Source organism: Bradyrhizobium sp. IC3195 (assembly GCF_020193585.1).
Classification (GTDB): Bacteria; Pseudomonadota; Alphaproteobacteria; order Rhizobiales; family Xanthobacteraceae; genus Bradyrhizobium; species Bradyrhizobium yuanmingense.
The window spans coordinates 55,555-111,794 of sequence record NZ_JADYVG010000024.1 but is presented as its reverse complement, the minus strand read 5'-3'; the positions used below and the strand labels follow the sequence as shown (position 1 = coordinate 111,794).

General features: G+C 64.9%; 53 protein-coding genes, 1 tRNA gene and 1 pseudogene (2 of these 55 only partly in view). 30 read left to right on the top strand and 25 right to left on the bottom strand.

Annotated features, from left to right (window positions below):
• A protein-coding gene (gene mfd, locus I6F09_RS31810) for a transcription-repair coupling factor (protein WP_225189813.1) crosses the window boundary here: on the bottom strand, positions 1–3,424 show its 5' portion. The gene continues 95 nt to the left of window position 1, outside the view; only the first 3,424 of its 3,519 coding nucleotides appear in the window; its start codon is at positions 3,422–3,424; the stop codon falls past the left edge of the window.
• The gene (locus I6F09_RS31805) at positions 3,421–3,711 is read right to left on the bottom strand and encodes a succinate dehydrogenase assembly factor 2 (protein WP_225170856.1); all 291 of its coding nucleotides are present in this window, start codon (positions 3,709–3,711) and stop codon (positions 3,421–3,423) included. Before I6F09_RS31805 ends, mfd begins: the two co-directional genes overlap by 4 nt.
• A gap of 253 nt (positions 3,712–3,964) precedes the next feature.
• On the opposite strand from I6F09_RS31805, the gene recG reads away from it, so the two are divergent.
• Positions 3,965–6,073, top strand: coding sequence for an ATP-dependent DNA helicase RecG (gene recG, locus I6F09_RS31800; RefSeq protein ID WP_225170857.1), 2,109 nt, complete (start codon positions 3,965–3,967; stop codon positions 6,071–6,073).
• Positions 6,074–6,233: 160 nt separating this feature from the next.
• On the opposite strand, the gene I6F09_RS31795 is transcribed toward recG, so the two are convergent.
• The 3 genes from I6F09_RS31795 to glmS all read right to left on the bottom strand — a co-directional run bounded on the left by I6F09_RS31795 (position 6,234) and on the right by glmS (position 9,875).
• Positions 6,234–7,091, bottom strand: coding sequence for an NAD(P)-dependent oxidoreductase (locus I6F09_RS31795; RefSeq protein ID WP_225170858.1), 858 nt, complete (start codon positions 7,089–7,091; stop codon positions 6,234–6,236).
• Between the two features lie 103 nt (positions 7,092–7,194).
• Positions 7,195–7,965 carry a DUF502 domain-containing protein gene (locus I6F09_RS31790; RefSeq protein WP_036012517.1) on the bottom strand — a complete coding sequence of 257 codons (771 nt, stop codon included), beginning with the start codon at positions 7,963–7,965 and terminating at the stop codon, positions 7,195–7,197.
• 83 nt (positions 7,966–8,048) lie between these two features.
• A complete protein-coding gene (gene glmS, locus I6F09_RS31785; RefSeq protein ID WP_225174297.1) occupies positions 8,049–9,875 on the bottom strand; it encodes a glutamine--fructose-6-phosphate transaminase (isomerizing) in 1,827 nt (608 codons plus the stop codon).
• A gap of 221 nt (positions 9,876–10,096) precedes the next feature.
• On the opposite strand from glmS, the gene I6F09_RS31780 reads away from it, so the two are divergent.
• On the top strand, positions 10,097–10,315 hold the full coding sequence (locus I6F09_RS31780; protein WP_036012532.1) for a hypothetical protein: 219 nt from the start codon (positions 10,097–10,099) through the stop codon (positions 10,313–10,315).
• A gap of 6 nt (positions 10,316–10,321) precedes the next feature.
• Here I6F09_RS31780 and glmU read toward each other — a convergent pair whose 3' ends face one another.
• On the bottom strand, positions 10,322–11,677 hold the full coding sequence (glmU, locus tag I6F09_RS31775; RefSeq protein ID WP_225189812.1) for a bifunctional UDP-N-acetylglucosamine diphosphorylase/glucosamine-1-phosphate N-acetyltransferase GlmU: 1,356 nt from the start codon (positions 11,675–11,677) through the stop codon (positions 10,322–10,324).
• 174 nt (positions 11,678–11,851) lie between these two features.
• Between glmU and I6F09_RS31770 the strand changes: the two genes are divergently transcribed.
• The 3 genes from I6F09_RS31770 (at position 11,852) to I6F09_RS31760 (ending at position 14,078) form a co-directional block, all read left to right on the top strand.
• On the top strand, positions 11,852–13,231 hold the full coding sequence (locus I6F09_RS31770; RefSeq protein WP_225189811.1) for a hypothetical protein: 1,380 nt from the start codon (positions 11,852–11,854) through the stop codon (positions 13,229–13,231).
• A gap of 133 nt (positions 13,232–13,364) precedes the next feature.
• Positions 13,365–13,805 (top strand): MgtC/SapB family protein, encoded by a 441-nt coding sequence (locus I6F09_RS31765; protein WP_036012541.1) that lies wholly within the window; start codon positions 13,365–13,367, stop codon positions 13,803–13,805.
• Between the two features lie 117 nt (positions 13,806–13,922).
• Complete coding sequence (locus tag I6F09_RS31760) at positions 13,923–14,078, top strand: hypothetical protein (RefSeq protein ID WP_162131179.1); 156 nt, start codon at positions 13,923–13,925, stop codon at positions 14,076–14,078.
• 35 nt (positions 14,079–14,113) lie between these two features.
• Here the strand turns inward: I6F09_RS31760 and I6F09_RS31755 are convergent, their stop codons facing one another.
• A complete protein-coding gene (locus I6F09_RS31755; RefSeq protein WP_156447140.1) occupies positions 14,114–14,260 on the bottom strand; it encodes a hypothetical protein in 147 nt (48 codons plus the stop codon).
• Positions 14,261–14,401: 141 nt separating this feature from the next.
• On the opposite strand from I6F09_RS31755, the gene I6F09_RS31750 reads away from it, so the two are divergent.
• Positions 14,402–14,782: a hypothetical protein gene (locus tag I6F09_RS31750; RefSeq protein ID WP_036012544.1), complete on the top strand. Its 381-nt coding sequence runs from the start codon at positions 14,402–14,404 to the stop codon at positions 14,780–14,782.
• Here the strand turns inward: I6F09_RS31750 and I6F09_RS31745 are convergent.
• On the bottom strand, positions 14,742–16,301 hold the full coding sequence (locus I6F09_RS31745) for a beta-1,6-glucan synthase (protein ID WP_036012546.1): 1,560 nt from the start codon (positions 16,299–16,301) through the stop codon (positions 14,742–14,744). The two genes, I6F09_RS31750 and I6F09_RS31745, sit on opposite strands and share 41 nt — an antisense overlap.
• Before the next feature lie 327 nt (positions 16,302–16,628).
• Between I6F09_RS31745 and I6F09_RS31740 the strand changes: the two genes are divergently transcribed.
• From I6F09_RS31740 to I6F09_RS31705, 8 genes and pseudogenes are all read left to right on the top strand, one after another.
• On the top strand, positions 16,629–17,216 hold the full coding sequence (locus I6F09_RS31740) for a hypothetical protein (RefSeq protein ID WP_036012549.1): 588 nt from the start codon (positions 16,629–16,631) through the stop codon (positions 17,214–17,216).
• 231 nt (positions 17,217–17,447) lie between these two features.
• Positions 17,448–20,111, top strand: a complete 2,664-nt coding sequence (locus I6F09_RS31735) for a glycosyltransferase (protein WP_109143693.1) — start codon at positions 17,448–17,450, stop codon at positions 20,109–20,111.
• A gap of 315 nt (positions 20,112–20,426) precedes the next feature.
• Positions 20,427–20,502 (top strand) — tRNA-Lys (locus I6F09_RS31730).
• Positions 20,503–21,692: 1,190 nt separating this feature from the next.
• Positions 21,693–22,040, top strand: coding sequence for a response regulator (locus I6F09_RS31725; protein ID WP_036012559.1), 348 nt, complete (start codon positions 21,693–21,695; stop codon positions 22,038–22,040).
• A 116-nt stretch (positions 22,041–22,156) separates the two neighbouring features.
• Positions 22,157–22,348 carry a hypothetical protein gene (locus tag I6F09_RS31720; RefSeq protein ID WP_225112455.1) on the top strand — a complete coding sequence of 64 codons (192 nt, stop codon included), beginning with the start codon at positions 22,157–22,159 and terminating at the stop codon, positions 22,346–22,348.
• Between the two features lie 1,448 nt (positions 22,349–23,796).
• Positions 23,797–23,990: pseudogene (locus I6F09_RS31715) on the top strand (hypothetical protein).
• A 207-nt stretch (positions 23,991–24,197) separates the two neighbouring features.
• On the top strand, positions 24,198–24,356 hold the full coding sequence (locus I6F09_RS31710) for a hypothetical protein (RefSeq protein WP_164936882.1): 159 nt from the start codon (positions 24,198–24,200) through the stop codon (positions 24,354–24,356).
• Positions 24,357–24,680: 324 nt separating this feature from the next.
• On the top strand, positions 24,681–24,851 hold the full coding sequence (locus I6F09_RS31705; RefSeq protein ID WP_193374992.1) for a hypothetical protein: 171 nt from the start codon (positions 24,681–24,683) through the stop codon (positions 24,849–24,851).
• 13 nt (positions 24,852–24,864) lie between these two features.
• Here I6F09_RS31705 and I6F09_RS31700 read toward each other — a convergent pair whose 3' ends face one another.
• The gene (locus I6F09_RS31700; protein ID WP_225189810.1) at positions 24,865–25,536 is read right to left on the bottom strand and encodes a hypothetical protein; all 672 of its coding nucleotides are present in this window, start codon (positions 25,534–25,536) and stop codon (positions 24,865–24,867) included.
• A gap of 1,275 nt (positions 25,537–26,811) precedes the next feature.
• Positions 26,812–29,910, bottom strand: a complete 3,099-nt coding sequence (locus I6F09_RS31695; protein ID WP_225189817.1) for a DEAD/DEAH box helicase — start codon at positions 29,908–29,910, stop codon at positions 26,812–26,814.
• Between the two features lie 499 nt (positions 29,911–30,409).
• Between I6F09_RS31695 and I6F09_RS31690 the strand changes: the two genes are divergently transcribed.
• Positions 30,410–30,694, top strand: coding sequence for a Zn-ribbon domain-containing protein (locus I6F09_RS31690; protein WP_225189809.1), 285 nt, complete (start codon positions 30,410–30,412; stop codon positions 30,692–30,694).
• Positions 30,695–30,698: 4 nt separating this feature from the next.
• Here I6F09_RS31690 and I6F09_RS31685 read toward each other — a convergent pair whose 3' ends face one another.
• Both I6F09_RS31685 and I6F09_RS31680 read right to left on the bottom strand, forming a co-directional pair.
• A complete protein-coding gene (locus tag I6F09_RS31685; RefSeq protein WP_157286040.1) occupies positions 30,699–31,091 on the bottom strand; it encodes an NUDIX hydrolase in 393 nt (130 codons plus the stop codon).
• A gap of 133 nt (positions 31,092–31,224) precedes the next feature.
• On the bottom strand, positions 31,225–32,310 hold the full coding sequence (locus tag I6F09_RS31680) for an AI-2E family transporter (RefSeq protein ID WP_109143691.1): 1,086 nt from the start codon (positions 32,308–32,310) through the stop codon (positions 31,225–31,227).
• A gap of 221 nt (positions 32,311–32,531) precedes the next feature.
• Here I6F09_RS31680 and I6F09_RS31675 point away from each other — a divergent pair, with 221 nt between their 5' ends.
• Positions 32,532–32,759: a hypothetical protein gene (locus I6F09_RS31675; RefSeq protein WP_036012574.1), complete on the top strand. Its 228-nt coding sequence runs from the start codon at positions 32,532–32,534 to the stop codon at positions 32,757–32,759.
• Positions 32,760–32,861: 102 nt separating this feature from the next.
• A complete protein-coding gene (locus tag I6F09_RS31670) occupies positions 32,862–33,164 on the top strand; it encodes a hypothetical protein (protein ID WP_027575377.1) in 303 nt (100 codons plus the stop codon).
• Between the two features lie 24 nt (positions 33,165–33,188).
• On the opposite strand, the gene I6F09_RS31665 is transcribed toward I6F09_RS31670, so the two are convergent.
• Entirely contained in the window at positions 33,189–33,635 is a 447-nt protein-coding gene (locus tag I6F09_RS31665; RefSeq protein ID WP_225139969.1) for a hypothetical protein, read from the bottom strand.
• Positions 33,636–33,760: 125 nt separating this feature from the next.
• A complete protein-coding gene (locus I6F09_RS31660; protein WP_225189808.1) occupies positions 33,761–33,976 on the bottom strand; it encodes a hypothetical protein in 216 nt (71 codons plus the stop codon).
• A gap of 638 nt (positions 33,977–34,614) precedes the next feature.
• Between I6F09_RS31660 and I6F09_RS31655 the strand changes: the two genes are divergently transcribed.
• The 3 genes from I6F09_RS31655 (at position 34,615) to I6F09_RS31645 (ending at position 36,283) form a co-directional block, all read left to right on the top strand.
• On the top strand, positions 34,615–35,202 hold the full coding sequence (locus tag I6F09_RS31655) for a formyltransferase family protein (RefSeq protein ID WP_036012580.1): 588 nt from the start codon (positions 34,615–34,617) through the stop codon (positions 35,200–35,202).
• Between the two features lie 240 nt (positions 35,203–35,442).
• Entirely contained in the window at positions 35,443–35,793 is a 351-nt protein-coding gene (locus I6F09_RS31650) for a hypothetical protein (RefSeq protein ID WP_036012597.1), read from the top strand.
• Entirely contained in the window at positions 35,738–36,283 is a 546-nt protein-coding gene (locus tag I6F09_RS31645; protein WP_036012583.1) for a hypothetical protein, read from the top strand. The genes I6F09_RS31650 and I6F09_RS31645 overlap by 56 nt, the downstream gene beginning before the upstream one ends.
• Before the next feature lie 51 nt (positions 36,284–36,334).
• Here the strand turns inward: I6F09_RS31645 and I6F09_RS31640 are convergent, their stop codons facing one another.
• Entirely contained in the window at positions 36,335–36,733 is a 399-nt protein-coding gene (locus I6F09_RS31640; RefSeq protein WP_036012586.1) for a RidA family protein, read from the bottom strand.
• A 153-nt stretch (positions 36,734–36,886) separates the two neighbouring features.
• Here I6F09_RS31640 and I6F09_RS31635 point away from each other — a divergent pair, with 153 nt between their 5' ends.
• Entirely contained in the window at positions 36,887–37,762 is an 876-nt protein-coding gene (locus I6F09_RS31635) for a DMT family transporter (RefSeq protein ID WP_225189816.1), read from the top strand.
• 201 nt (positions 37,763–37,963) lie between these two features.
• A complete protein-coding gene (locus tag I6F09_RS31630) occupies positions 37,964–39,397 on the top strand; it encodes a caspase family protein (protein WP_057029251.1) in 1,434 nt (477 codons plus the stop codon).
• A 191-nt stretch (positions 39,398–39,588) separates the two neighbouring features.
• Here I6F09_RS31630 and I6F09_RS31625 read toward each other — a convergent pair whose 3' ends face one another.
• Positions 39,589–39,828, bottom strand: coding sequence for a BrnA antitoxin family protein (locus I6F09_RS31625; protein WP_036012607.1), 240 nt, complete (start codon positions 39,826–39,828; stop codon positions 39,589–39,591).
• A 3-nt stretch (positions 39,829–39,831) separates the two neighbouring features.
• Positions 39,832–40,809 (bottom strand): cysteine synthase A, encoded by a 978-nt coding sequence (cysK, locus tag I6F09_RS31620; protein WP_036012610.1) that lies wholly within the window; start codon positions 40,807–40,809, stop codon positions 39,832–39,834.
• A 222-nt stretch (positions 40,810–41,031) separates the two neighbouring features.
• On the opposite strand from cysK, the gene I6F09_RS31615 reads away from it, so the two are divergent.
• Positions 41,032–41,250 carry a hypothetical protein gene (locus I6F09_RS31615; protein ID WP_036028144.1) on the top strand — a complete coding sequence of 73 codons (219 nt, stop codon included), beginning with the start codon at positions 41,032–41,034 and terminating at the stop codon, positions 41,248–41,250.
• A 15-nt stretch (positions 41,251–41,265) separates the two neighbouring features.
• Here I6F09_RS31615 and tgt read toward each other — a convergent pair whose 3' ends face one another.
• Entirely contained in the window at positions 41,266–42,411 is a 1,146-nt protein-coding gene (tgt, locus tag I6F09_RS31610; protein WP_036028145.1) for a tRNA guanosine(34) transglycosylase Tgt, read from the bottom strand.
• A gap of 191 nt (positions 42,412–42,602) precedes the next feature.
• Between tgt and I6F09_RS31605 the strand changes: the two genes are divergently transcribed.
• From I6F09_RS31605 to I6F09_RS31590, 4 genes are all read left to right on the top strand, one after another.
• Entirely contained in the window at positions 42,603–43,811 is a 1,209-nt protein-coding gene (locus I6F09_RS31605) for a patatin-like phospholipase family protein (protein WP_225189807.1), read from the top strand.
• 135 nt (positions 43,812–43,946) lie between these two features.
• On the top strand, positions 43,947–44,693 hold the full coding sequence (locus I6F09_RS31600; RefSeq protein WP_036012628.1) for a TetR/AcrR family transcriptional regulator: 747 nt from the start codon (positions 43,947–43,949) through the stop codon (positions 44,691–44,693).
• A gap of 254 nt (positions 44,694–44,947) precedes the next feature.
• The gene (locus tag I6F09_RS31595; RefSeq protein ID WP_225112458.1) at positions 44,948–45,550 is read left to right on the top strand and encodes a PepSY domain-containing protein; all 603 of its coding nucleotides are present in this window, start codon (positions 44,948–44,950) and stop codon (positions 45,548–45,550) included.
• 258 nt (positions 45,551–45,808) lie between these two features.
• Entirely contained in the window at positions 45,809–46,834 is a 1,026-nt protein-coding gene (locus I6F09_RS31590; protein ID WP_225189806.1) for an aspartate-semialdehyde dehydrogenase, read from the top strand.
• 121 nt (positions 46,835–46,955) lie between these two features.
• Here the strand turns inward: I6F09_RS31590 and queA are convergent, their stop codons facing one another.
• The 5 genes from queA to coaD all read right to left on the bottom strand — a co-directional run bounded on the left by queA (position 46,956) and on the right by coaD (position 50,166).
• Positions 46,956–48,029: a tRNA preQ1(34) S-adenosylmethionine ribosyltransferase-isomerase QueA gene (queA, locus tag I6F09_RS31585; protein ID WP_225189805.1), complete on the bottom strand. Its 1,074-nt coding sequence runs from the start codon at positions 48,027–48,029 to the stop codon at positions 46,956–46,958.
• 144 nt (positions 48,030–48,173) lie between these two features.
• Positions 48,174–48,638, bottom strand: coding sequence for a peptidylprolyl isomerase (locus I6F09_RS31580; RefSeq protein WP_018642141.1), 465 nt, complete (start codon positions 48,636–48,638; stop codon positions 48,174–48,176).
• On the bottom strand, positions 48,635–49,060 hold the full coding sequence (locus I6F09_RS31575) for a hypothetical protein (RefSeq protein ID WP_036028153.1): 426 nt from the start codon (positions 49,058–49,060) through the stop codon (positions 48,635–48,637). The genes I6F09_RS31580 and I6F09_RS31575 overlap by 4 nt, the downstream gene beginning before the upstream one ends.
• An 8-nt stretch (positions 49,061–49,068) precedes the next feature.
• The gene (locus tag I6F09_RS31570; RefSeq protein ID WP_225189804.1) at positions 49,069–49,632 is read right to left on the bottom strand and encodes a peptidylprolyl isomerase; all 564 of its coding nucleotides are present in this window, start codon (positions 49,630–49,632) and stop codon (positions 49,069–49,071) included.
• A gap of 39 nt (positions 49,633–49,671) precedes the next feature.
• Positions 49,672–50,166 carry a pantetheine-phosphate adenylyltransferase gene (gene coaD / locus I6F09_RS31565; RefSeq protein WP_036028155.1) on the bottom strand — a complete coding sequence of 165 codons (495 nt, stop codon included), beginning with the start codon at positions 50,164–50,166 and terminating at the stop codon, positions 49,672–49,674.
• A 268-nt stretch (positions 50,167–50,434) separates the two neighbouring features.
• On the opposite strand from coaD, the gene I6F09_RS31560 reads away from it, so the two are divergent.
• Positions 50,435–50,692, top strand: coding sequence for a hypothetical protein (locus I6F09_RS31560; protein WP_036012649.1), 258 nt, complete (start codon positions 50,435–50,437; stop codon positions 50,690–50,692).
• A gap of 180 nt (positions 50,693–50,872) precedes the next feature.
• Here the strand turns inward: I6F09_RS31560 and gyrA are convergent, their stop codons facing one another.
• A complete protein-coding gene (gene gyrA, locus I6F09_RS31555; RefSeq protein ID WP_225189803.1) occupies positions 50,873–53,605 on the bottom strand; it encodes a DNA gyrase subunit A in 2,733 nt (910 codons plus the stop codon).
• A 359-nt stretch (positions 53,606–53,964) separates the two neighbouring features.
• Complete coding sequence (locus tag I6F09_RS31550) at positions 53,965–54,459, bottom strand: single-stranded DNA-binding protein (protein WP_025036423.1); 495 nt, start codon at positions 54,457–54,459, stop codon at positions 53,965–53,967.
• A gap of 437 nt (positions 54,460–54,896) precedes the next feature.
• Between I6F09_RS31550 and I6F09_RS31545 the strand changes: the two genes are divergently transcribed.
• Entirely contained in the window at positions 54,897–55,679 is a 783-nt protein-coding gene (locus I6F09_RS31545; protein WP_036028162.1) for an outer membrane beta-barrel protein, read from the top strand.
• A 239-nt stretch (positions 55,680–55,918) separates the two neighbouring features.
• On the top strand, positions 55,919–56,240 hold the 5' end (the start) of the coding sequence (locus I6F09_RS31540) for an outer membrane protein (RefSeq protein ID WP_057029259.1). It continues 368 nt past the right edge of the window; only the first 322 of its 690 coding nucleotides appear in the window; its start codon is at positions 55,919–55,921; the stop codon falls past the right edge of the window.

The window sequence follows — 56,240 nt, the reverse complement described above, 5'->3', positions numbered from 1 at the left end:
GGAACACCACCTTCATGTCGGGCCGCACCTTGGCGGCCTGGCCGTAGCTGCGGATGAAGCTCACGAGGCGCTCGGGATGGGCGAAGGAATTGTCGCGGAAGACGATGACGGCGCCCTTCGGGCCGGCGTCGATCTTCTCGACATTGGCCCGGCGGCAGAACGCCTTGATCGCGGCGACCTTGAACAGATAGCGCACCTCGTCCGGCAGCACGCCGAAGCGGTCGCGCATCTCGGCGCCGAAATTCTCGATCTCCTCTTCGGTGTCGAGATCGGCCAGGCGCCGGTACAGCGACAGCCGCACCGAGAGATCGCTGACATAGTCCTCCGGAATCAGCACGGGCATGCCGATGGTGATCTGCGGCGACCAGCGGTCGGCGGCGGGCTCGGAGACGCCGGCCTTGAGATTGACGATCGCCTCCTCCAGCATCGACTGATAGAGCTCGAAGCCGACCTCCTTGATGTGGCCGGACTGCTCCTCGCCGAGCAAATTGCCGGCGCCGCGGATGTCGAGGTCGTGGGAGGCGAGCTGGAAGCCGGCGCCCAGCGTCTCCAGCGACTGCAGCACGGTGAGCCGGCGCTCGGCCTGCGCGGTGATCTTCTGCTGCGCCGGCAGCGTGAACAGCGCATAGGCCCGCAGCTTGGAGCGGCCGACGCGGCCGCGCAGCTGGTAGAGCTGGGCAAGGCCGAACATGTCGGCGCGATGCACGATCAACGTGTTGGCGTTGGGGATGTCGAGGCCGGACTCGACTATGGTGGTCGACAACAGAACGTCGAACTTGCCGTCGTAGAACGCGGTCATGATGTCCTCGATCACGGCCGGCGGCATCTGGCCATGCGCGACCGCGACCTTCATCTCGGGCACGTTCTTGTCGAGGAAGTCCTTGACCTCGGCGAGATCGTCGATACGCGGCACGACGTAGAACGCCTGGCCGCCGCGATAGCGCTCGCGCAGGAGCGCTTCGCGGATCATCAGGGGATCGTGCGGGGCGACGAAGGTGCGCACCGCCAAGCGATCCACCGGGGGCGAGGCAATGATCGAGAGCTCGCGGACGCCGGTCAGTGCCAATTGGAGCGTGCGCGGGATCGGGGTTGCCGACAGCGTCAGCACGTGCACCTCGGCGCGCAGTGCCTTCAGCCGCTCCTTGTGGCTGACGCCGAAATGCTGCTCCTCGTCGACGATGAGCAGGCCAAGGTCGCGGAATTTGATCGCCTTGCCGAGCAACGCGTGGGTGCCGACGACGATGTCGACCGAGCCGTCGGCGATACCCTTCTTGACCTCGTTGAGCTGCTTGGTCGGGATCAGGCGCGAGGCCTGCGCGACATTGACCGGGAAGCCTTTGAAGCGCTCGCTGAAGGTCCGGTAGTGCTGACGCGCCAGCAGCGTGGTCGGCACCACGACCGCGACCTGCTTGGCGTCGAGCGCCACGGCGAAGGCGGCGCGCAGCGCCACCTCGGTCTTGCCGAAGCCGACGTCGCCGCAGATCAGGCGATCCATCGGGCGGCCCTTTTCGAGATCCTTCAGCGTGGACTCGATCGCGCCCAGCTGGTCCTCGGTCTCGTCATAGGGGAAGCGTGCGCAGAACTCGTCGTAGACGCCCTGCTGCACCGGCAGCTTCGGCGCTTCGTGCAGCATGCGTTCGGCCGCGATCTTGATCAGCTCGCCCGCGATCTCGCGGATGCGGTTCTTCAGTTTTGCTTTTCGGGTCTGCCAGCCCGAGCCACCGAGGCGGTCGAGCTCGACCGTGGTTTGATCAGAGCCGTAGCGCGACAGCAGCTCGATGTTTTCGACCGGGAGGAACAGTTTGGTCTCGGCGGCATAATGCAGCTCGAGGCAGTCATGCGGCGCGCCGGCGACGTCCAGCGTCTGCAGGCCGATGAACCGGCCGATGCCGTGATCGACGTGGACGACGATGTCGCCGGCGGTGAGGCTCGTCACCTCCGAGATGAAATTGTCGAGCTTGCGGCTGGCCTTGCGCGGCCGCACCAGGCGGTCGCCCAGAATGTCCTGCTCGCTGATGACGGCGATCTCGTCAGTCTCGAAGCCGCTCTCGAGGCCGAGCACGGCGAGCATGGTCTCGTTGCGCGGCGTCGCCTGCACCGTCCGCCATGAGTTGACGCTGGTAGCGTGGGCGAGCTTGTGGTCGCGCAGCATCGACGTCATGCGGTCGCGCGAGCCCTCCGTCCACAGCGCGATCACGACCTTCTTGCGCTGCGCCTGCAACGCCATGACGTGGCTGACGACCGACTCGAACACGTTGACATTGCTGTCGTTGCGCTCCGGCGCGAAGTCGCGGCCCTTGCGCGCACCCGCATCGACTATGCCAATGCCGTCGGTCGGCACCGAGAACGGCGTCAGCCGCGCCAGCGGGATCGCGCCGAGGCGCTTGCTCCATTCCTCCTCGGTCAGATACAGCCGGTCGGGCGGCAGCGGCTTGTAGATCGCGCCGCCGCCGGGATGCTCCATCGCCTCGCGCCGGGCCTCGTAATAGTCGAGGATCTGCTTGAAGCGCTCGCGCACGGCGTCCTCGGCCTGCGGCTCGATCGCGATCGCAGCGCCTTGCAGATAGTCGAACAGCGTGTCCATCCGGTCCTGGAACAGCGGCAGCCAGTGCTCCATGCCGGGATGGCGGCGCCCTTCGCTGACCGCTTCATACAGCGCATCGTCGCGCTCGGGCGCGCCGAACTCGGCGACATAGCCCATGCGGAAACGGCGGATCGTGTCGGTGACGAGCTGGAACTCGGAGACCGGCACGAGGTCGAGCGAGCGCATGTCGAGCAGCGTGCGCTGGGTCTCCGCGTCAAAGGAGCGGATCGATTCCAGGCTGTCCCCAAAGAAGTCGAACCGCACTGGCTGCTCGAGGCCGGCCGGAAACAGATCCAAAATGCCGCCGCGCACGGCATATTCGCCGGGCTCGCGCACGGTGGAGGAACGGTTGTAGCCGTTGTGCTCGAGCCAGGCGACAACGGTGTCCATCGGCACGACATTGCCCGGCGCGACCGACAGCGCCTGCGCCGCGACCAGCTCGCGCGCGGGCACGCGCTGCACCACCGCGTTCACCGTGGTCAGCACGATCAGCGGCTTGTCGCTGCCGGTGAGCGAGGCCAGCCGCGCCAGCGTGGTCAGGCGCTGGGCGAGAACGCCGCCATGCGGCGAGACGCGGTCATAGGGTTGGCAGTCCCAGGCCGGGAAGGTCAGCACCGGCAGATCGGGCGCGAAGAACCTAAGTGCGCGTTCGAGCGACTGCATGCGCCCGCCGTCGCGGCAGACCACGGCGAGGCTGACCGCCGGCTTCTTCGGCCGCGCCGCGATGGCACGGGCGAGATCGGAGACGACGAGGCCTTCGGCACCTTCCGCGACATTGGCGAGCGTCAGCGCGCGGCCGGGCGCGAGCAGCTCGGCCGGAGATTTCATCCCCTGCTTCATGCGTTGCCGTCCGCGATCGGGAACGCCTTGATGCGGGCAAACAGCGCGCCGGTGACGTCGGCCGGCAGCACCTTGTCACCGGTGATGGCGGCATAGAGATCGGGATCGTTGACCTCGAGCAAGGTCTCGAGATGGCTCAGCTCGTCGTCGGACAGATTGCCGATCTCGGCATCCGCGAAGCGGCCGAGGATCAGGTCCATCTCGCGCGTGCCGCGGTGCCAGCAGCGGAACAGAAGCCGCTTGCGGCGGTCATCCAGCCCGCTGCTCGATCGTGTCGTTCCCGTCATGTCTCAAATCCAGTCAAACGCAGAAAGCCCGGACGTGCCGGGCGGGGGTGATATAGCCACTCGGACCCCCGGTGTCAGCCCTTTGTTGCGGGAGGTCGTCCCTCCAATCCGTCATGGCCGGGCATAGCCGTCTGAAGGACGGCGTCGCTTCCGCTCGCCTATGTCCCGGCCATCCACGTCGCGCGGAAAAAAAGCCGTGGATGCCCGGCATAAAGCCGGGCATGACTGCGAGGAACGATCTTAGATTCCCCGAATGCGCCCCAGCCTGCTCAATCCACTGTTTGCTCCCGTGACCAGCCTGTCCGGCGTCGGTCCGAAGCAGGACAAGCTGTTGCAGTACCTGCTCAGCCGCAGCGAGACGCCGCGGCTGGTCGATCTGCTCTTGCATCTGCCGAGCCAGGTGATCGACCGCCGGACCCGGCCGAAGATCCGCGACGCGGCCGTTGGAACCATGGTGACGCTGGAGGTCACGGTCGATCGTCACCGCCCGCCGCCGCCGCGCAGTTCGCGCGCGCCGTATCTGGTCTACGCCAGCGACGATACCGGCGACGTGGTGCTGACCTTCTTCCGCGCCAAGCCGGGCTTTGTCGAGAAGCTCTTGCCGGTCGGCGAGAAGCGCTTCGTCTCCGGCACGCTGCAAATGTACGATGGCATCCCGCAGATCGTGCATCCCGATCGCGTGCTCGACGAGGAGGCGATCTCGAAGCTGTCAGGGATCGACCCGGTCTATCCGCTGACGGAAGGGCTCGCGCTCGGCTCGCTCCGCCGCGCGATCGCGCAGGCGCTGCAAAAGCTTCCCGCGCTGCCGGAATGGATCAGCCCGGAGGTGCTGCGCCGATGTGACTTCCCGCCGATCGCGGAGGCGCTCAATCGCGTGCACCAGCCGGTCGAGCTGACCGACATCTTGCCCGACCGGCCGTTCTGGTCGCGCCTCGCCTTCGACGAGCTCTTGGCCGGCCAGCTCGCGCTCGCCCTGATCCGCGCGCAGCTGCGCCGTCCTGCGGGCGTGCGCAATGCCGGCGACGGGCATCTGCGCAACAAGATCATCGATGCCCTTCCTTACGCGCTCACACCGTCACAGCGCAACGCTGCGGCGGCGATTGCCGAAGACCTCAAGCAGCCGCTGCGCATGCTGCGCCTGCTGCAAGGTGACGTCGGCTCCGGCAAGACCGTGGTGGCGCTGCTCGCGGCCGCCGCGGTCGCCGAGGTCGGCAAGCAGGCCGCGTTGATGGCCCCGACCGAGATCCTGGCGCGCCAGCACATCAAGACCATCGCTCCGCTCGCCGAGCGCGCGGGATTGCGGGTCGCGATCCTTACCGGCCGCGAGAAGGGCAAGGAGCGGCGCGAGATCATCACTGAGCTCGCCGACGGCGGGATCGACCTGCTCGTCGGCACCCATGCGCTGATCCAGGACGATGTCGTGTTCAGGGATCTCGCGCTCGCCATCGTCGACGAGCAGCACCGTTTCGGCGTGCGCGAGCGCCTCGCGCTGACGTCCAAGGGCGAGGCTGTCGACGTGCTGGTGCTGAGCGCAACGCCGATCCCGCGCACGCTGGTGCTGACCTATTTCGGCGACATGGACATTTCCGAGCTGCGCGAAAAGCCGGCCGGCCGCCAGCCGATCGATACCCGCGCCGTGCCGATGAGCCGCATCGGCGAGGTCATGGAAGGCGTCGGCCGTGCGCTCGAAGCCGGCAAGCTGGTCTACTGGATCTGCCCGCTGGTCGAGGAGTCCGAGGCTGAGGGCACCGAGCATCTCACCAACGCCACCAAGCGTTTCGAGACCCTGCAAAAGCGCTTCGGCGATCGCGTCGGCCTCGTCCACGGCCAGATGAAGGGCACCGAGAAGGACCGCGTCATGGTCCAGTTCGCCGCGCACGACATCGGCCTCCTGGTCGCCACCACCGTGGTCGAGGTCGGCGTCGACGTCCCGGCCGCCACCATCATGGTGATCGAGAACGCCGAGCGTTTCGGTCTTGCCCAGCTGCACCAGCTGCGCGGCCGCATCGGACGCGGCTCGGAGGCCTCGACCTGCATCCTGCTCTATGGCGAGCCGCTCGGCGAGATGTCGAAGGCGCGGCTGAAAGTGATCCGAGAGACCACCGACGGCTTCCGCATCGCCGAGGAGGACCTGAAGCTGCGCGGCGAAGGCGACGTGCTGGGAGTGCGCCAGAGCGGCCTGCCCGGCTACCGCATCGCGCGCCCGGAGGTGCATGGCCAGTTGATCGCCCAGGCAAGAGACGAGGCGCTGCGAATCCTCAAGGAGGATCCGAAGCTGAAGGGCGAGCGCGGCGAGGCGCTGCGCTGCCTGATGTATCTGTACGAACGAGACGAAGCGATCCCGTTGATCGGAGCGGGCTAACTTTGAGGCAGTGCCGCAAGGTTCGTGACAGACGCAAAGGCACCGGAACCTCCACGTCATTGCGAGCGCAGCGAAGCAATCCAGAATCTTTCCGCGGAGGCAGCCTGGATTGCTTCGCTGCGCTCGCAATGACGTGTTGAGAGAGCGAGAATGCGCGCGATCAGGCCTTCTTCCGCGCGATGCTCGCCGCGAAGGTCTTCATCAACGCGGCATCCACAGCCTCCCCCTTCGCATCCTCCGCCAGATGCTCGAACCACCGCGCAAAGCCCTCGTAGATCTGGCTGGCCGGATGATCGGGCCCGAGGAATCCTGAAATCTCCCGCATCTCGGCGACCCAGCGATAGGCCTTCGGGATCATGTCGGACAGCGCGACTTCGAGCCGCGCCAAGATGGCGGGCTGGCTCAGCGCGAGCTCGTCGCGCAGTGCATCGGCCGCGCCCGCCTTCGTGGCTGCGATCACCATCGCCGATCCGATGCCGGCGAGGCCCTTGACGATGCCGGCATAGGACATTTTCAACGCCGAGGCCGCGCCGACCGGGCCTTCGACGATCCGCACGTCGAGGCCGAGATCCCCAAGCACGGCAACGTCCTTGGCATGCTCGCCCGACATGTAGAAGGCCGGGCTCTTGCCACCTGGCTGCGGCGGAAAGCCGATGATGCCGGCATCGACGAACGGCGCCTGCGCCGACCCGATGATCTCCTCAATTCTTTGCACGGTATCGACATTGACGGCGTTGCAATCGACCACGACCGGCTTCTTCTCGCGCCTGACGATCAGCGCGGCCAGCCGTTCGGCCAGCGCGACGGCTTCGCCCGGCGGCACGATCGAGAGGATGATGTCGGCGTCCGCGATCGCATCGTCCTCGGCGCCGACCATTCCGGCGTCCGCGGCGCGTTTGCGCGTCGCCTCGCTCCGCCCCTTGAGCGACGTCAGCACGCGCGCACCGTTCTCGCTGAGGCGGCGGGCCACGGCGCTGCCCATGGCGCCGGGGGCGAGGATCGCAATGGTTTTGGACATCGTGCACTCCAGGTCGAATTCCGAGCGGCAGGTTCGGTCGACCTGAGCCTAGCAGAGGACGAATGCGCCCGCGTGAACGCGACCATCCCGCAACGGAATGGCCCTACTCCGCCTTCGCAGGCTCGGGCCGGAGCGTGGAGGCATTGGCGATACGCGCGGCATTCGCCATGCCCGCAAGCGCGGCCGCCTTCTTCGGATCGGGCGACGAGCCCGGCTGCACCACGCCGGCCGACATGATCAGCGTCGCGGCGTCCTCGGCGGTGAGATCGACCTCGATGATCTTGCTCTTGGGGACATAGAAGAAAAAGCCGGTTGTCGGGTTCGGCGAGCACGGCAGGAACACCGACACGTGCTCCTCCTGCCCCGGCAGGCTGCGCGAGATGTCCTCGTTCGGCGACTGCGAGATCAGCACGATCGACCACATGCCCGGCGAAGGAAACTCGACGAGGCCCACTTTCCGGAAGCTCGAGCCCTTGCCCGAGAACAGCGTCTCGAACACCTGCTTCAGGCCGCGATAGATCGCGCGCACCGCCGGGATCCGGCCGAGAAAGGTCTCGCCGACATCGACCAGCGTGCGGCCGATCAGATTGGCCGCGAGGAAGCCGACCAGCGTCAGCGTGAAGAATGCGACAATCAGTCCCCAGCCGGGAATGACGTAGGGAAGATAGGTTTCCGGCCGGTAGGCCAGCGGCACGAACGGCCGCACCACGCCGTCGACCCAGGTAACGAACCACCAGACCAGATAGAGGGTGATCGCAATCGGCCCCGTCACCACGAGGCCGGTCAGGAAATAATTGCGGAAACGGCCCATCAGGCCGGTATGCGGTTCCGGAACGGGATCAAGAGGCGCAGGCGCGTCGTCGCGGGGGGTCATTCGGGTTCCAGGTCGGTCGCTACCACAAGCTAGGGTCTTCTAGCAGGTTTTGGAAGAGAGCGGCCGATCGATATCCAGATTGCCTATTCCACGGTCACCGATTTTGCGAGGTTGCGCGGCTGGTCGACGTCGGTCCCCATCACGACGGCCGTGTGATAGGCGAGCAGCTGCACCGGGACGGCATAGACCATCGGCGTGAAGGCTGCTGCCATATCGGGCATGACGATGGTGACGAGGGACTCGACCGTCGCCTCCGCCGCGCCCTTGGCATCGGTCATCAGAATGATGTTGCCGCCGCGCGCGGCGACCTCCTGCATGTTGGAGACGGTCTTCTCGAACACGCGGTCGTGGGGTGCGATGACGACGACCGGCATGGTCTCGTCGATCAGCGCGATCGGGCCGTGCTTGAGCTCGCCGGCGGCATAGCCCTCGGCGTGGATGTAGGAGATCTCCTTCAGCTTGAGCGCACCTTCGAGCGCCAGCGGGAAGCTGGTGCCGCGGCCAAGATAGAGCACGTCGCGCGACTTGGCGATCCGGTGCGCTAGCTTCTCGATCTGGAGCTCGCTCGTGAGCGCATCGGCCATCAGGCGCGGAACCTCGACGAGCCCGTGGACCAGCTTGGTCTCGTCCTCGTCCGACAATTCGCCGCGCGCCTTGCCGGCCGCGATCGCAAGGTTTGCCAGCACCATGAGCTGGCAGGTGAACGCCTTGGTCGAGGCGACGCCGATCTCGGGTCCCGCCAGCGTCTGCAGCACCGTCTCGCTCTCGCGCGCGATCGTCGAGGTCGGCACGTTGACGACCGCGATCGTGTGCACGCCCTCGGCCTTGGCATAGCGCAGCGCCGCCAGCGTGTCGGCGGTCTCGCCCGACTGCGAGATGAAGATGGCGAGGTCGCCCTTGCGCAAGGGCGCCTCGCGGTAGCGGAATTCGGAGGCGACGTCGACCTCGACCGGCAGGCGCGCAAAGCGCTCGAACCAGTATTTGGCGACGAACCCGGCATAGCTCGCTGTGCCGCAAGCGGTGATGTTGATGCGCTGGATGTTCTTGAAATCGAACGGCAGCGCGACCGGCAGCGCGACGCGCTCGGTTGCCATGTCGACGTAGCGCGCCAGCGTGTGGCCGACCACCTCCGGTTGCTCGTGGATCTCCTTGGCCATGAAGTGACGGTAATTGGCCTTGTCGACCAGCGAGGTCGAGGCGGCGTGCCTGATCTTGTCGCGCTGGACGGCATGGCCGTCCTTGTCGAAGATCGCGGCGCTCTTGCGGGTCAGCACCACCCAGTCGCCGTCCTCGAGATAGCTGATCGTGTCGGTGAACGGGCCGAGCGCGATGGCGTCCGAGCCGAGATACATCTCGCCGTCGCCGTAGCCGATCGCCAGCGGCGGGCCGTTGCGGGCGCCGATCATGAGGTCGTTGTCGCCGGCGAAGATGAAGCCGAGCGCGAAGGCGCCGCGCAGGCGCGCCAGCGTCAGCTTCACCGCTTCCACGGGCTTATTGCCGCGCGTGAGCAAATCGTCGACGAGATGCAGCACGATCTCGGTGTCGGTCTCGGTGTGGAACACCGTGCCCTTCTTTTCGAGCTCCTCGCGCAGCTCGCGGAAATTCTCGATGATGCCGTTGTGGACCACGGCGACGCGCTCGGTCGCGTGCGGGTGGGCGTTGTTGACGGTCGGCTTGCCGTGGGTGGCCCAGCGCGTGTGACCGATGCCGGTGGTACCCTTGAGCGGCTCGGCCTCCAGCCGCTTCTCCAGATTCTTCAGCTTGCCCTCGGCGCGGCGGCGCTCCAGGTGCTTGCCTTCGAGCGTGGCCACGCCCGCGGAATCGTAGCCGCGATATTCGAGGCGTTTGAGCGAATCCACCAATTGCTCTGCAACCGGCTCGCGCCCGAGAATGCCGACTATCCCGCACATGCGGATCACTATCCCCCAAATCGTCGAAAAATCGCCTAAACGACGCGCCCGGTTTTTAGCGAAAATCGCAGGGAACCAGATACTCAATAATTATTGCTGATTGAGACAGCACGGGCCCGCGATCGCTGCGTCGTCTGCGTCGAATTGGCCGGCCTTAAACCGCGCCCGTTAACTTATTGTCAATACATTTGGCCAACGATTCCGGTCAGGAGAACCAGGCCATGAAAGGCTCATCCGACCGCAAGGGTCTGTCGTCGATGTATCTGCGCGCCAGCGAGACCACGGGCACGCACCTTGCGCATTGGCCGCCGCCGCTGCGCGGCAAAGAGAACAAGCCCCTCTTCATCAAGCATCCCGAAGGCGAGCCGGTGAAGCGCGCCAAGCCGCGCGGCTGGCGCCTGACCCGCGCGATCTTCTCCGAATTCGCCGACGAAGAATAGCGCCGCTCACGTCTCCGGCTTCTTGCCGCCGGTCTTCATCTCGCGATAGCGCGCCGCGCCGCCTTCGCGGATCGTCTGCGGGCTGCGCTCCAGCGCCATCGCGTCGTCGGGGACGTCCTTCGTGATCACCGAGCCCGAGCCGATATAGGCGCCGTTGCCGATCGTCACCGGGGCGACCAGCGAGGAGTTGGTGCCGACGAAGGCGCCCTGCCCGATCACCGTCTTGTGCTTCTTGAAGCCGTCGTAGTTGCAGGTGATAGTGCCCGCGCCGATGTTGGAATTGGCGCCGACGGTGGCATCGCCGATATAGGAGAGATGGTTGACCTTGACGCCGGCCTCCAGCGTCGCCGCCTTGGTCTCCACGAAATTGCCGATGCGCGCGCCGTCGCCGAGCGAGGTGCCGGGCCGCAGCCGCGCATAGGGTCCGATCGAGACCTTCTTGCCGAGCGTCGTCTCGACGATGTGCGAGAACGAGTGGATCACCGCGCCGTCCGCGATCGACACGCCGGGGCCGATCACCACGAACGGCTCGATCGTCACGTCCTTGCCGAACACGGTGTCAGTGGACAGATACACCGTCTCCGGCGCGATCAGCGTGACGCCGGCCTCCATCGCCGCCTTGCGCAAACGCGCCTGCATTACGGCTTCGGCCTCGGCGAGCTGCGCCTTGGTGTTGATGCCGCGCACCTCGTCTTCGCTGGTTTCGATCACCACCGACTCCCATCCCTGCCTGCGGACGATTTCGACCGCATCCGTCAGATAATATTCGCCCTTGGAATTGGCATCGCCGATCTGCCCGAGAATGTCGAGCGCACGGCGACCGTCGATCGCCATCACGCCGGCATTGCACAAATCGATCTTGCGCTCGTCCGCGCTGGCGTCGGCCTGCTCGCGGATCGCAACCAGGCGGTCGCCCTCGACGATGAAGCGGCCGTAGCCGGTCGGGTCGGCGGCGCGAAAGCCGAGCGCGGCAATGGCTGCGCCGCGGGCGAGCGGCGCACGCAGCCGCGCAAAGGTCTCGGCCGAGATCAGCGGCGTGTCGCCGAACGCGATGAGGACATCGTCGGCGCCGCTCGCGATCGCCTCGCGCGCCGCCAGTACCGCATGCGCGGTGCCGAGCCGCTCGGCCTGCACGAAGGTCAGCGCGTCGGGACGGATGCGCTTGGCTTCGTCGGCGACCGCCTGATGATCGGGGCCGATCACCACCGCGAGCGAGGTGCCGGTTCCCTTGGGTGCGGCGGCGAGCACATGCGCGAGCAGACTCCGGTGCGCGACCGGATGCAGCACCTTCGGCAGGCTCGATCGCATGCGCGTGCCTTCGCCGGCGGCGAGCACGATCGTGAGGCTGGAACGGGCGGTCATCGAAATCCTGACAGCTATGGCCGAATCAAATTGGCGCGGACGGGCGGCAACGCCCTCGGAAGCTATCGCCTTGCTACCCCCGCAAACGCCCGGAATTCAAGTGCGGCGCGCTTTTCCTGTTAATGTTCCCTGATTGATTCGGGGAAGCCGGACGGGGCTGGGCGCTTAACATTCATGGCAAAGGAATCCGACCCACTGGCGGACGCTTTCTCCACCAAGGAGACCGGCGGGCTGTTCTCCGGACTTTTGGCCGAGGAAAGCGCCTTCGACGGGCGCTTGATGTGGCGGCTGGGCTCGTGGGGCGTGGCGGCCGTCGGCGCCGTCGTCATTGCCGTGATGGCCAACCAGGCCCAGCTCGGCTGGCGGCGCGACCAGGTTGCGTCCGCCGATCTCGTGCGCCAGGCCGACCGGCTGCAGCTGCTGACCAAGGAGAGCCAGAACGAAGCGCGCCGGCTCACCGCCGCGATCGAGACGCTGAACAGCGACCGCGACCGGTTGTATTCGCGAGTCACCGTGCTGGAGCAAGGGCTCGATTCCGTCACCGGCGCCATTGCCAAGCAAGCGGCCGCGCCGCCGCCGGGCGCGAAGCCGCAGGACGCAGCACCCGCGGCTCCCAATGTCGCGCCGGTCGCTTCGACGCCGACGGCGACGAGCGAGAAGCCGCGCAGCGAAGCCGCCAAGGATGCTCAGAAGGATTCGCCAAAGGATGCTCAGAAGGAAACGTTGAAGGAGCCGCCGAGCCCGCCGCCGCAGACCGCGGCCGCCGCCTCGCTCGTGCAACAGAATCCGGCCATGACTTCGGCGCTGCCGACCATTCCGCTGGTGCCCGCCAAGTCGCTCATGGCGCCACCTGATCCGGCCGCATCGAAACTGATTCAACCTGAGACAGCCGAGCAGAAGGCCGAGCCGGCGCCCGCCGCAGCCGAAATCGTGGCGGCAGCAACCAAGCCGCCAGAGCCAGCCGAGAGCGAATCCCCTGCCATCGCCGTTCAGCAGACGCGCTTTGCGATCGATCTCGGCGGCGCCAACTCGATCGACGGCTTGCGCGCGCTCTGGCGCGGCGTGACCAAGTCCAACCCGGAGATCGCAGCGCTGCGGCCGATCATCATGATCAAGGAAGGCAACACCGGCCTCGGCATGCAGCTCCGCCTCGGCGCCGGCCCCCTGGTCAATGCCGCCGCCGCCGCAAAATTCTGCGCGGGTCTCGCCGAGAGCAATCGTCACTGCGAGACCACCGTGTTCGATGGCCAGCGCCTGTCGATGCGTGGCGGTCCGGACAAGGTACAAGACAAGACGCAAGAGAAGACTCAGGACAGAGTCCCGGACAAGGGTTCGGAGACGAGCCAGGACGCTGGCCCTCCAGCCGAAACGGCGCCTGTGTCGAGCGCGAAGCCTGAAAAGCCGCAACGCCGCCGCAGCTACTCCTCAAAACGCACCAAGCGCGACGAGCCCGCCCCCGCTCCCGCCGCGCAGCCGGCGCCAGCACCGGCGAAACCGGAGGCGGCAGCGTCGTCCGCGGGATCGACGCTGTCGTCGTTCTTCAGGCGACAATGACGCCTCGGTCCCGGCGCGCACGCAGCCAGCATGCGACCAACGGACGCTTGGACCTCGGCCGCGCTTGGCAGCAAGTTCGCAGGTCCATGTCCGACGTGCGCGAAGCGTCGCCCCTCCAGAAACGCGGGTCTTGATGAACGAACTGGATGATGTGCTGAGACTGCTCGTCGCGGCGGCTACGGGCCTCGTGATCGGCATCGACCGCGACATGAACGACAAGCCGGTGGGCATGCGCACCCTGGCGCTGGTGGCCTTGGGCTCTGCGCTGATCTCGATTTCCGTGATCGAGTTTCAGAATTTGCGCGACCACCCGGATGCAGTCTCGAGGGTGGTCCAAGGCATTGTTACCGGCGTGCTGAGCGGCGTCGGCTTCATCGGTGCGGGCGTCATCCTGCACGACGTCAAGGCCAAGACGGTTCATGGCCTCACTACCGCGGCGACTGTCTGGATCGCTGCCGGTCTTGGCATCGCCTGCGCGCTGGGCGCCTGGCTGCTGGTGGGCGCCGCCATCGCAGTCACGTTATTCGTGCTGTTCGCGCTCAGCTGGCTCGAACGTCGCCTGGGGTTGAAGTAAGTCTGGTAGTCGCACATGGCCGGTGAGCGGCTTCATGCCTCCGCCCAAGTACCAAATGATACGAACGAGACCAACCTGACACGGCACACTCCGTACCGGACTTGATTCGGAGCGGAGATGACGGACGCGAACTTTCTGCGGGAGCAACTCGCGTTGATCCGCGAACTGGCCGAGCGGGCCGATCCCCACATCAGGAAGCGACTGCTCGCCTTGGCTGAAAAATACGAGCGCCGGCTGGCGGAGCAGAGCCGGAACACGCAAGGTCGCAATTGATCGCCTGCTGATCGCCCCTTGGCGCAGGCGATGGCCTATTCCATGCGCGCCTTCTCCTTCAGATCGCGGATGCGCATCTCGGCCTCGTCCTTGGACTGGACGATGTCCGACCAATCCTCGACCCGCGCCTCCTTGCTCAGCCTCTTGAGCTCGCTCAGCTGCTCCTGCGTCGGCTTGTCCATGCCTCACTCCTAGGCGGTGTTGGCAACACAATGTTGAGAACCAGCGGGAGGCTCGCGTGTTCCTGGAGAGTGCCCGGGCGGATCAACAGAAACCTCGCCTGCCCTGTTGCCTGGCCGCGCCTTCCCGACCATATTGCGGCCATGACAAAGAAGCCCTTCCGCCTCACGCCCTACCAGGTGCAGTTCCTGCTCGTGGTCGGATTCGTCACCGTCGGCTGCGCGCTCTACGTGCGCTATCTCGCGATCGAGTTTTCGCAAGTAGCGCTCGCCTGCGACGCCGGGCTTCAGACCCTGGTCTGCAAGTCGCGCTCGGTCTCGACCGTGCTGTTCAAGAATTCGGTGTTCGGCATCGTGGCGCTGGTGGTTGCGACGCTGAACCTGATGCGGCCGTCGATCGTGCTGCTGACCGTCGGCCTCATCGCCGCCGGCCTCGGCATCGTGCTCTACAATGTCGTGCTGTCGGGCCTTGCGATCGGCCTGCTTATTCTTGGCTTTGCTCGGCCCGCGCCCGCCACAGCGTGAGCGCGAACAACAGATAGATCGCGCAGGTCCATAGCGACTGCCAATTGTCGCGACCTTCGTTGAACAGCACGTACACGGCGGACAGCGCCAGCACCCCCGCGAACACCGCTTCGGCGATCGGACGCTGGCCGATCTGCGGCCGGTTCAGCATCAGAAGCGCAAACGGCACCACAGCCATCGTCAGCGCGGCGTAAGGAAAATCCTTGTAACGCGGATCGAACACGAAGCCGAGCGCGGTCGCGGAAGCGATCACCGCGGTCACCGCCAGCGTCAGGCCGAGCACCGCCGTGAGCTTCGACCATTTCCGGCCCTCGCGCGGGCCGAGCAGGTCGAGGAAGGTCGGCAGGCTGCGGCCGATCACCATCGCCTGCGCGCAGAAAATCGGCGACAGGATGCCGGCCAGCAGCAACGCGCCCCAGAGCAGCCAGCCGCCGATCCCGTAGCTCTCGTAGTACATCTTGTCGGCGCCGATCCCGAGCAGGATTCCGGCGGTCGTCGCCGAGATGCCGACGCCGAGCCAGGCCGGGAAACGCGGTGTCCACGGCCGGCGGCGCAGCGTGATCAGCGCGACAGCGAACACCAGCACGGAAAGCCCCATTCCGGCGCCCATGTACCATTTCCAGTACGGGAAATTGCTGATCGGCTGTCCCGGCGGATATTTCAGGCTCCTGCGCACCGAGTCGTAGAGGCCCCAATAGCCGCCGACGGTGCCTTCCAGCCTGCGCTTCCAGGGCTGGTCGTAGGACTCGATGAGATTGACGCGGAACTTCTGCGCCTTCGCAAGGCCGAGGATTTCCGAGACGACGCGCGCCTGATTGGTGCGCGAGGGCAGTGCGCCGTCGCGCATGCGGCCCGCGCTCGGCCAGCCGGTTTCGCCGATCAGGATCTCCTTGCCGGGAAACGCCACCGCCATGCGCTCGCGGATCTGTTCGACATGGGCGGCAGCGAACTTCGCCCTGATCGGGAAATCCTCCCAATAGGGCAGGATATGAATCGTGACGAAGTCGACGGCGTCATACACCTCGCGGTTCTTCAGCCAATATTCCCACACATCGGCATAGGTCACGGGCACGCCGACCTGGGTCTTAACCAGGCGGATGAGAGCGACGAGGTCCGCCGTCGTCATCTCACCGCGCAGCAGCACCTCGTTGCCGACGATGACGGAGGTGATGACGTCAGGGAATTGCTTGATGAGGCGAATGGCGAGCCCGGCCTGCTCGTAGTTCTTGGTGCGGTTGCTCGAGAGCCAGATGCCCTGCAGCACCTTCATCCCGCCGACCTTGGCGGCGATCGCCGGCACCTGGTCGAGCCCGTTCTCCAGCGAATAGGTGCGGACGCAGTCGGTGATCTCCTTGAGCTGGCGCAGGTCCTGTTCGATCTGGTCGGCATCGATATGGGTCCATGCCTCCAGCGGCGACTGCTCGCCGCGGAACGGCGCGTAGGAGACGCATTGAACCTTGTCGGCGGGATCGATCGGGGCGCGCGCGAGCGTGATCGGCGTGGCAAGCCACCACCACACGGCAGCGATCGCACCCAGTGAGACGAGCAGAAGCGCCAGTGGCGTACGAAGAGAAATCGGTTCCGTCCTCCGCGAAGGGCCGTCGATTACCTTCTCGCACGCCGTCTGCCAAGGGGGCACGTCCGGTGGATCCCTTGCGCCCCCAAGGAATTTACCTGCGCCGGTTCACCGGGATCTAGGATCGTGACTTTGCTGGACAAAATTCGAAATACAGGTCATGGACTCCGAAAGACTTTTCCGCCGCATTGGAGACCCATTTGGACGCCATCAGCTAGCGCGTCCGCGGGGCTCCTGACGCGGACGGCCAGCGGATACATTGGGGAATTCATGCGGCAACGGGTGTTCGAGTCACGAAATGCGGTCCTGCGGCAGTTCGCCGCCACCTTGGCCGTCTCCTGCCTGCTCGTTCTGACCGGTGCTGGCGGCGCTTCCGCCCAGAGCGGTCCGCCGGGCCCCGAACAGGGCAAAGCGGCAGCCCAGCCCGCCGACGCCGCCAAGGACGCCGCCCAGAATCAGCGCCGCACCGACGAGTTCGCGGAAGCCGCCCAGGTCATCAACGGCCCGGCCGGCAATCCCGAATGCGTCTGGCTCGGCCGGCGCGTGGTGCGGCTGATGTGGCGGGACGACCTCGATACCGCATTCCGTCATCTCGACCTCTACGACCGTTTCGGCTGCCCCGGCGGCCACATCCAGGCCGCGTTCCGCTGCCTGACCCGTTTCGGCGGCCAGATCGACCCCAAGGTGGCCGAAACTCTGGATAGCCGCGTGCACGCGTGCTGGATCAACCCGGCCGCCCAGCCGCAGCAGGCCGCGGCCGCGGCCGCCCAGCCGGCAGCGCCGGCCGCCAATGCGCAGCCGCAGCCGGCCGCGAGCCCCTCGCCTGCGGCAAGCCCGTCCCCCACGCCGGCGAAATAGCCCAAGCCAAAATAGCTCCGGTCGTTTCAGCTGCCGTTCAGGAACGACCGGCCATAGAGACGGTTGGCACTGCCGCGCGTCGTTCGAAAAGGCCATGCCCTCATAAGGACATGAGGCCATGACAGTTGTGAAACCGCGCGGCAGAGATATGCTCCCTTTGCCGCGGACTTGGTCGGATCTCGGGGTCGGATCCGCTTCCCTGCCACCTCAGCCCCTATTGGTTTAGCCGCGATGCGCGTTGTCGCCGCCGTTCTGTTGCTCGTGTCTGCGCTCCACGCAGGCAGTTGGGGAGTCCTGCGCGACAGGGAACCTGCGCCGGACTTCAAGGGCCTGGTGCCGAGCCTGTCCTATACGCCGTTCGAACCGGGCCATGTCGTCGACCTCAAGGTCGACCCCGACAAGATTCGCGCGGACTTGAAGAAGCTCTCGACCCTCACGCGAGCGATCCGGTCCTACACCGCGACGGAAGGCAGCGAGCTGGTGCCGCCGATCGCGGCCGAGTTCGGCCTCAAGGTCACGGTCGGCGCGTGGATCGACAAGGACGAGGATCGCAACGAGCGGGAGATCAAGGCCGCCATCGAGCTCGCCCGCAAGAACAGCAACGTGATCGGCATCGTGGTCGGCAACGAGGTGATCTACCGCGGCGAGATGAAGGTCGAGGACCTCATCAGCAAGATCAAGAAGGTCAAGAGCGCGGTCCGTGTTCCCGTGACGACGGGCGAGATCTGGAACATCTGGCGCGATTTTCCGGACCTCGCCTCCAGCGTCGACTTCATCGCCGCGCACGTGCTGCCCTATTGGGAAAACTTCCGTTCGGATCAGGCCGTCGACCAGGCCGTGGACCGCTACGACCTCCTGCGCAATCAGTTCCCGGGCAAGCGCATCGTGATCGCCGAGTTCGGCTGGCCGAGCGCAGGCTATAATTTGCGCAACGCAGATCCAGGTCCGTTCCAGCAGGCGCTGACCTTGCGCAACTTCGTCACCCGCGCCGAAGCGCTCGGCATGGACTACAACATCGTCGAAGCCCTCGATCGGCCCTGGAAATTCTTCGAAGGCGGCGTCGGTCCGTATTGGGGCGTCCTCAATGCCAGCGGCGAGCCGAAATTCGCCTGGACCGGCCCGGTCGAGAACCCCGACTATTGGAAGCTGATGGGCATCGCGCTGCTGGTCGGCGTGCTGCTGTCGTTACCGATCCTGCGGATCGAGAAGGCGACCGCGAGGCAAGCCTTCCTGCTGTCGGCGACCGCCAACGGCGTCGGCGCCTGGGCCGCGACCGTGTTCGCCTATTGGAACGGCCACTACTTCCTGTTCGGCTCGGCTTTCGCGCTGACGCTCGGCATGATCCTCCTTGTTCCGCTGGTCCTCATCGCGATGGCGCGCATCGACGAGATCGCCGCGGTTGCCTTCGGCCGGCCGCCGCAGCGCCTGATCGCCAAGAACAAGCCGGTCGAGAACGTGCCCGAGGATTACTGCCCCAAGGTCTCGATCCATATCCCCGCTTATTTCGAGCCCGTCGAGATGCTGAAGCAGACGCTGGATGCGCTGTCGCGGCTGAACTATCCGAACTACGAATGCGTGGTCATCATCAACAACACGCCGGATCCCGCCTTCTGGCAGCCGATCCAGGACCATTGCCGCGCGCTCGGTGAACGCTTCAAGTTCATCAACGCCGAGAAGGTGCAGGGCTTCAAGGCCGGCGCGCTCCGGATCGCGATGGACCGCACCGCGGCGGATGCCGAGATCATCGGCATTCTCGATGCCGACTATGTCGTCGAGCCCGATTGGCTGAAGGATCTCGTGCCTGCTTTTGCCGACCCGCGCGTCGGCCTCGTGCAGGCGCCGCAGGAGCACCGCGACGGCGATCTGTCGATCATGCACTACATCATGAACGGCGAATATGCCGGCTTCTTCGACATCGGCATGGTCCAGCGCAACGAGGCCAACGCCATCATCGTGCACGGCACGATGTGCCTGATCCGCCGCGCCGCGATGGACATGGCCGGTGGTTGGTCGAGCGACACGATCTGCGAGGACTCAGATCTCGGCCTTGCCATCCAAGAGCTCGGCTGGACCACCCACTACACGAATACCCGCTACGGCGCAGGCCTCCTGCCGGACACCTACGAGGCCTTCAAGAAGCAACGGCACCGCTGGGCCTATGGCGGCCTGCAGATCGTCAAGAAGCACTGGCGCCGCTTCCTGCCCGGCGCGAGCCGGCTGACGCCCGACCAGAAGCGCGAATATGGCCTCGGCTGGCTGAACTGGCTGGGCGCCGAAAGCCTCGGCGTGGTCGTGGCGCTGCTCAACCTCATCTGGGTGCCGATCGTCGCCTTCGCCGACATCGCCATTCCCGACAAGATCCTGACGCTGCCGATTGTCGGCGCCTTCATCGTCTCGCTGGTGCACTTCCTGTCGATGTACCGCGCCCGCGTCGCCATCAAGCCCGGCCAGATGCTGGGCGCCATGATCGCGGCGATGAGCGTGCAATGGACGGTGTCGCGCGCGGTGGCGCAGGGCCTGATCACCGAGCACATCGCCTTCGCCCGCACCTCCAAAGGCGGCCTGTCCCGCATGTCGATCGAGTTCCAGGCGTTCTGGGAAGCCGTGATCGGCACCCTGCTCCTGGTCGGCGCCGGCGTGCTGATCGCCACCAACAGCTACAAGCAGATCACCGAGATCTACATCTTCGCCGGCGTCTTGGTGCTGCAGAGCCTGCCGTTCCTCGCCGCCGTCGCCATCGCCATCCTCGAGCTCAGCCGCATCAACTCGTTCCAGTTCTGGCGCGACAGCGCGATCCGCACCGCCGAGCTGATCGGCCTGCGCCCGGTCGCGCTGCCCCACCCGACCGGCACGCCGCAGCCGGTGCCGAGCGAGGTCCGGCGGGAGACGAACTGATCCTGCTCCACGCCGGTCTTCGGCCTCGTGCCTGGAATCACGCGGTCTCCGGCGTGGATGACCGGCCGCCAATCGAGGTGAGAATTTTGGCCTAAGCGACGGATAGCCCAGGCAAATCCCCGCTCCTGCCGCGATCTTCGGCAACCACCCGCACTATTGACCTCCGCAGCCACTCCCCCTACACAGCGCGGGCCGAAGGCATGATCCGGAAACAGCCGGTTTTCCCCGCGACGCGATCTCTAGGCGAAGCGGCAAGACATGCCTCTCGAATGTCCGAACACGATGGCGATCTCTTCGAGCCATCAGCGGCCATGGGAGCGCGTAGCTCAGCCGGTAGAGCACGTGACTTTTAATCACGGGGTCCTGGGTTCGAGCCCCAGCGCGCTCACCAAGCTAATCAAGCACCTAGAGCCAAAATTCAGCCCTTCGAGTTGAGGGGATTTTTGGGGCCTGCACACAGTGTGCACACTCGCCGGGTGCAGCCATGACCGCCATCGATATTGTCGGCTGGGTTCTCTTGGCAGTGGTTATGGTGCTAACCCTAGGCTTTGCGAAGAAGCCGCCAACGTGAGCCGTGCCATTCACAGCGGGTTCATACGTGCTGAGGCACGCTGCGCCCCATGGAGATTCTCAGATGATCGTTTCCGTGCTCGCCGCAGCATTACTTATGGGCCCGCCCGTGCCGGGGCTGGTTCAGCCACCCATCCAGCAGGTCCAGTATGGTGTGCCAAGACACCCGCCTCCATGCGGCCACGGTTGGGACCTGAGCGCCCGAGACGGCATGTGTTATCCGAACGGAGCCCTCCCTCCTCAAGAACAAGCTGCGCGGCAGTACTATCATCGCGGCGGCGGAGGTTACGGTGGAGGCTACGGTAGACATCCCGTCCGATGCGGCCACGGCGCCGACGTCGATATTCGAGACGGTCGGTGCTACCCCAACGGCACGGTGCCGCCACAGTTTCAGCAGGGCCGGCAGGGATATTACGGTTATGGCGACTATTATCACCGCCCAAGGCGCCATTACTATTAAGCTATCAAAGGCCCGCCAGCGCGAACCGGCGGGCTCCTGTCACAAGCCTGTGGCATGTCCGTTGCATAGTCGAAGCCAACTGGGATTTCAGCGCTCAGTTTGAGAATGACACGCTGCCGGGACATGTATTTCGAGCCCGGCAGCGTTCGATTTCGAGACTCGTGAGACAACCGCTATGGCATGAGCAGAATCAAGCGCACGGGCACATTTCCGGAGCCTGCTGCTTCGCCTCCTCCGGATCATCGTCCTCAGCGTCGCTGTCGTCCTGCTCCATGTCGGTGAAATAGTCGCCTCGCATGCTCTTGGTTCATTGCCCGATCCAGGCTCCCGGCCCTGGGTTCGAGCCCCAGCGCGCTCACCAATAAAATCAAGTAGCAAAAATCGAAATGCCGTCCGGCTCAGCAGGTGGGCAGGAACAAAGGTCACCCGTTCCAGCTTGAGTCTCGCTGGCTCGTCGGCCGAGTTGGCGGAGGCGGCGCCGACCAGCCGGCACTATGTTTTCTGCGCATGGGTCCTCATGTCGTGGACGAAGAGCGCGACTGGAGGGAGACTTGCGGGTTCTTGTAGCCGAAGACGAAGACCTGATCCGCGACGTGGTGGTCGACATCCTGGAGACTCACGGGCACGAGGTGATGGAAGCTGATAGCGGCGAGCGCGCGCTCGAGCTCTGTGCCGAAGCCACACCCGATCTCTTGTTCACCGACATCAGGTTGGCGGGCTCGCTGACGGGCTGGGATGTCGCCATCCAGTGCAGGCAATCCAATCCGCGCATGCCTGTGATCTACGCCACCGGCTACACGCACGCCGCTCCGCGTCCGGTGTCCGGCAGCATCATGCTCCAGAAGCCGTTCGGGCTTGAACGCCTCTTGGAAGCGATGCAGTCGCTCGCGGGCGATTAGCTGCAGCCAGCCGCGGTCAATGCTCCGCAGACTGACAATTGTCAGTCGTCCGACTCCACGCAGGAACGAAGGGCCTTCCGCACGCTTTGGCAGGAATGCCAAATGTCTCGCCCGGGATGGTCAGGCCGCTGCGGCTCGCTCTGCTGTATGGGCACCTGATCGCGCGGGGCACGCGGCTGTATCATCCGGGCGGCTCGCAGCCGGTGTGCAGCCTGTCATTTGCCAAGCAAATGGTCGAGGCGGGTTTGCTCTGCGCAAATGGCGAGAGCTTCGAGCTGACGCAGGAAGGCCGGAGCTTCGCCGGTTGATGCGCACATCATTGGCTTCCCCACGAACTCAACAACCGCTGGCGCGTGACCAGGGTCGTGAAGTCAAGCGAGGCGTTCCAAGCAGCCCGCCCGCCGGATCTGACAATCTACGGTGACAGTGCACTCAGCTGTGAACGAAAACTCGACCAATTGCTACTTTTTCCCGAAACGATTCACATATGCGAATGAAGCTACAAAGAAGAATGCCGCTTCCTGAGAGGTGCTGGGCAAATCGGGAGCATGCTTCATTGACTGACGAGGTTCCGTCGCAAAGCCGATTTTTCATTCGCATGGGCGGCAAGGGTTGGATGGTCTACGATCGAGAACGCAGGGGCCCAGCACTGATCGGGACCGATATGGCGGCCAATCTGACCAAGGAGCGAGCTGAACAATTGCTACTTCTGCTGATGCCCTCACGCGCGGAGAGGTCGCGTGCGGCGAACGATGGTGGTCCGCCAGCGTGAACCGGTAGGCCCCAATGGTTGCGGCCTCCTTTCTCGGGCGCCGCATTCGAACGTGTTCACCGGCCGCCGTTCGCGTTGCCGTCGGGGCTGGTTCTGGCCTAGACCTCGAAAATTTAATGCTGGACGGTATCTTTTGAGACACCCAGCTCGAATGTTTGAGCAGACGATATCACCCGGCGTGCCACGCTGAGTGGTGCGTCGGGCGGCCTCGGTGTGTCCGCAGCCAGCCCCGGGACGCCCGGGGCCGTTCCTTTGGATTCACGTTTGTTGATGCAGGAACGTCCCTCCAGGACGAACATGTCGTTACCGGGGCTGGCAAGTTTCATCTCGGATCTATCGTAACCCGGTAGGGCCGCTGTTCCAGAGCGGCGGCCCTTGTTCTGAAGCGTGAACCGGGGGCCGCGCCTAGCGCCTCTTTGGCCGATCGGTTTCTGCTGATCGCGATTTAGGGTTGCCACCCTTGCGAATTGTCGGGGGCGGCTTGCCCGCGTGACTATGCCTCTCTTGCATTTGCTCGGCTGCGACTACGCGCGAGCGCAGATCTTCCAATGCGGAAAGCCCAGAAGCAAGCTCATCGAAACGCTGCTTCAGAACAGCGGTGTGATCGAAAGTGCCCATGTACCCCCTCCGTCAACGAGCCGACCGAAAAGTGGGAAAATCATGCAATCGAGGAATGCAGAGGCATGGAGTCAGTTCCTTTGAAGAGTGCTGCGCCGTTGTCGCAGTTCGTGCGATGCGACTCGGCTCCTCCATCCGCGAACGCTCAGAGGCAGGCGCCACGGCCACGATCGCAAATCGCGCCTAGCGCCAATGACGGCCCCGACCGTGGGGGGCTTTTGGGGTGTGAGGCCGGGGCCGCTGGAGGTGCTTGGACCTTTGGGGAAGGCCAAAGCCACCGAAGACTAGGAAAAATCGGCAATCGCTTCTGCTCGCTTTCGCACATTGCTTGTACGTTTTGTTTGCGCAGAACGAAGCCAATTGCCAATGAAGGACTATCTGGCGCAGATCGAGAAACTTGCAAAGATGCGGCCGAACGCGCCCTGATCCGCGACTTGGCTACCGATCCAGCCAAGCGCGAAGTGTTCGACAGGCTCGCAAGCCACCTCACGGTCCTTGCTGACCAAGTGGAAATGGCGATGGTTGAGCGGAAGGCCGGGACCGACCCGTCTCGGCCTTAGAAGCACGCCGCGGATCCGGTGCCCGATCCGCGCAGACATGGCCCAGTGATTTTGTGGCTCCAGGCTTCGAAGCCGCAGTGGTGGTCGACATGCTGAGCGGAGCTGCGGAGATGCTGATGCACTGCCAATCCAGATCAGCATGGGAACGTTTCGATCGGCACTGAGTCCTACAGGCGCAATCCATCCCGTTTCCTCGTGGATCGAACGATGGAAAAAGCACTCGCCTATGCCATCTCGGCGGCCCTTGTGGGCTTCGGTCTTTTGATCTTTTTCGCCGGTCTGTCTTCCAGCTCGCCCGCCTTATGGACGATCGTCGCGCTGGTCCCGATCACGATCGGGATCGTGAGCGCCTTTGGTCCTGTGTGACTTGATGTGGAAACCAGGGCTTTAGGTCAGCCCGTCTGTATTTTCCGAATCGGCAACCCGTGTTCGCTCTCTCGGAGCTTCCAACCGCTGGTGACGCGCGTGAGCCATTTCGTCTCGATGCTTCTGCTTGCGACGGCCCTGGTCCTGACGTTGTGCTTCGGAGTGGCGGCCTGGCGCCTCTCGGCAGACAAAGAGGCCGACATCACCGCCACGATTTCCCATCAGGAATACGGTTGGAGGCCAAGGCCCAGCAACTGAAACTTTGACAAACCCGCTGACATCGCGCCGGAAACGTGTAGGATTCCCCAAAACCGGAGGAACGGCATGTTTGAAATCAACGGTTTCGACACGGCGGGCGTCGTCAGCCTCAAGCGGGCGTCACTCGCCGCGGCCCTCAAAAAGGCCAGGGAGCTGGTCGAGGACGGATGCTGGGACGTTCAGGTCGTTGATCCCACAGGCCGGGTCTACACCTCGTTCGAGGAGGAAGCGGCCTAGCCAGAACGCGTCCTCAGCTCTCCGGCGCCGCCACCGCAGCCGGCGCGGTCAGCGGAGCCCCTCCGATCGACACCGGCCCTAGAGGCCCCAGGGGCTTGGGCTCACGCACCAGCCGCTTGCGCATCGCGGCGGACAGTCCGTAGCGCGCATTCGCTCTGCGAACGGACGATGTCACGTCCGACATCATCACGTTCTGCAGCGAGTCGACCTTGGCGATCAGCGTGGTGAGCTGCGAGGAGATCTTCTTCACGTCGACCCGCTCGTCCGTGATGCTCTGCCGCAGCGACAGCAGCAAGAATGAATCCTGCTGCAGCAAGGCTGCATTCTGCTGCAGGGTCTGGTTGTTCTCCTGCAGCGAAGCGGTGTGCTGCTGCTGGGCCGACTGGATCTCCTTCAGGGCGGTGACGACCGGATCCGGTTTCGGTGCCGGTGCCTCCTGCCGCGGCAGCAGTTCGGCGAGGCTGGCAACATTCAATGACGGCATGCCGGAGGGCGACGTATAGATGGCCGCCGCGCCGTTGATGGCGAGGGCACACACCGCCAGCGGCAGGATCGTCTTGCGGCGGGGCGTGATTGGCGGCGTTTCAGCTTCCGGGCCTGCGGGTTCCTGCGCGCCTGCAGCGTCTGCAAGGGCGACGGCGTCGAGCTCTTCGGCGAAGCTTGGCGTTTCGAAGGACGTGGTCATTTGCACTGACCCCCATGGAGCGAGCAACAGGAAGCCGCCCCCTGGAACGCCCTCGCGACGATCCGCTTACGCAGCACCCATACACAACTGCCTAAAATTGTCGGCTTTCTGGATTAATTCCGCGTTAGCGGCGCGGCCGGCGGACGAGCCGGCGCCCCCGGCCGATTACGGATCCGGCGCAAGCTCCTCGCCGCGCATCCGGCAACAGCCATGCCAGCAACGGATTTTCCGAAGTTGGCATAATGCCACTGTTTTGCCCGACAAATCAACGGCCAAGTGACGGCGCCTCCGGCACGGACTCGGCACGATAGGCCTGATCCGGGTCGTGGACCACGCTTGCTTGGGCCACCTCGGCCGCGATGGACGCGCCGAATGCAGAACGCCTTATCGCACAAGCACATAGCTACTGTGCATGGGGTTGTTTTCGCACTTTCCGATTTACCCCTCGTCCAGCAGCTCGAACAGCTCGCGCGTCCGCTCAAACCGCGAGCGCCACATGTGCTTTGGTAGAGCGCGATGCACCGAGTCGACCTGTTCCCCCGTCGCTCGCAGATTACAAACCTGGTCCTATCGGGCTCGTAACGCGTTTGGGCGACACAGTCGTTCGTCGCTCGACCCGGGCCTTGGCATCCAGCACCTTGTCTCCAGCTCGTGCGGCTCGCGGCCGACTGATCTGGTCCGAAAGGCTCGAGCCTCTCCCTGACAGACTATTTGAACCAACACTGGCGTTTCCTTGAGCCTGTGTTGCCGGTCGGAATCTGCTTTGGGAGAACGCCGAACCAGCGGCCTTTTGATCTTCATTGCTCGTGCCGCTGCCAATTGCGCCGATCGGCAGGCCATTTTGAGCGCGACCAGCCCCGGCATTTCTCGCGGCCTGAGCTGCCGCCCGCGACCTCGCAGGCGTGGCGGGCTGGACGTTCGAATTGGTCGCTTCGCTGTTGGTGCCCAGATCTCCGCCGGGCGCGATGTCCTTCGTCCCCATCCCTGGGGGTGCTGAGGGACCTGCATTGCCCGCACTCGTCCCCATTCCAGAAGGCGCCGAGCCGCCAGCGCTACCCTGCCCCGTTCCCATGCCCGCTCCGGCGGAGCCGGCATTTGCGCCGCCCGCTTGCACCAGGGCCAACAGACATGAGCCTGCGACAATTGTGGCAATCACTGGACGAATGGCATGTGACATCGGACGATCTCCTTCGCCACGCCCAAATTAACTATAATGGTGGAGCAGGGTTTCCGCTACGAATTCGCAGTTGCGAGCGCTGACGAACGCGCAAGCCCCTACCCCTCGTCCAGCAGCTCGAACAGCTCCTCCACCCGCTCGAACGGCGCATCGCGCATCGGGCTGTGATAGACGACGCGGTCGCCGTCGCGTTGCAGTGACTTGCCTCGCGACTTGCGCAGGCGTCCGGGCAGGAACGTCGCGGCCGCAGCTTCAGGCCCGACGTCGAGGCGGATGATGCCGCGTCGCTTGCATTCGATCCTGAGCTTGGCCGCGGCGAAGAAGTCGCGCGCGAGCTTTGGCAAGGGTCCGAAGCGGCGGGAGGTTTCCTCCTCGAGGTCGTCGAGATCGTCCTCGTCGTTGCATCGTGCGGCGCGGGCATAGAGCTCGAGCCGCACCGGCTCGGACTGCACATAGCTCTCGGGCAGCATGTCCCCGACCGGCAGGTTGAGGTCGGGCACCCACAGCTGCTCGTCGCTCTTCTCCGAGGCCATCTTCAGCAGGTGGCTGTAGAGCACCGGCCCGAACACCTGGACGTGGCCGGATTGCTGCTCCGAGAACAAATCGCCCGCGCCGCGCAGATCCAGGTCGCGCTCGCTGATGGCAAAGCCCGCGCCCGGCCGGCTGAACTCCTCGAGCACGGCGAGGCGCTTCTCGGATTGTCCGGACTCCGTCTCGGTGAGCAGATGCGCGAAGGCGCGGATGCCGCCGCGGCCGACGCGTCCGCGCAGCTGGTGCAGCTGGGCGAGGCCGAACTTTTCCGGCCAGCACACCACGATGGTGTTGGCGCGGGGAATGTCGAGACCGCTCTCGACGATGTTGGTCGCGAGCAGGACGTCGGCATGGCCTTCGACGAAGCTCATCATGCGGTCGTCGATCTCGTCGGCCGCCAACCTGCCGTGCAGGCAGACGATGCGCAGGTCCGGCGCCACGGCCCGCACCCGCGCCAGCATGGGATCGAGATCCTGGATGCGCGGGCAGATCAGGAAGCTTTGGCCGTGGCGGCGCTGCTCGCGCAGCAGCGCCGAGGCGATCGCCGCATCCGACAGCGGCGCGATCCGGGTCGCGACCGGAAGCCGGTGCACCGGGGGCGAGGCGATCACGCTGAGATCACGGAAGCCGGCGAGGCCGGCGGCCAGCGTACGCGGGATCGGCGTCGCGCTCATCATCAGCACATGGACGTTCTTGGCGAGCCCTGCGAGCTTTGCCTTTTCCGCCGCGCCAAAATGCTGCTCCTCGTCGACGATGACGAGGCCGAGATCGTCGAACCTGACGTCCTTGCCGGTGAGCGCCTGCGTGCCGATCACAACCTTGATCCGGCCGCTGCGCAGGCCCTCCCTGGTCTCCCGCAGCGCCGCGCCCGAAGTGGCGCGCGAGAGGTTGCCGACCTCGATGCCGAACGGGGCAAATCGCTTCTGGAACGTCGCGACGTGCTGGCGGGCCAGCACCGTCGTCGGCACCGCGACCGCCACCTGCTTGCCTGACAGCACCACCGCGGCCGCCGCGCGCAGCGCGACCTCGGTCTTGCCGAAGCCGACATCGCCGCAGATCACCCGATCCATCGGATGGCCGGATGCGAGATCATCCAGCACGTCCCGGATCGCCTGGGCCTGGTCGATCGTCGTGAAGTAAGGAAAACGCGCGACGAACTTCTCGTAGGCCGATCCCGGCGGCACCAGCTTTTCGCCGCGCCGCCGCCGGCGCTGGCTGATGTGCTTGGCGAGCGCCTTGCCCGCGATCTGGATCTCGCGCTCGGCCTCGCTGCGGCGCGCCCACCACGTGCTGCCGTCCGCCTTATCGAGCGAAAGCCTGCCGAGCTCGGCGGCGTAAGGCCACATCAAGGCGAGATCGGGCGGCGGCACCAGCACCGCATTGTCGCCGGCGAACTTCAGGCGGATCATCTCGCGCATCGCGCCCCCGCCGGTGTTGACGGTCTGCAGGCCGTCGAGCACGGCAAGGCCGCGCTGGAGATGAACGGCCACCGTGCCCTGCTCCGGCGCATCGGCATGGTCGAAGGCCGCGCTCCAGGCGCGCGCCATCGGCTGCGGATGATGCGCGCGGCTGCCGAGCACGTCGGACGCCGTCACCACGACCAGAGGCTTCTTCGCCGGCACGACGAAACCGGCATCGAGATCGGCGAGCAGCGCCGTCTCGCCGCCCCGCCCGCGCGCCGCCTCCTCCCAGTCTTCGCAGCGCTCCGCCTTGACGCCGCTCATCCGCTCCATCACGCGCAGATCGTCCTCGTGAGCGGCAACGAGGATCAGCCGCGACCCGGCCCGGCGCGTCTCCTCGACGAAGCCACGCAACGCCTTCCGGGAGGATGTCAGCTTCGAAAATTCCGGGATGGCCTGGAACGGTGCCGTCCGCGGCAGCACCTTGATGCCCTTGGAGAGCCGCTTCCAATCGCTGCGCCCGAGATATTCGCGCTCCCGCTCGCTGCGGGGCGCGGCCTCCTCGATCGTATCGAGCCATCCGTCGGCATGCGACGGCACGCCGGCATCGGCGATCCATCTGGCGCCCGCGCAATAATCGAACAGGCTGGCGCGCTTGCCGCCTTTGCCGGCAAGGCCGAGCCGCTCCGACATGGGATCGACGAGCAGCTCCCTGGTCTCGAAGATGATCCTATGCTCATGCGGGTCGAAGGCCACGATCCGTTTGATCGTGTGCTGCGAATGCTCGATCCGGAACGGCCCCAGCGCGCCCGCCGGGAATATCTCGAAGGTCTGGCCGTGGAACAGCGCCCCGCCCGGATAATCCGGCTCATCGTCGAGATCGTAACCGAGGGATTGGAGGCGGGACTCCAGCTCCTGCTCGGAGAACGTGCCGCCCACCTTCAAGCTCAGGCTCAGGCGCGACAGGCTGGCCGGCGGCGGCATCCTCTCCATCACCGCTTCGGCCGTCGATACCAGAAACACCGGCTTCTTGGACTTCGCAAGGCGCCTCAGCACGGAGGCTCTGCGCCCCGCGAGCTCGTGCGAGGGCTCCAGTTGATCGAACGGCAAGGTATTCAAGCGCGGAAACACCAGCACCTCGCAGGCGGGGTCGAGCGCGTGAATGACGCTGCCGAGCCGCTCCGCCCTGTTCTCGCTCTCGGCGAGAAACACGATGCCGCTGCGTCCGGACTGCTTCCATTGTCCAAGCAGATGAAGGGCCATCATGCCGAGAGGCGACGAAGACGAGATCGTGGCACGCTGCGATCCTTTGCTCTTCTTCGGCGGCTTCTTGGCCACCCTTGCCTTCGTGGAAAGCCTCACTTGGACCCGTTTCTGCTCTTGAACCGCCGCAAACTGAATGCGAGCCGCCTTGCCCCTCGAATCGGCAGCTCGGCGCCATGCATATGGGATTTGCCCTGCGAACGCACCCCTCCTCGATAACGTTCGAGGCGGCGGCGCGATCCTTTCGATCTGCTCTTGGCTGTGAGAATGGAGGCACGAAAAAGCCCCAGCGCTTGGAGCCACGCTGGGGCGTTTCGTTCGAAATGAATCGGTTAAGCAATGACGTCTTCATAGCAGCGGTTTCGCCGCGCGCTTGTGAACTGGTTCACACGTCTTGTTGGCTCGGCGATGTCTGACGGCATCCAGCCACGCCGGCATTCAAGCTTTCTTCAGACATTTCGGATCAGCTGACGATCCATTTCAAAGTGATTGTCATCCGCGCATGAGTTCGGTCCAGGTTCAGTGCACGCGGTGCAAGAACGTGTTTCGCGATCGCGCCGGCCGGTTGCAGGACGGCTATTCCAGGCAATGTCCGAGCTGCGAAGTCGTGCTGTTCTTCGCCGAGGACTCGCAGCATCCTTTCATCAAGCGGGCGATGCGCAGTGCGCGCCAGGTCCGCAAGGAGATGCGGGAGCTCCAGGCCGCGAAGCTCGCCGCACCCGAGCCGGAGGCGGCGCAGTCGAGGAGGTTTGCTGGCAGGACGCGATCGGCGGCGCGGGAGGACTAGCGGCTCAGCTTCGCCGCCGCTTGCGCGGAAACAGGCGGTCGCGGATGTAGCGCGAGGTCGCCGTCAGGCGGATGCCGCGGGGCTTGTGCCAGGCGGCGCGGTCGATCTCCTTCTTGTCGCCGATCGCCAGCCTGCCCTTGGCGGACTTGGCGATGAAGATCGCGTCGCTCATCTTGCGGCCGGAGCGCTTGTTCCTCGCCTTCACTTCCTTCCAGAGGCTGATCCTGCCGAGCTTCAGCTTGGGCAATTCCTCCTTGATCTCGCGCCGCAGGCAGTCCTTCTCCGACTCGCGCGCACGCTTGCGGCCGCCCGGAAACATCCACAGGCCGTCCGACCGGCGTCTGACCAACAATACCTTGCCGCGCCTGGCGGCAACCAGCTTGGAAGACTTTGCCATTGCTGCCGTTGTCGAAAACAGAATCGACCCAATGGTAACTTGTCTAGTCAAACAGACAAGTTAGCGACGCGCCTTGATCACAAGCCACGAGCTAACCGGCATGGGCGGCTGACACCGCGCTGGCGGGGCGAGATCAACCCTTCCCCGCCTCCGCCCGGTCCTCGGTCCTGATCCAGGCCATCATCATTTCCCAGGCCACCGACAGGATGATCGGTCCGATGAACAGTCCGACGATGCCGTGGGCCAGCGTACCGCCGATCACGCCGACGAAGATCACGATGGTCGGGGTGGTCAGGCCACGGCCCATGACCAGCGGCTTCAGCATGGTGTCGATGAAGCCGACCAGGACGAAGAACACGGTGAGCAGCAGCGCGGTGGTGACGTCCTTAGCGGTCCAGATCCAGATGATCACTGGCAGCAGCACCAGGAAAGCACCGATCTGCACGATCGAGAGCAGCAGCACGATGAAGGCAAGAAGGCCCGCGCTCGGCACCGAGGCGAGCTTGAAGCCGATTCCGGCGAGCAGCGCCTGGACGATCGCCACGCCAATGACGCCCTGCGCCACGGCGCGGATGGTCGCACCGGCGAGCGAGAGGAAATGCTCGCTTTGCTCCGGCACGATGCGAAACAGGAAGTTGCGGCCGGCCGCGACCAGGCGCGGCCCATGCGGAAACAGGAAGCCGGCCACGAACACGGAGACGAGAAACTGGAGCGTGCCAAGGCCGGCGTCGCCCGCGAGCGAGAGCAGCGGGCCGGCCAGCGGCTGAAGATACGGCGCCACCTCGCGCACCGCCGTCCGAACGTTGTTGTAGGCCTGATCCCAGAGCTCGTAGAGCCAGGGGCCGACCAGCGGCCAGGACTTAAGCTGCTCCGGAGCCGATTGGAGCACGAGGTCGCCGGTGCCGAGCTGGTGCGCCAGCTCACGCACGCCGTCCACCGCGCTGATGCCGAGCCAGGTCGCCGGGCCGATGACGATACCCAGCGTGATCAGGGTCAGGATTATTGCTGCGGTTTTGGGTCGGCCGCCCAGGATCTTGGCGACCCAGCTGAATGCCGGATAGAACGCGACCGCCAGCACGCCGCTCCAGGCCAGGATTGGCACGAATGGGCGGATGATCAGGAAGGTCCAGATGATCAGCAGGGCGAGCAGGCCGAGGCGGATCACGAGCTGGATGACGTCCTCGCCCGTCAGCAACTGACGGAGGCTTTTCACGGGCACAGCTTTCCTTGCGGCATGAACGCAACTTCCGCGCTTGCGGGCTCAGCCGTTATTGCCAGCAACGTATCTGGCGTCAAGACGACCGGCTGCCGGATACCACATCGCCCGCCCCCAACCCGGCTTGGCTAACGCGGGTTAACCGGATTTCCCCGCGCCGGTTTACGCCCCTGCAAATGCTGGTGACTACCTTTCTTCGTAGTCACCGAAACGCATTCTGGGTCATGGCCAACAGCATCTGGACGATCGAAGAATTCACCTGCACCGGTTGCGGCATGAACTACACCGCGACCAGAGAGGAGCACAGCGAGGCTCACAGCGGCAACTTCAAATGCGGCATCTGCAGCGGCATCGTGCATGCCTGGTCCGGCAAGCACCACTTCTTCGGCTGGCAGGCCGTGAAGACGAGGCCACCGGTGTTCGGGCGGCGCTGGGCCGGCGTCGAATGGTAAGCCGCCTGCGGTGACGCCGGATCCGCCGAATTGCGCCGGCGCCGTTTGCACTCCGTTCACCGATCGCGGCTAGATCAGGACGGATCCTCCGCTTCGAACGCCATGGCCGACCTCAACGCCGTCCTGACCAGGCTCAACGACCGTCTGCTTCGCCTCGAGGGCGAGCTGTTCGTGCTGCGCTCGCTGGCGCGCGCGACATTGACCGCGGGCGACGACCATGCCGCGCGCATGCGCAAGCTGGTCGAGGCCGCAAAAGTCGCGCTCGACGACGAGGCCAAGCGCCCTCTCGACAAGCCGACCCGAAAATATGTCGATGCCGCAACCGCACTGGTGGAGGAGCTGCTGGTCGAACCCACCCCGGCGCGGCCGCTGTTCACGGTGATCGACGGCGGCCGGCGCGACTGAGCGCCCGCCTCAGCACGGCGATGACTACCGCCCATACATGCCCGGCGCACGTGCCCCGTGCGGGTAGCACTGTCCCTGCGAGTAATTGTAATCATAGCCGTCCGGACAGAGCCCGCCGCGTCGTCCGTAATATTGAGGGCGACCGTAAGCGCCGGGCGCGTGCGCACGATTCGGGTAGCACTCGCCTGTCGAGTAATTATAGTCGTAACCGTGCGGGCACAGGCCACCACGGCGCCCATAGCCCGAGCCGTGGCCCCCGGTGTAGACACCCGGCGCGTGACGGTCGTTGGGATAGCAGCGGCCGTTCGAGTGGTTGTAATCGTAGCCGTGTGGACATTGCCCGCCCGGACCGCCCCTGAACTGAACCTGCTCCACCATGGGCGCTGTCGGCGCCGCAGGCACGGTTGCAAACGCAAGCAGGCCGGCCAGCGCAAGTTCGATCATGACGATTCCTTCAAAACACGGGGACAAGCCTATCAGGATTCGCGTCCCACGAAACGACATGGCAATTGACGCATGGCTGGCCTGAACCCCGCATGAACCGGGCTCGACTGCGACAATGCGTCAACGCCAGGCATCGCGCACGATGCCGACGTCTAGATCGTGGACTTATCCGACTTGAGCCGGCTGAGCCCCGCCTCGATGATCGCGATCTCCTCGTCGATCTGACCGATCGGCAGGCTGAAATCATAGCCGGACCGGCTCTTCAGATCGACCGCGAGCCGCTGCCTGTGGATCATCAGCTCGTCCAGTCCACGGCGGTTCTTCAGACGCACATAGGCGTCGACGATCTGCTCGATCGCGTTCGGCATGAGATCTGTCCCGGCGAAAAGGCCCGGCGGCGCGCCCACGCCGGCGGACGATTTCGGTGTCACGGTACGCAATACAAATCCGCGACGGATTCGTCGATACGCCAAGCTGGTTGAGATCGTGTTACCGTTCGATGATTTCGTCAGTCGTGGGCATGAAAGGCCGCCGGCGGCCAAAAGCCGGGGTCGAAAACGGATGCGGGTTTGAAATGTCACCAGCCCCGGTTGGCGCACCCTTATCAGCCAATCCGAGGCATCTCTGTTAAGAACGGAACACAGGAACCCGCTACAGGCTCTCGTCGACGACGCAGCGCCCCAGGCAACGGTAGGCGTCCGAGATCGGCGCCACCTGATGGCGCAACGCCGGTCGGGACCGCCGGGTAAGGCCCGCCAGCTTGGGCCGACGTGGCCGCCAGCAGCGTCGCGACAACAAAAAACCCGACGCTCCGCATGCCTTCACTCCCAAGCCGATGTCATGCCCGCTTGGAAGGCGCCGGACGGCTCGACGGCGCAATCCCGGCGCTCGCGCAAGCGGCACCCGGCGCATTGTTGATAACCCACGCAAACGCTGCGCGGGTGGTGACAGGGCATGCGGACGTGTTATCGGGGGATGACGCAGTTGCGAGACGGATCGGACACCCATGCGAATTACCCTCGTCGGCTCCCGCCATTTTGGCGTGACCACCCTGAACATGCTCCGGGAGCACAGCGTCTCGGTCGTCCGGGTCGTGGTGGCGGACGCCGACGACCGCCTCGCCGCGGCGGCCAAGGCGGCGGGCATCGAGGTGCAGGTGCAAGCCAATCCCAAGCTGGTGGTGGCTTCCGAGATCGCCCCGGACACCGATCTGATCATCACCGCGCACAGCCATGCCAGGATCGGCAAGGATGCGCTCGCCGCCGCTAGGCTCGGCGGGATCGGCTATCATCCCTCGCTGCTGCCGCGCCACCGCGGCAAGGCCGCGGTGGAATGGACCATCAAGGAAGGCGACCCCATCGCTGGCGGCACGATCTACCATCTCGCCGACCGCATGGATGCCGGCGCGATCGCCGCCCAGGACTGGTGCTTCGTCAAGAAGGGCGAGACCGCACGAGAGCTTTGGGAGCGCGCGCTGGCGCCGCTCGGGCTCAAGCTGCTGGCCGACGTGATCGATTACGCCAAGGTCCACAAGGCGCTACCCGCCAAAGTCCAGGACGAGCAGTTCGCGACCTCCGCGCCGAGCCTCTCCTGAGCCAAGATCCTCTGAGCCAGCCCTCTGAGCCGAAGTCTCCTGGAGCAAGCTCTTTCCGAGTCGTCCTGACGTTTACCCTTAACGTGCGGCGCCCTTGATTCTGCTTCGGAAATTGGAGCCAAAAGCGCAAATAAACCATTGTTCCCAAAGGAACAATTTTCGCTTTGGCATCGCAACAAATTTCCGTCACATTTCGTCCGAATAAGCGTCAACAACTCAGACACATTCAAGGACGAATTCATGCGTTTTGGTCGCATTGCGGTGTTCTGTGCCGCCCCAGTTCTCGCTGGCACCCTCGCCGCCCCCGCCTTCGCCCAGAATCCCTATGACGGCAATTGGCAAGTCACCATCGTGACCAAGAGCGGTTCGTGCGAGCCGACCGCAAGCTCGATGCTGACGGTTGCCGGCGGCAAGATCACCGCGCCCGGCGCTAACGTTTCCGGCACCATCGGCAGCGGGGGACTTGTGAAAGTTTCGATCAATGGTGCATATGCCAACGGTCAACTCAGCGGCAACGCCGGATCGGGGAAGTGGAATGGAGCATCTGCAGGCATACCGTGCAGCGGGCGGTGGGAAGCATCGCGCCAATAAACCAATTGAGGCTCGCGCCCGGAACCGGCGGCTTCTGATCGCGGCCGCCGTTTTGTTTGGGGCTGGGATCGCCGCGACCGAAAGCAGTGCCCAGTCGGGTCCGTTCGCCCCACTGGCGGGCAGCTGGAGCGGCGGTGGCACGGTCACGCTGGATGACGGCTCGACCGAGCGGATCCGCTGCCGGGCCAAATACGCTCCGATCGGACCGACCATGGAGATGTCGCTGACCTGCGCCAGCGATGCCTACAAATTCAACCTCGGCGCCAACGTGAAGGCCGAAGGCGGCGCCATTGCAGGCAGTTGGTCCGAGACCAGCCGCAACATCTCCGGTTCGCTCCAGGGCCGCGGCAGCGGCGGAAGCTACGAGCTGGTGGCCTCCACCGCGGGCTTCAACGCCAACATCTCTCTCAAGACGTCCGGCAACAAGCAGAACGTCACGATGCGCGCGGACAGTCAGTTCCGCGGCGCGCACATCTCGATGTCGAAATAAGACGCTAGCTCACGCGACAATCGATCCGGCGCCCGCGCCGGATCGATTTTTTTATGGGCCGGGCACGAACGCCGTGACCTCGATCTCGACCTTGGCACGCTCGTCCACGAGGCCTCCGATATAGAGCAGCGTCGAGGGCGGAAAATTGCGGCCGAGCGTTTCCTTCCAGGCCGCGCCAATGCCGGCACCTGCCGCTTCGTACTCGGCGCGGCTGGTCAGGTACCAGGTCAGGCGGACGATGTGCTCGGCGCCGGCACCGGCCTCGCCCAGCAGCTTGACGATCCGCTTCAGCGCCGTCGCGACCTGGGCTGCCATGTCGGGATCGTAACTGCCGGCCTCGTCGCCCCCGGTTTGGCCGGCGAGTACCACCCATCGGCCCGGCCCCTCGGTCACGACGCCGTGGGAAAAGCCGCGCGGTTTTTTCCACTCGGCCGGCTGCAAGATGCGCATGGGCAATGTCTCCCGATCTTTGTCGTTTTTCGCTGATGCCTTAGCATGCCGCCCAGCATCGCTGCATCCGCAGATTTGGCCGTTGCAAACGGCGGCAATGTCGCCGATACCGGCCGCCCCTCCTCTGTCCATCCCTTTCCGTATCCGCCGCAGATGAGCACCACACCGTCGAAAATGATGGCTGCACTGTGGATGGCCGGCTGGCTGTCGCTGATGCTGATCATGGCAGTGGCCGGGCGCGAGACCACGCGCGAGCTGAATGTTTTTCAGATCATGGAAATGAGGTCGCTGGCCGGCTTCGTCTTGCTCTCACCGATCATCTACCGCGCCGGCGGCTGGAAGGTGCTCAAGACATCGCGGTTGCCGCAGCATGTCGGCCGCAATTTGGTGCACTATGTTGCCCAACTCGGCTGGTTCTTCGCACTGACACTGATCCCGATCGGCCAGGTGGTCGCAATCGAGTTCACCATGCCGATCTGGACGGCCGTCCTCGCGGCGAGCTTCCTGTCCGAGCGGATGACGCCATGGAAGATCGCCGCCATCGTGCTCGGCCTCGTCGGCGTTATCGTCATTGTCCGCCCCTCGACCGGGGAGATCAATCCGGGGCAGCTCATCGCGCTTGGCGCCGCCATGGGATTTGGCGTCGCGATGGCGCTGGTCAAATCGCTGACCCGCACCGAGAGCGCTCTCTCGATCCTGTTCTGGATGCTGGTGGTGCAGTCGGTTGCGGGCTTCATTCCGACGCTGTTGGTCTGGACGTGGCCGTCGCTCTATGTCTGGGGCTGGGTCGGCGTGATCGCCGTCTGCGGCACGTTCTCACATTATTGCCTGGCCAGTGCGATGCGCTACGCCGACGCGACGATCGTGGTTCCGATGGATTTCCTGCGGGTTCCACTGACTGCAACTGCCGGTTGGCTGTTGTATTCCGAGCGGCTCGACGCCTGGACCGTGCTCGGCGCCGCGCTGATCCTGTTCGGCAATTTACTCAATTTGAAGCCCGTTTCGTCGGTTCCCGCCCGGGCCAGGTGAACCTCGCGCCGCCTCGCGCGACAAAACCAAGTGGCCGTGTGATTTGGATCACGTTGGAGCGACACTCCATCGTGCACATTCGGCCACACAGCAGCGGGTTGAACGCAACGGACTGCCGTTTTGGTGGCGCGAAGTCGGGCACTTCGTGTAGGTTCGTGGCCGATTTGTTGCTGCCTGCAATTCGATTCTGGGGATTTCAGAATGCGCTATCTCACCCTCCTCGCTTCGCTGATGTGCATGGCGCTGTCGATCAGTGCCGCCAAGGCTGACCGCCGCGTCGCCTTCGTCGTCGGCAACGGCTCCTACAAGAACGTCGCGCAATTGCCGAACCCGCCGATCGACGCCAAGGCGATGGCGGCCACGCTGCGCAATGTCGGCTTCGAGGTGATCGAAGGCTCCAATCTCAGCCGCGACCAGATGACCGAGAAGCTGCTTGATTTCGGCCGCAAGGCGCAAGGCTCCGATATCGCGCTGTTCTATTATGCCGGCCACGGCATCGCCGTCAGCGGCACCAATTACCTGCTGCCCGTCGATGCCGACATCAAGTCGGAGATGGACGTCAAGCTGGGTGCCGCCATCAACATCGACCTGACGCTCGAGCAGACCATGGGCGATGCCAAGGTCAAGCTCGTCTTCCTCGACGCCTGCCGGGACAATCCGTTCGCCGCGAAGATCAAGTCGAATTCGGCGACCCGCAGCGTCAACGTCCAGAGCGGCCTCGCCGAGATGAAGTCCGGCGAAGGCACGCTGATCGCGTTCGCCACCGGCCCGGGCCAGACCGCACTCGACGGCCAGGAAGGCAACAACAGCCCGTTCACGCGGGCGTTGATTGACAACATCACCAAGCCCGGCGTCGAGATCCAGCAGGCCATGACGTCGGTGCGCGCTCAGGTCAATGAAGAGACCCGCAAGGGCCAGCTGCCCTGGGGCCACACCAACCTGACCGGCTCCGTCTATCTCAATCAGGCGCCGACCACCCAGGTCGCCGCTGCGGCCCCGACCGCGACCGGCATTGTGCCGGCGGCGACCGGAAGCTCGGACGGTGTCGAGCTCGAATACTGGCGCTCGGTTAAGGAGTCCAACAAGGCCGAGGAGCTCAATGCCTACCTCACCGCTTACCCGAACGGCCAGTTCAAGGCGCTGGCGCTGGCGCGGCTAGCGGCGATCAAGAGCGGCCCCTCGACCGCGACCCGCACGCTCAATGCCGGCGTCGATCCCGCCACCTTCACGGATGAGGCTACCCAAGTGACCGAGGACCAAATCGGTCTCGACAAGAATAAGCGCCGCGACGTGCAGCGTCGACTCACGGCGCTCGGCTTCGACACCAACCAAACCGGCGTCTTCAACGACGAAACGCGGTCCGTGCTCAAGCGCTGGCAGACTGCGCGCGGCTATCCCTCGTCGGGTTATCTCAACAAGAACCAGCACAAGGCCCTGCTCTCGGAAATCGTGGCTGCCCCGGCAACGGCGAGCGACGGCAGCCAGAAGCCGGCTCGGCGCGCCGCCACCGCCCCGGCTCAGAGCAGCGCGCCGGCACCGGCTCCCCAGCCACGCAGCAATCCCGGCGATGCTGCCGGTGCGGCCTTCGTCGGTGGCGTCGTCGGCGGCATGATGGGCGGCATGTTCCGCCGCTGAGAGCGAGACGGATCCCAGACGACAGAAGCCCGGCTCGCGCCGGGCTTTTTCGTTTGTGATCCTCATGGTGAGGAGGCGCGAAGCGCCGTCTCGAACCATGAAGGCGCGCCTCGACCAGCGGGGCCTTCATCCTTCGAGACGCTTGCTTCGCAAGCTCCTCAGGATGAGAAGCTACAGCCCATCCGCGAAGTCTACTTCCCCGCCACCTTGCGCAGCGCCTCGTTGATGCGATCCTGCCAGCCGGGACCGCCCTCCTGGAAGAACTCCAGCACGTCCTGGTCGATGCGCAGCGTGACCTGCTCCTTGATGCCGGGCACGGCGTTTTGCTTGGGCGGCGCCGTGGCGACCTTGGCCGTCACCTTCTTGAACGCCGCCTCGGCCTCGGTCCTGGCATCGCCCAGCGTGCGCGGCCGTCTCGGTTGATCCGCCATGTCCTAGATTCCCTCAAACAGAGCCGTCGAAAGATACCGCTCGGAGAAGGACGGCACGATCGCCAGGATGGTCTTCCCGGAAGCTTCCGGCCGCTTGCCGATCTCGAGTGCAGCGGCGATCGCGGCGCCCGAGGAGATGCCGCCCGGAATGCCCTCATGCCGCGCCAGCGCGCGCGAGGTCTCGATCGCCGTGGTCGAGTTGATCTTCACGATCTCATCGATCACGGAGCGGTCGAGGATGTCAGGGACGAAGCCGGCACCAATGCCTTGGATCTTGTGCGGAGTATGCTGTCCCCCCGAGAGCACCGGGCTCTCCTCCGGCTCGACCGCGACCACACGCAAGCCCGGCTTGCGCGGCTTGAGTACCTGGCCGACGCCGGTGATCGTGCCGCCGGTGCCGACGCCGGCCACGAAGAAGTCGATGCTGCCGCCGGTGTCGTTCCAGATCTCCTCCGCGGTGGTGCGGCGGTGCACCTCCGGATTGGCGAGGTTCTTGAACTGCTGCGGCATCACCGAATTCGGCGTCGTCTTCAAGAGCTCCTCGGCGGCCGCGATGGCGCCCTTCATGCCCTGCGCCGCCGGCGTCAGCACCAGCTCCGCGCCGAGAAAGGCCAGCATCTTGCGTCGCTCGATCGACATCGATTCCGGCATCACCAGCTTGAGCCGGTAGCCGCGGGAGGCCGCGACGAAGGCGAGCGCAATGCCGGTATTGCCGGAGGTCGGCTCGATCAGCACGGTGTCCGGCTTGACGATGCCCGCCTTCTCCATCGCGATGATCATGGCCGCGCCGATGCGGTCCTTCACGCTCGCGGCAGGATTGAAATATTCTAGTTTTGCCAAAATGGTCGCGTTCACGTCGTGCATGCCGGGCAGCCGGCGCAAGCGCACGATGGGCGTGTTGCCGAAGGCATCGACGATCGAGTCATAGATCCGGCCACGGCCGGGTTGGTGCGCTGCACCCGTGTTGGACGATACGTCCATGATGAACTCCCTGTGGCGACGATCTGCACGTCTGTCGCGGCCCTGCGCAGTTACGGACAGCTTGCGGCGACACGCAAGCGGCAATGCAGCACATGTTAAATACGCTGCATCGCAAAATCGCGTGAGCTTTAATTAGCAGAAAACCAACGCATTTGTGTTGCGACCTCGTCAACTGATTCTGCTTATGTTAGACTTAGGTCTCAAAGCAGGGAGGTCACCACGATGTCAGCGGTTGCTGAAGTGATGTCGACCGTAGCGCTAAGGCGTGATCCGCGTTGCAGCGAGTTGCCGACCTGTCCCGTCTGCGCCGACTCCATGGTCGCCGCTGAAGCATCTGCCTACGTCTCGGACCACATCATCAGCTACCTCTGGACTTGCGACAATTGCGGCTACGGCTTCGTGACCAAGCATGCCGTGAAGCGGCGGCTCGTGTGCAACTGAGTTTGGACTGTTGAGCTAGCGCGGGGCGATATCGCCCCTCGCCCAGTCCGCGCGCGTACGCTGATAGAACTCCTCGAAATTTCCTTGCGCGATCGCGTCCCTGATGCCCTGCATCAGGGACTGGTAGTACGCGACATTGATCTCGGACAGCAGCATCGCGCCCAGCGTCTCGCCGGCCTTGACGAGATGATGCAGATAGGCGCGCGCGCAGTTCCGCGTCGACGGCCATGAGCTCTCTTCATCGAGCGGGCGTGGATCGTCGGCATGGCGCGCGTTGCGCAAATTGACCTGGCCGTAGCGCGTGAAGGCGACGCCGTGCCGGCCGTTGCGGGTCGGCATCACGCAGTCGAACATATCGATGCCGCGCTTCACCGCTTCGAGGATATCGTCGGGCGTGCCGACGCCCATCAGATAGCGTGGCCGCTGCTTCGGCAGCAGCGGCGCGGTCTCGTCGATCATCGCCAGCATGACCGCCTGCGGTTCGCCGACGGCGAGCCCGCCGATCGCATAGCCATGGAAGCCGATCCCGACCAGGCCTTGCGCGCTCGCATGGCGCAGCTCGGGCACGTCGCCGCCCTGCACGATGCCGAACAGCATGTAGCCATCCGGGGCGCTCGCGAAGGCGCGCTTGCTTCTCTCCGCCCAGCGCAGCGACAATTGCATCGCGCGCTCGATGTCGGCGCGCTCGGCAGGCAACCGTACGCATTCATCCATCTGCATGGCGATGTCGGAGCCGAGCAAACGCTGCACCTCGATCGACCGCTCCGGCGACAGCTCGACCTTGGCGCCGTCGATGTGCGAGCGGAACGTGACGGCGTGCTCGCTGACCTTGCGCAAATCCGCCAGCGACATCACCTGGAAGCCGCCGGAATCGGTCAACATCGGTCCGTTCCAGCCTGTGAACGTCTGCAGGCCGCCGAGCGCCGCGATCCGCTCGGCGCTTGGACGCAGCATCAGATGGTAGGTGTTGCCGAGCACGATGTCGGCGCCGGCATCGCGCACCTCGCGCCAGTGCATGCCCTTCATGGCACCGGCGGTGCCGACCGGCATGAAGGCCGGGGTCCGCACCACGCCATGCGGGGTGGTCAGGCGCCCGGTGCGCGCGGCCCCGTCGGTGGCGAGCAACTCAAAGTGATTGGGAAGGTCATTGTCGGGATTCATGGCGGTGCTTATTGCGTGTCGGAGCAGGCTGATCAACCCGCCGACCGCGCTCGGGCCGGTTTGTGCATCAGACTGGGACACCGACCCACACAAGGATAGTGTGCCCGCGCCCTTGTCAAACGAAACGATACCGTGTAGTTTTGTGCGCGGGGCTGGACGAGATGCCGCGGCGAATTTGCCGGCGGCGGTAGATGCGTGATCGCCAGCCACCGACAATGCCGTACCCTTCGTGTTCGACCGACCCATCCGTCTCCTCGCGTGACCGGATCAGGCAGACTGGCGTCGGCCTGATCGGATCGGTGGTCCTGATCTGCAGCCTGGCGCTCGGCGCCTGCACCGCCCTGCCCCGCACGCCCTACACGGCCGCTGAAGCCAGCGCCTCGCGCGTGCTGGATATCGACGGCCTCCGGCGCTACGCCGACGAGCCGGTCACCAAGTTCAGCTTCGATAAAGACAACAGCACTGCGACGAGAACCTATCTGGCGCTGTCCGGCGGCGGCGCTGACGGCGCCTATGGCGTCGGCGTGCTCAACGGCTGGACCGCGGCCCGAACCCGCCCCACCTTCTCGGTCGTCTCGGGAGTCAGCACCGGCGGCCTGATCGCGCCGTTCGCGTTTCTCGGACCGCAATATGACGACACGCTGAAGGAGGTCTACACCAGCGGCATCGCGGAGAGCCTCCTGAACGATCCCAGCATCATGCGCGTGCTGTTCGGATCCGGCCTGTTCGGCAACACGCGGCTGCGCGAGCTCGTTGCACGCTATGTCGGGCCCGAGATCATGGCGCAAGTCGCGCGCGAGCACGCCAAGGGCCGCAGGCTGCTCGTGGTGACGACCGACCTCGACACGCAACGCACCGCGATCTGGGACATGGGCAAGATTGCCGCGGTCGGAACGCCCGAGGCACTCAAGCTGTTTCGCGACGTGATGGCGGCCTCCGCCAGCATTCCCCTGGTGTTTCCGCCCATCATGATCGATGCCGAAGGCGGGGGCCGCAAGTTTCAGGAGATGCATGTCGACGGCGGCGTGACCGCGCCGGTGCTGACCTTGCCCGAAGCTCTGCTGTTCCAGAGTGGCCGTCTGCCCGGCAATGCGAAGGTGGACATCTACATCCTCGTCAACAAGAAGATCGAACGCAACTTCGAGCTCGTCTCCAACGGCACCATCGACGTCGCCTCGCGCAGCCTGTCGGCGATCACCCAATCGCAGACGCGCTCGATCATCTTCTCGACCTACGATTTCGCCAAGCGTAACCGGCTGGGCTTCCATCTCTCCTACATCGCGCGCGACTATCCTGCGCCGCCGTCGGAAGGGTTCGACACAACCTATATGCGGGCGCTCTACCAGTACGGATACGAGAAGGCTGCATCCGGCCAGGCCTGGACCTCGACGCTGCCGTGATCCCTCGTGACGGAACGAGGCAATACCGAAACCGTTGACGATATGGCCAATTCGGCCAGATTCGCGATGACGCCTCCGCTCCTGCGCGATATAGAGCGAATGACCGATATCACGACCGCGCAGGAATCATTGGGCATGGGATTGACTGCGACCAGGACAAGACCGGCAGCGCCACGGCGCGAGGTGCCGAAATCGCGTGGTGGCCGGCCGACGAAGACCGCTGCGATCGAGCGCGATCTGCGGCTGATCGAGGTCGCCACCCGCCTGTTCCTTGATCGCGGCTTTGATGCGACCTCGCTCGATGCGGTCGCGGAAGCTGCGCGGGTCAGCAAGCCCACCGTCTATTCCCGCTATGGCGACAAGCGCGGTCTGTTCGCGGCCGTGCTGAGGCGCGAGATCGAGCGCTGGCTTGCGCCGCTGTCGGCGGCGGCGGAGACGCAGCTCTCCAGCGCCTCGAACATCCCGGTCGAGCAGCGGCTGGTCGAGATCGGACGCGAGATGCTGACCTTCACCTGCGGCCCGGATGCCGTCGCCTTTAGCCGCATGATGACGGCACAGGCCATCAACTTCCCCGACGTCGCCAAGCTCGGCAAGGAGGAAGGCTGGCTGAAGGCCGTCGCCACCACGGCGCGCTTCTTCGACCATCTGGTGGCGCAAGGCGCGCTCGATGTCGACGACACCACCATCGCAGCCGAGGTGTTCCTCGACGTCGTCGTCGGCCACACCCATCGTATGGCGACGTTCGGAACGGCGCTGGAGCTGAAGGCTGCCGAGAAGCGCATGCGCGCGGCGATCAAGCTGTTCCTGGCCGGCGCGCTGGGACCTGCCGACCGCGTCCAGGACACCTCGAAACTCGCGCCACGGCGCCGCTCCTCCCGCTGACAATTCCGTGAGCTTGCGTGCTTTCCCCAGGGGGCGACGGTGCGGCGTCATTGACCGAAATAAAACGATACGGTATGGTTTAGTTATAAGGCGATGCGGACCGCTTTTTTCACCAGCCCCAAAGGAGGCCCGTATCACCCAGATCGCCGCGGCGGGTACAGCCCGCCGCGGCGCTCCGCGGCCGGCCGATGCCCAAGGCCGGCCGCGAATTCTTTACGATCATCCGGCACACTCGCTGGCCGAGGGTTTCGAGCATGACGACTGCCCAACGATGGACCTCGCACCTGCTTGCGATCGCATTGCCCGCGTTGCTCATCGCTGCGCCGGCACATGCTGTCGTGACCGCGAGCACGCCGACCGCGCTTCACAGCGACACAGATGGTGATGCCGAAGCGGACCGCCAGGCAGTCAGCCGCGAAATAGAGCGATTCCGCGGCTCCTCGATCACGATCAGCCAGGCCATGGCGATTGCCGAAGCCCGCCATGCCGGCGCCACCACCGCCGATGTGAGCTTCGATGGCGGCTCGGGCGTGCCGGTCTACCGGGTGAAGACACTGCACAACGACCGGATCTGGCGCCACACCATCAATGCTGCGACCGGCGAACTGGTCGGCGGGGAAGCGGCCCTACCCCTCACCGAGCTCGACCGCGAGGACCGCAGCAACCTCGCAGCGCTGGGTGCGATCAGGCACCGCCTCTCCGATGCCGTACGCGTCGCCGAGCGCGCCGCCGCAGGCAAGGCCATCAGCGGCGGGCTGGTCCGCGAGCGCGGCCGGCTGAACTTCTCGATCGTCGTCGTCAGCGGCGACGACCTCAAGGAGGTCACCCTGGAGCCGCCTGGCGCCAAGGGGAAATAGCGGGTGCCAAATAGCGGCAGGCTGCCCCCGGCATCGGCCGGGCCGAAAAGCCATTGACGGCCGCAAGACTCTCCCGCATAAGTCGCCGCCATGTTCACGACTACCAAACGCACGACCAAAACCACCACGGCCGAAGGGGCCCGGGGAGGCGTGCGCGCGTAGGTCGTCGACTTAAACGCATCAGCTCTACGGCAAGCCCCGCCCTCGATGGTCCGGGGCTTTTTTGTTGTCTAAATTCTCAATGCAACGGAGGACAAAGTGAGTAACGATCCCGTCGTCGCGATTGTCGGCGTCACCGGTGCGGTGGGCGCCGAATTCATCGCCACCATGGACAAGCGCGGCTTTCGCGTCGGCAAGCTCAAGGCACTGGCGAGCGCCCGCTCGGCCGGCAAGACGGTGTCGTTCCGCGGGCAGAGCGTGGCCATCGAGGAGTTGACCGAGCGCTCCTTCGACGGCGTCGACATCGCGCTGTTCTCCGCCGGCGGCAGCATCTCCAGGAAGTATGCACCGATCGCGGTGAAGGCCGGCGCCGTCGTGGTCGACAATTCCTCGGCCTTCCGCATGGACGCAAACGTGCCGCTGGTGATCCCCGAGATCAACGCGAGCCGCATCCGCGACCACAAGGGCATCATTGCGAACCCGAACTGCGCCGCGATCACCGCGCTGGTGCCGCTGTGGCCGATCCACCAGCAGAACCGCATCAAGCGCGTGATCATCTCGACCTATCAGGCGGCCAGCGGCGCCGGCGCCGCCGCGATGGAGGAGCTCGTCGAATCCACCCGCGCCAACCTCAACGGGCAGGTCTATACGCCGAAGGTGATGCCACACCCCTACGCCTTCAACCTGTTCAACCACAACACCGCCATCGACCCCGAGACCGGCTACAACGACGAAGAGACCAAGGTCATCAAGGAGACCCGCAAGATCTTCGAGGACGAAAGCATCGCCGTCGGCGTCACCTGCGTGCGCGTGCCGGTGCTGCGCGCCCATTGCGAAGCCATCACCTTCGAATGCGAGAAGCCGATCAGCGAGGACCAGGTCCGTGCCATCATGGCGCGGGCGCCCGGCGTCAAGGTGGTCGACGACCGCGCCAAGAACTACTTCCCGATGCCGATCGACGCCTCGGGCCAGGACGACGTCCTGGTCGGTCGCATCCGCAAGGATCTCAGCGATCCCACCGGCCATTCGATCTCGATGTTCGTGGCGGCCGACCAGCTGCTCAAGGGCGCGGCGCTCAATGCGGTGCAGATCGCCGAGCTGTTACCGCAGAAGGTGATGGCGTAACGGGAGGTGCGTAGGGTGGGTTAGCCTAGCGGATGCGCGAAGCGCGGCCGCTGGGCGTAACCCACCTCTTTCATATCCGCGGAAACAGAAGCGGTGGATTACGCCTGACGGCTAATCCACCCTACCGCTCGGCCCGAAGCAGCAAACACGCATCGCCATACGAATAGAACCGGTATCCGCTCGCGATCGCGTGAGCATAGGCCTGCTTCATCGTCTCCAGCCCCGAAAATGCCGACACCAGCATGAACAGCGTCGACTTCGGCAAATGGAAATTCGTCATCAGAATATCGACTGCGCGGAAGCGATAGCCGGGCGTGATGAAGATCGACGTCTCGGCGGCGAATGGCTGGATTGTGCTGTCCTCGCGCGCTGCGCTTTCGAGCAGCCGCAATGACGTGGTGCCGACGGCAACGATACGGCCGCCGGTCTCCCGCGCGGCGTTGAGCCGCGCCGCCGTTGCGGCCGAGATCGTGCCCCACTCGGCGTGCATCTTGTGGGCTTCGGTGTCGTCGACCTTCACCGGCAGGAACGTCCCTGCCCCGACATGCAGCGTCACGCGGTTGAGGCCGACGCCGCGGTCGCGCAGCGCCTGCTCCAGCGCGGGCGTGAAATGCAGCCCCGCGGTCGGCGCTGCAACTGCGCCTTCATTCGCCGCGAACATGGTCTGGTAGTCAGCGAGGTCCTGATCGTCTGGCGTGCGCTTGGAGGCGATATAGGGCGGCAGCGGCGGGCTGCCGAGATCGGCGATGGCCTGGTCCAGCGCCGGGCCGTGGAACGAGAACGCCAGCGTCACCTCGCCCTCGGTGCCCTTGGCCTCGACCTCGGCGTCGAGATGACCGAGCAGGCAGACCTTGCCTTCGTTGCCGAAGCGGATGCGGTCGCCGGGGGCGAGCTTCTTGGCCGGCTTCACCAGCGCCTGCCAGCGCGAGCCGTCGAGGCGCTTGATCAGCGTCGCCTCGATCTTCGGCTCGGTGTCGCGGCCGATGCGGCGGCCCTTCAATTGCGCCGCAATCACCTTGGTGTCGTTGACGACGAGCTGGTCGCCGGGCCTCAGCCATTGCGGCAGGTCGGAAATGATCTGATCGCGCAGCGCGCCATTCTCGACGACCAGCATCCTCGCGGAATCGCGCGGGCTCGCCGGGCGCAGCGCGATGCGCTCGGGCGGCAGATCGAAATCGAAGAGATCGGTGCGCATGAGCAGGCTTGGCGCGACACAGCCAGACCCTCATGGTGAGGAGGCGCTTAGCGCCGTCTCGAACCATGAAGGCCGGGTTGCAGCAGTGGGGCCTTCATCCTTCGAGACGCGCGTTCCGCGCTCCTCAGGATGAGGATCGAGTGACTATTCCTTGTCTGCGGCCATGCGCGCCTTGACGATCTTGTCGGGGTTCTGCACCGGCTCGCCGCGCTTGATCTTGTCGACGTTCTCCATGCCCTCGGTGACCTTGCCCCACACCGTGTACTGGTTGTCGAGGAAGCGGGCGTCGTCGAAGCAGATGAAGAACTGGCTGTCGCCGGAATCGGGATTGGCGGCGCGGGCCATCGAGGCGGTGCCGCGCACATGCGGCTCCTTGTTGAACTCGGCCTTCAGCTTCTTGCCGGAGCCGCCGGTGCCGGTGCCGTGCGGGCAGCCGGTCTGCGCCATGAAGCCCTCGATCACGCGGTGAAATACGATGCCGTCGTAGAAGCCCTCACGGACCAGCTCCTTGATACGCGCGACATGGCCGGGCGCGAGATCGGGGCGCATCTCGATGGTGACGGGGCCCTGCGTGGTCTCGAGGATCAGGGTGTTTTCGGTGACGCTCATGCTCGTCTCTCTTGCGTTGGGGGTGAAGTCTTGTCGGGTGACGTCTTGCGGCTGCGGAACTGGATCGCGAATGGACGTCCCGCGGCGGCGCCGGCCATTGCATCGGTAAATGGCACCGGCGTGCAGCGTTGCAACGCCTCCATCACCGCGATCCGGTATTGCAGCCGGTCGTTGTCAGAGGCCTCCGCGGATTCATAGGTAATCCTCGGATGGCCCAGAATGTTTCCGGCCCGGTTAAAGCTCACCAGGACGGTGATGTCGAGTGGGCGGGCCCTCGCCGGCGACGGCGGTCTCCAGCAGGTGCGCAGGTGCCGGAAGATGTCCTGGATCGTGTCGACCTGGGCGGCCTCCACGGCCGCACGGGAGGTGGCGAGCAACAGCACCGCGGCAACCAGCAGGAGCCTGCCACCGCGGCGCGCCATGGCCGCGCCTATTTGATGTCTGAGGCGACCTGCACCTTCACCATCTTGTCGGGATCGGTGACGGAGCCGCCGGGCGAGCCGGAGGGCGCCTTCTTCAGCTTGTCGACGACGTCCATGCCCTGCACCACCTCGCCGATCACGGTGTACTGGCCGTCGAGGCTGCCGCCGTCGGCGAACATGATGAAGAACTGCGAGTTGGCGCTGTCGACGCTGTCGCCGCGCCGGGCCATGCCGACGATGCCGCGGGCAAAATGCACCTTGGAGAATTCCTGCTTCAGGTTCGGGTATTTCGAGCCGCCGGTGCCGTTGAATTTCTCGCCGTCGCCGGTCTGCGCCATGAATCCGTCCATGACGCGGTGGAACGGCACGTTGTTGTAGAATCCCTCACGTGCGAGCTGCTTGATGCGCTCGGCATGCTGCGGCGCGATGTCGGTCCTGAGCTTGATGACGATGCGGCCCTTGGTGCTGTCGATGACGATGGCGTTGGCCTTGTCGAGATTTGCCGGCAATTGCTGCGCCACCGCCGGCGCCGCGAACAGAAGCGCGGCAAGAACTGCGAGAATTCGGATCATGACAACTCCGGATCAGAGAGAAGAGGAAGCGCGCCGTTTTCAGGCGAATTTGGCCTTGAGCTGTGCCGCGACCTGCGGCGGGACGAAGGCCGAGACGTCCCCGCCCATGCCGGCGATCTGGCGCACCAAAGTGGCGGTGATCGGGCGGACCATGGGAGAGGCCGGCAGGAAGACCGTATGCACCTCCGGCGCCATGGCCTCGTTCATGCCTGCGAGCTGCATCTCGTAATCGAGGTCGGTGCCGTCGCGCAGGCCCCGGATCATGATGGTCGCGCCGTGCTTGCGCGCCGCGGTCACCGACAGATCGTCGAACGTCGTCGCCTCCAGCACGCAGCCGGCCTGCGCCGCGATCGGACCGCAGACGTCCTCGAGCATCTTGAGGCGCTCCTCGGTCGAGAACAGCGGCTTCTTGCCGGGATGCACCCCGATCGCGACCACGAGCCTGTCGCACAAGGAAACGCTGTGCCGGACCACGTCCAGATGGCCGTTGGTGATGGGGTCGAAGGAACCTGGGTAGAAGGCGATGCGCGGCATGGCCCCGTCCTACCGCGCCCCGCCCGGGCCGGCAAGCCGGGCAGGTTTCCTAGCCCGTTTCCGGTCCAGCCCCTCCGAAAATGTCCCGTTGGGCGTCAGCGGCAGCCGGTTTGTTTCGTCCTCGGGCGGCCACGAAACAAAACGGAGCGCGAACGAAACCATTTCCCACATCGGCGAAGACGTCCGGAAACTGGCCATGGTTACTAATCCGGCCAACGAATGACGGGCCGCGTGCTGGGCGTAGGCGGCCGCATCACAGGGGACTGTCATGATCAAGACCATTTCAGCGATCGCTCTGTCTGCGTGTGTTGCCGCGGCCCTCACCCTCCTGCCCGGCTTTGCCCCGAAGGTCGAAGCCAGCGTGCCGCAGCCGCTGGCCAAGAGCGACCGGCTCGACATCCGCAGCATCGGCCGTGACTGCTCGCAGCAGGCCTGGCCGAACTTCGAAGCGTCCTGCCTGCGTAGCGCCGGCACCAAGGCCAACGTCCGCGAGGCCCGCCTCGTGACCGCCAACCGCACGCCGTAATCGGATCTGTTCAGGTTCGCGTCGGGCGGGTCCCTCAAGACCCCAGGAATTTTTGTGACGTCTCGTCGCAGACTACGCGACGCTCGCGCCCGTCGGAATGGCCCGATGGGCGCGATCTCGTTCAGGGGGCACTATCGGCTGCGAGGAACGGCGGGTGGATGAGTCCCGATTCGCCAGCCTCTATTCCCCGTTCGCTCCATTCCCGTTCTCGGCCTCTTCCGTGATGTGCTCGACTGACACCACGTGCTCGTCCTCGGCGGTGTCGAACACGATCACGCCTTGCGTCGAGCGGCCGGCGATGCGGATGCCTTCGACCGGGCAGCGGATCAGCTGGCCCTTGTCGGTGACCAGCATGATTTGATCCGCCTCCTCCACGGGGAACGAGGCGACGAGATTGCCGTTGCGGTGGTTGACGCTCATAGCGACGATGCCTTTGCCGCCGCGGCCGGTGGTGCGGTACTCGTAGGACGAGGTCCGCTTGCCGTAGCCGTTGACGGAGACGGTCAGCACGACTTGCTCCTGCGCCGACATCTCGACATAGCGCTCCTGCGGGAGCTGGAAGCTGCCCGAGGTCTCCTCGGCCTCGGCATCGGCCGGCGCCTCGTCTGCGGCGGCTTCGCCCGCGACCGCGCGGCGCATCTTCAAATAGGCCGAGCGCTCGTCCGAGGTGGTGTCGACGTGGCGCAGGATCGCCAGCGAAATCACCTTGTCGCCTTCGCCGAGCGCAATGCCGCGCACGCCCATCGAGGTGCGCCCGGTGAATACGCGCACATCGGTGACGGGGAAGCGGATGCACTGGCCGCCCGCAGCGGTCAGCAGCACGTCGTCGCGCTCGGTGCAGATCTGCACGTCGACGATCGCCTCGTTGTCGTCGAGCTTCATGGCGATGATGCCGGAGCGGCGGACGTCGACGAAGTCGGACAGCTTGTTGCGCCGGACGTTGCCGCCCGTGGTCGCGAACATCACGTCGAGCTGGCCCCAGGTCGATTCATCCTCCGGCAGCGGCATGATGGTGGTGATGCGCTCGCCCTGCTCCAGCGGCAGGATGTTGATCATGGCCTTGCCGCGCGCGTTCGGCGCGGCCATCGGCAGCCGCCAGACCTTTTCCTTGTAGACCTGGCCGCGCGAGGAGAAGAACAGCACCGGAGTATGGGTCGAGGCGACGAAGAGCCGGCTGACGAAATCCTCGTCGCGGGTCTGCATGCCGGAGCGGCCCTTGCCGCCGCGGCGCTGCGCCCGGTAGGCCGACAGCGGCACGCGCTTGACGTAGCCGGCGTGCGAGACCGTGACGACCATGTCCTCGCGCTGGATCAGGTCCTCGTCCTCGACCTCGCCCTCCTGCTCCATGATCACGGTGCGGCGCGGCGTTGCGAACTCGGCCTTTACCTCGGCAAGCTCGGTCTTGATGATGTCCAGGATGCGCGCGCGTGAGCGCAGGATGTCGAGATAATCGCTGATCTCGCCGGCGAGCTTGGACAGCTCCTCGCCGATCTCGTCGCGGCCGAGCGCGGTGAGGCGTGCCAGGCGCAGCTCCAGGATCGCCCTCGCCTGCTCCAGCGAGAGGCGGATCGTCCCGTCTTCGTTGATGCGGTGACGGGGATCGTCGATCAGCGTGATGATGTCCTCGACGTCGCGCGCGGCCCAGTCGCGGGTCATCAGGGTCTCGCGGGCGGCGGCCGGCGTCGGCGAGTGCCGGATCACCTTGATGATCTCGTCGATATTGGCGACCGCGATGGCGAGGCCGACCTGCTCGTGCGCGCGCTCGCGCGCCTTGCGCAGCTTGTATTTGGTCCGGCGGGTCACGACCTGCTCGCGGAAGCCGACGAAGATCGTCAGCATGTCCTTCAGGTTCATGGTCTGCGGACGGCCGGAATCGAGCGCGACGGCGTTGACGCCGAAGCTCGTTTGCAGCGGCGTGAACTTGTAGAGCTGGTTCAGTACCACGTCGGGCACGGCATCGCGCTTGAGCTCGACGACGACGCGGTAGCCGTCGCGGTCGGACTCGTCGCGCAGGTCGGAGATGCCTTCGATCTTCTTTTCCTTGTAGAGCTCGGCGATGCGCTCGACCATCGTCGCCTTGTTCACCTGATACGGGATCTCGGTGATGACGATCGCCTCGCGTTCTTTCCGGAGCGTCTCGAAGGTGACCTTGCCGCGCATCACGATGGAGCCGCGGCCGAGATGATAGGCGCTGCGGATGCCCTGGCGTCCGAGAATGATGCCGCCGGTCGGGAAATCAGGCCCCGGGATGATGGCGTTGAGCTCGTCGATCGTCAGCGCCGGATTGTCGATCAGCGCGACGCAGGCGTCGATCACCTCGCCGAGATTGTGCGGCGGGATGTTGGTGGCCATGCCGACCGCGATGCCACCGGCGCCGTTGACCAGGAGGTTCGGGAACCGGGCGGGCAGCACCACCGGCTCCCTTTCGGAGCCGTCGTAATTGTCCTGGAAGTCGACCGTATCGTCGTCGATGTCCTCGAGCAGCTTCAGCGCGATCTTGGTCAGGCGCGACTCGGTGTAGCGCATCGCCGCCGGGGGATCGCCGTCGACCGAGCCGAAATTGCCCTGCCCGTCGATCAAGGGCGCGCGCATCGAGAAGTCCTGCGCCATGCGCACCAAGGCGTCGTAGATCGCCTGGTCGCCATGCGGGTGGTACTTACCCATGACCTCGCCGACGGCACCGGCGGACTTCTTGTGCTTCTTATCCGGGGTATCGCCGCGATTGTTCATCGCGAACAGGATGCGGCGATGGACCGGCTTCAACCCGTCGCGGGCATCGGGCAGCGCACGCGCCACGATCACGCTCATGGCGTAATCGAGGTAGGACTTCTTCATCTCCTCGTAGATCGAAACGGGGCGAATGTCCGAGGGGTGCGCCGGCTGGTCGCCGGGCTTGTTATCGTCGTCAGCCAAGGGGGAATCCGGTGAGGGTTTGTCTGGGAATCATATAGCGCATCCGGGGTCGGATAACCACCCTGACCGCCCTCGGAAAGTCCTTTTTCCGCTTATTCTTCCAATAACTTACGGCTTCGGAACAGCGCCCTGCACGCCCTCGGAATCGGTCCTTCATGAACGCCCGCAACGCCGGCCTGAACACGCGTCAAGGGGCCTCCGGTCAGCCCGTTTTGCCCGGCTTGATACGAATCTCACCCCACACATGAAGCGGGCCCGGAAAATCCGAGCCTGTTCAGTCAATTAGGAATGTCTCCTGACGGGGAGGCGCAAGCGGCGCCAAGGTTGCCGCCGCATCTCCGTCGAGTAATCCCGCCCTCTCAGAACGGGATATCGTCGTCCATGTCGCTGTTGCGGCCGCCGCCGGCGGCAACGGGACGGCGCGGCGCGCTGCTGACGGGTCCGGAGGAGCCGAAGTCGCCGCCCGGCTCGTCGCCGAAGCTGCCACCTCCGCCGCCGCCACCGCGGCCGTCCAGCATCGTCAGCGTTGAGTTGAAGCCCTGCAGCACGACCTCGGTCGAGTATTTCTCGACGCCGCTCTGGTCGGTGTACTTGCGGGTCTGGAGCGCGCCTTCGATGTAAACCTTTGCGCCCTTCTTCAGATACTGTTCGACGATCTTGCAAAGCGGCTCAGAGAAGATCACGACGCGATGCCACTCGGTCTTCTCCTTGCGCTCGCCGGTGTTCTTGTCGCGCCAGGTCTCCGAGGTCGCGATGCTCAAATTCGCGATCGGCCGCCCGTCCTGGGTGCGGCGGATTTCGGGATCCTTGCCGAGATTTCCAACCAGAATGACCTTGTTGACGCTTCCCGCCATCGCCGCTCTCCACTCCGAATGCCACTGAATTTCAAAAGGGCGAATCCGCTGCCCGCGTTCCTCTGCGCCCGCTAGGGCGACCCTATACGCTTGCGGGCACCGATCAGCCTGCCACCCCCAAGGTTATCCCCACATATAGCATCGCGCGCACGTTTGTTCCAGATTTGTTCTTCATCATGGGCGGGCAGACATTTTCCCGCGTGCCGCGAAAAACGCCAGCCCCGAATGGAACCTTTTCGAGTTCCCTTGAATAGGAAAAAACTCTTAACATTCATCAAGATGGAACCTGTCAATAGTCCGGCGAGTGTGGCTTTCCGGAGACGGACTCTGCCCTTTCCTTAGGCTACCTTTGCCTTGGAATTGATTCATATGGGTGTCGCGTCTGATCAGCCGCTTCGGGGACTTTCATGAAGCGGACGAAACTTGGGGAGACTGCAATGAATAAGATTCTTTTCGGCGTAATCAGTGCAATGGCATTGGGGCTGTCGGCTCCGGCAAGCGCGGCGGATATGGCTGCGCGTCCCTACACCAAGGCTCCGGCCCCGGCGGTCGCCGCGGTTTACGACTGGAGCGGCTTCTACATCGGCGTCAACGGCGGCGGCGGCACGAGCCGCAAGTGCTGGGACTTCGTGACCCCGGTCACGGGCGTTCTGGTGGCTGAAGGCTGTCACGATGCGACCGGCGGCACGGTCGGTGGTCAGATCGGCTACCGCTGGCAGTCGGCCAATTGGGTGTTCGGCCTCGAGGGCCAGGGCAACTGGGCTGACTTCTCGGGGGACAACGTCAGCCTCCTCTTCCCTGGAAGCGCTTTGGTCACCGGTGATCGTAACCGCTCTCACATCGATGCTTTTGGCCTGATCACGGGCCAGGTCGGTTATGCCTGGAACAACGTGCTGCTCTATGTGAAGGGCGGCGCCGCCGTAGTCGGGGACAAGTACGACGTCTATGCCGCGCCTGGCACGCCTGGCGCCGGCACGCTGCTGGCGTCGGCTCGCGAGACCCGCTGGGGCGGCACCGTTGGCGCCGGCCTGGAATTCGGATTTGCTCCGAACTGGACACTCGGCGTCGAGTACAACCACATCTTCCTCGGCGACCGTACGATCGCCTTCACGACGCCTGCGGGCGTTGCCTTCGGGAGCGATCGCATCAGTCAGGACGTCGACATGGGTCTAGTCCGCCTGAATTATCGCTTCGGCGGCCCGTTGGTCGCGAGGTACTGATATCCCTCTCATTTCGCGAGCAAATGGAAGGGCCGGCCCTGCGCCGGCCCTTCTTTTTTTCGGCACATGCCTGGACGTAAATAAGTCAGTAACCATCACCTTTTGGACTGTTGTGGCTTTTCGGAGACACAACTTGCGGCTTTGGTGGTGTAAAGACGGCGTCAGTTGGGCCGTTTGAGTCCGCTGCCCTTCCGCCACGGAAGGCAACAACAGAAACTGGGACTGGGATTAAGTTGAAAATGAAGAAGGTTTTGTTGGCTTCGGCCTGTGTATTCGCTCTCGCGGCCCCCGCTTCGGCTGCTGATCTGGCAGCCCGCCCCTACACCAAGGCGCCTGCGCCTGTTGCCTCGGTCTACAACTGGACCGGCTTCTACCTCGGTATCGTCGGCGGCGGCGCATGGGAAGCCTCTTCGGGCGACCCGAAGATGCAGGGTGGCTTCGTCGGCGGCACTGCCGGCTACAATTGGCAGACCGGCAACGTCGTGTTCGGCATTGAGGCTGACGGCGCGTGGGCTGATGTCAGCGCTTCAGCCACTGGCGCCGTTTTCGTTCCTGGCGTCG

Coding starts and splice junctions, on each gene's coding strand:
- I6F09_RS31805 (WP_225170856.1), bottom strand. CDS start 3,711: ATGACGGGAACGACACGATCGAGCAGCGGGCTGGATGACCGCCGCAAG.
- recG (WP_225170857.1), top strand. CDS start 3,965: ATGCGCCCCAGCCTGCTCAATCCACTGTTTGCTCCCGTGACCAGCCTG.
- I6F09_RS31795 (WP_225170858.1), bottom strand. CDS start 7,091: ATGTCCAAAACCATTGCGATCCTCGCCCCCGGCGCCATGGGCAGCGCC.
- I6F09_RS31790 (WP_036012517.1), bottom strand. CDS start 7,965: ATGACCCCCCGCGACGACGCGCCTGCGCCTCTTGATCCCGTTCCGGAA.
- glmS (WP_225174297.1), bottom strand. CDS start 9,875: ATGTGCGGGATAGTCGGCATTCTCGGGCGCGAGCCGGTTGCAGAGCAA.
- I6F09_RS31780 (WP_036012532.1), top strand. CDS start 10,097: ATGAAAGGCTCATCCGACCGCAAGGGTCTGTCGTCGATGTATCTGCGC.
- glmU (WP_225189812.1), bottom strand. CDS start 11,677: ATGACCGCCCGTTCCAGCCTCACGATCGTGCTCGCCGCCGGCGAAGGC.
- I6F09_RS31770 (WP_225189811.1), top strand. CDS start 11,852: ATGGCAAAGGAATCCGACCCACTGGCGGACGCTTTCTCCACCAAGGAG.
- I6F09_RS31765 (WP_036012541.1), top strand. CDS start 13,365: ATGAACGAACTGGATGATGTGCTGAGACTGCTCGTCGCGGCGGCTACG.
- I6F09_RS31760 (WP_162131179.1), top strand. CDS start 13,923: ATGACGGACGCGAACTTTCTGCGGGAGCAACTCGCGTTGATCCGCGAA.
- I6F09_RS31755 (WP_156447140.1), bottom strand. CDS start 14,260: ATGGACAAGCCGACGCAGGAGCAGCTGAGCGAGCTCAAGAGGCTGAGC.
- I6F09_RS31750 (WP_036012544.1), top strand. CDS start 14,402: ATGACAAAGAAGCCCTTCCGCCTCACGCCCTACCAGGTGCAGTTCCTG.
- I6F09_RS31740 (WP_036012549.1), top strand. CDS start 16,629: ATGCGGCAACGGGTGTTCGAGTCACGAAATGCGGTCCTGCGGCAGTTC.
- I6F09_RS31735 (WP_109143693.1), top strand. CDS start 17,448: ATGCGCGTTGTCGCCGCCGTTCTGTTGCTCGTGTCTGCGCTCCACGCA.
- I6F09_RS31720 (WP_225112455.1), top strand. CDS start 22,157: ATGGTCAGGCCGCTGCGGCTCGCTCTGCTGTATGGGCACCTGATCGCG.
- I6F09_RS31710 (WP_164936882.1), top strand. CDS start 24,198: ATGGAAAAAGCACTCGCCTATGCCATCTCGGCGGCCCTTGTGGGCTTC.
- I6F09_RS31705 (WP_193374992.1), top strand. CDS start 24,681: ATGTTTGAAATCAACGGTTTCGACACGGCGGGCGTCGTCAGCCTCAAG.
- I6F09_RS31700 (WP_225189810.1), bottom strand. CDS start 25,536: ATGACCACGTCCTTCGAAACGCCAAGCTTCGCCGAAGAGCTCGACGCC.
- I6F09_RS31695 (WP_225189817.1), bottom strand. CDS start 29,910: ATGATGGCCCTTCATCTGCTTGGACAATGGAAGCAGTCCGGACGCAGC.
- I6F09_RS31690 (WP_225189809.1), top strand. CDS start 30,410: ATGAGTTCGGTCCAGGTTCAGTGCACGCGGTGCAAGAACGTGTTTCGC.
- I6F09_RS31685 (WP_157286040.1), bottom strand. CDS start 31,091: ATGGCAAAGTCTTCCAAGCTGGTTGCCGCCAGGCGCGGCAAGGTATTG.
- I6F09_RS31675 (WP_036012574.1), top strand. CDS start 32,532: ATGGCCAACAGCATCTGGACGATCGAAGAATTCACCTGCACCGGTTGC.
- I6F09_RS31670 (WP_027575377.1), top strand. CDS start 32,862: ATGGCCGACCTCAACGCCGTCCTGACCAGGCTCAACGACCGTCTGCTT.
- I6F09_RS31660 (WP_225189808.1), bottom strand. CDS start 33,976: ATGCCGAACGCGATCGAGCAGATCGTCGACGCCTATGTGCGTCTGAAG.
- I6F09_RS31655 (WP_036012580.1), top strand. CDS start 34,615: ATGCGAATTACCCTCGTCGGCTCCCGCCATTTTGGCGTGACCACCCTG.
- I6F09_RS31650 (WP_036012597.1), top strand. CDS start 35,443: ATGCGTTTTGGTCGCATTGCGGTGTTCTGTGCCGCCCCAGTTCTCGCT.
- I6F09_RS31645 (WP_036012583.1), top strand. CDS start 35,738: ATGGAGCATCTGCAGGCATACCGTGCAGCGGGCGGTGGGAAGCATCGC.
- I6F09_RS31640 (WP_036012586.1), bottom strand. CDS start 36,733: ATGCGCATCTTGCAGCCGGCCGAGTGGAAAAAACCGCGCGGCTTTTCC.
- I6F09_RS31635 (WP_225189816.1), top strand. CDS start 36,887: ATGAGCACCACACCGTCGAAAATGATGGCTGCACTGTGGATGGCCGGC.
- I6F09_RS31630 (WP_057029251.1), top strand. CDS start 37,964: ATGCGCTATCTCACCCTCCTCGCTTCGCTGATGTGCATGGCGCTGTCG.
- I6F09_RS31625 (WP_036012607.1), bottom strand. CDS start 39,828: ATGGCGGATCAACCGAGACGGCCGCGCACGCTGGGCGATGCCAGGACC.
- cysK (WP_036012610.1), bottom strand. CDS start 40,809: ATGGACGTATCGTCCAACACGGGTGCAGCGCACCAACCCGGCCGTGGC.
- I6F09_RS31615 (WP_036028144.1), top strand. CDS start 41,032: ATGTCAGCGGTTGCTGAAGTGATGTCGACCGTAGCGCTAAGGCGTGAT.
- tgt (WP_036028145.1), bottom strand. CDS start 42,411: ATGAATCCCGACAATGACCTTCCCAATCACTTTGAGTTGCTCGCCACC.
- I6F09_RS31605 (WP_225189807.1), top strand. CDS start 42,603: ATGCGTGATCGCCAGCCACCGACAATGCCGTACCCTTCGTGTTCGACC.
- I6F09_RS31600 (WP_036012628.1), top strand. CDS start 43,947: ATGGGATTGACTGCGACCAGGACAAGACCGGCAGCGCCACGGCGCGAG.
- I6F09_RS31595 (WP_225112458.1), top strand. CDS start 44,948: ATGACGACTGCCCAACGATGGACCTCGCACCTGCTTGCGATCGCATTG.
- queA (WP_225189805.1), bottom strand. CDS start 48,029: ATGCGCACCGATCTCTTCGATTTCGATCTGCCGCCCGAGCGCATCGCG.
- I6F09_RS31580 (WP_018642141.1), bottom strand. CDS start 48,638: ATGAGCGTCACCGAAAACACCCTGATCCTCGAGACCACGCAGGGCCCC.
- I6F09_RS31575 (WP_036028153.1), bottom strand. CDS start 49,060: ATGGCGCGCCGCGGTGGCAGGCTCCTGCTGGTTGCCGCGGTGCTGTTG.
- I6F09_RS31570 (WP_225189804.1), bottom strand. CDS start 49,632: ATGATCCGAATTCTCGCAGTTCTTGCCGCGCTTCTGTTCGCGGCGCCG.
- coaD (WP_036028155.1), bottom strand. CDS start 50,166: ATGCCGCGCATCGCCTTCTACCCAGGTTCCTTCGACCCCATCACCAAC.
- I6F09_RS31560 (WP_036012649.1), top strand. CDS start 50,435: ATGATCAAGACCATTTCAGCGATCGCTCTGTCTGCGTGTGTTGCCGCG.
- I6F09_RS31550 (WP_025036423.1), bottom strand. CDS start 54,459: ATGGCGGGAAGCGTCAACAAGGTCATTCTGGTTGGAAATCTCGGCAAG.
- I6F09_RS31545 (WP_036028162.1), top strand. CDS start 54,897: ATGAATAAGATTCTTTTCGGCGTAATCAGTGCAATGGCATTGGGGCTG.